This is a genomic window from Endozoicomonas sp. ALD040 (assembly GCF_049275945.1).
In the GTDB taxonomy this organism is placed as follows: domain Bacteria; phylum Pseudomonadota; class Gammaproteobacteria; order Pseudomonadales; family Endozoicomonadaceae; genus Endozoicomonas_A.
Map to the genome: position 1 here is coordinate 2,545,001 of NZ_CP184829.1, position 57,671 is coordinate 2,602,671.

The following is a 57,671-nucleotide window of genomic DNA, read 5'->3' on the forward strand; positions in this document are numbered from 1 at the left end:
CACGTGCTACAATGGTGCATACAGACGGTTGCCAAGCCGCGAGGTGGAGCTAATCTGAGAAAGTGCATCGTAGTCCGGATTGGAGTCTGCAACTCGACTCCATGAAGTCGGAATCGCTAGTAATCGTGAATCAGAATGTCACGGTGAATACGTTCCCGGGCCTTGTACACACCGCCCGTCACACCATGGGAGTGGGTTGCTCCAGAAGTAGCTAGCTTAACCTTCGGGAGAGCGGTTACCACGGAGTGATTCATGACTGGGGTGAAGTCGTAACAAGGTAGCCCTAGGGGAACCTGGGGCTGGATCACCTCCTTAAACGAAGACCGACCTTCCATAAGCGTTCACACGAATTGTTTGATTATCAGTTGTCAGTTGACGGTGGTCAGTTGGCAGTTGTTAGTTTTGTTCTTTAAAAAAGTGTGTTTAATGAATCGGTTGTTTTGGCGGTGCGCTGAACCAGCAGGATTGGGTCTGTAGCTCAGTTGGTTAGAGCGCACCCCTGATAAGGGTGAGGTCGGCAGTTCGAGTCTGCCCAGACCCACCAATCATGATTCGGAATATGGGGCTATAGCTCAGCTGGGAGAGCGCCTGCTTTGCACGCAGGAGGTCAGCGGTTCGATCCCGCTTAGCTCCACCATTAATCCGAACGACTCATTCATTAAGCGTATTTTGCTTCATTGTCCCCTTCTTTAATAGAAAGCGGACAATGCGATCTTTAACAATGTGGAATCCAAACTTAAATTAAGCTGAGTTGATTTAAAAGACTTTGGTCTTTTAATGAAATTCTTGCTGAGACACTCTCAAGTGTAGGGCGTATCAGTGGCCGGTTGTCAGTTGACAGTTGCCGGTTACTGAAGATCGTTAAAGGTAGTTATTACCTATAACCATCAGTTGCCACGAATCGACTGACCACTGGTCACCGACAACTGACAACTGAGATCTCGAAGAGATCGTTTTGGGTTATATGGTCAAGTGACTAAGCGTACACGGTGGATGCCTTGGCAGTCAGAGGCGATGAAGGACGTGGTAATCTGCGAAAAGTCTTGGGGAGCCGATAAACAGGCGTTGATCCAGGAATGTCCGAATGGGGAAACCCACTCACACAAGTGAGTATCCTTAACCTGAATACATAGGGTTTAGGAGGCGAACCCGGGGAACTGAAACATCTAAGTACCCGGAGGAAAAGAAATCAACCGAGATTCCCCCAGTAGCGGCGAGCGAACGGGGAGTAGCCCTTAAGCAATTTTTGGTTTAGCGGAACACTCTGGAAAGTGTGGCCATAGTGGGTGACAGCCCCGTACACGAAAGGCCAATTATTGTGAAATCGAGTAGGACGGCACACGTGAAATGTTGTCTGAACATGGGGGGACCATCCTCCAAGGCTAAATACTCCTGACTGACCGATAGTGAACCAGTACCGTGAGGGAAAGGCGAAAAGAACCCCGTTGAGGGGAGTGAAATAGAACCTGAAACCGTGTACGTACAAGCAGTGGGAGTCAGTGGTCAGTTGTCAGTTGTCAGTTGCCAGTAGGCAAGCGACAGCAGATGACTGATTACCAGGTCGTCAAGTTGGAAAATACGGGCAGATTTGCAGAGGTGTTGAAATTGACGCTGAACAAAACTGACCACCGACAACTGACAACTGGCCACTGATGACTGCGTACCTTTTGTATAATGGGTCAGCGACTTATTTTCTGTGGCAAGGTTAACCGTATAGGGAAGCCGTAGCGAAAGCGAGTCTTAACAGGGCGTCCAGTCGCAGTGAATAGACCCGAAACCGGGCGATCTATCCATGAGCAGGTTGAAGATCAGGTAACACTGATTGGAGGACCGAACCCACTGTCGTTGAAAAGCCAGGGGATGACTTGTGGATAGGAGTGAAAGGCTAATCAAGCCCGGAGATAGCTGGTTCTCCTCGAAAGCTATTTAGGTAGCGCCTCGTGTCTCACCATCGGGGGTAGAGCACTGTTTGGGCTAGGGGGCCATCCCGGCTTACCAACCCCATGCAAACTCCGAATACCGATGAGTGCAATCACGGGAGACACACGGCGGGTGCTAACGTCCGTCGTGGAAAGGGAAACAACCCAGACCGTCAGCTAAGGTCCCAAAGTAATAGTTAAGTGGGAAACGATGTGAGAAGGCCCAGACAGCCAGGAGGTTGGCTTAGAAGCAGCCACCCTTTAAAGAAAGCGTAATAGCTCACTGGTCGAGTCGGCTCGCGCGGAAGATGTAACGGGGCTCAAACTATTCACCGAAGCTACGGGGTTCAGTTGTCAGTTTACAGTTGTCAGTTGGCAGTATGAGAAGTAAGTATGCAGCGATTTGAAGATTTAGAAGTATTTCAACGGGCCTATAAGCTTTCTTTGAAAGTTCACAAGCTCTCGCTGGAATTTCCGAGAATTGAACAAATGCATGGACTTGCTGATCAGATGCGCAGAGCCAGTAAAGGAATCTGTGCAAATATTGCTGAAGGACATGGGAAACTGATCATCTCAAAAGCAGAGTTTCGAAGGTTCATATTGATGGCTATCGGATCATCTGACGAAATGAGAGTTTGGTTAAGGTACTGCCTTGATCGTCAATTACATTGACGATCAGCAATGGCAAGACCTCAAAACCGAATACAACCAAGTCAGTAAGATGTTGGTTAGTTTGCACAAGAGTTTTAAATAACTCAGTTCAAACTGACAACCGACAACTGCAAACTGACAACTGAACCGGTAGAGGAGCGTTCTGTAAGCCGTTGAAGGTTCACCGGAAGGTGGGCTGGAGGTATCAGAAGTGCGAATGCTGACATGAGTAACGATAAAGGGAGTGAGAGGCTCCCTCGCCGGAAGACCAAGGGTTCCTGCGCAACGCTAATCGGCGCAGGGTGAGTCGGCCCCTAAGGTGAGGTCGAAAGACGTAATCGATGGGAAACAGGTTAATATTCCTGTACCCCTTTTGACTGCGATGGAGTGACGGAGAAGGCTAGGCCAGCAGGGCGATGGTTGTCCCTGTTTAAGGTCGTAGGCTGTGGACTCAGGCAAATCCGGGTTCACAAAGCCGAGAACTGATGACGAACCCACTAAGGTGGGGAAGTGGTTGATGCCAGGCTTCCAGGAAAAACTTCTAAGCTTCAGGTCAAGAGGGACCGTACCCGAAACCGACACAGGTGGTCAGGTAGAGAATACCAAGGCGCTTGAGAGAACCTGGGTGAAGGAACTAGGCAAAATGGCACCGTAACTTCGGGAGAAGGTGCGCCGGCTTTGGTGATCGGGCTTGCCCCGTAAGCTGAGGCTGGTCGAAGATACCAGGTGGCTGCGACTGTTTATTAAAAACACAGCACTGTGCTAACACGTAAGTGGACGTATACGGTGTGACGCCTGCCCGGTGCTCGAAGGTTAATTGATGGGGTTATCTTCGGAGAAGCTCTTGATCGAAGCCCGAGTAAACGGCGGCCGTAACTATAACGGTCCTAAGGTAGCGAAATTCCTTGTCGGGTAAGTTCCGACCTGCACGAATGGCGTAACGATGGCCACGCTGTCTCCACCCAGGACTCAGTGAAATTGAAATCGCTGTTAAGATGCAGTGTATCCGCGGCTAGACGGAAAGACCCCGTGAACCTTTACTACAGCTTCACAGTGGATCTTGATGTTGCTTGTGTAGGATAGGTGGGAGGCTTTGAAGTGTGGACGCCAGTCTGCATGGAGCCAACCTTGAAATACCACCCTGGCAATATTGAGGTTCTAACCCAGGTCCTTTAGCAGGATCGGGGACATTGTGTGGTGGGTAGTTTGACTGGGGCGGTCTCCTCCCAAAGAGTAACGGAGGAGCACGAAGGTTGGCTAAGCACGGTCGGACATCGTGCGGTTAGTGTAATGGTACAAGCCAGCTTGACTGCGAGAGGTACATCTCGAGCAGGTACGAAAGTAGGTCATAGTGATCCGGTGGTTCTGAATGGAAGGGCCATCGCTCAACGGATAAAAGGTACTCCGGGGATAACAGGCTGATACCGCCCAAGAGTTCACATCGACGGCGGTGTTTGGCACCTCGATGTCGGCTCATCACATCCTGGGGCTGAAGCCGGTCCCAAGGGTATGGCTGTTCGCCATTTAAAGTGGTACGCGAGCTGGGTTTAGAACGTCGTGAGACAGTTCGGTCCCTATCTGCCGTGGACGTTGGAAGTTTGAGGAGAGCTGCTCCTAGTACGAGAGGACCGGAGTGGACGAACCACTGGTGTTCGGGTTGTGTCGCCAGACGCATTGCCCGGTAGCTAAGTTCGGACGGGATAACCGCTGAAAGCATCTAAGCGGGAAGCCCCCTTCAAGATGAGACTTCCCTGGCCGCAAGGCCCATAAGAGACGTTAAAGACTATGACGTTGATAGGCGGGGTGTGTAAGCGTTGTGAGGCGTTGAGCTAACCCGTACTAATGACTCGAGAGGCTTGACCATATAACGCCAAAGCGATTTGCGCAGCGAAGCTGCCAGCAAAAGCTGGAAGCTGGAAGCTTGAAGCCGTACACAGTGAACGAGAGTGTTGAGCAAGAATAGACGACACAGCTTAAAAGAGATTTGGATTCCAGAGCCTTGGTTTTCGAGAAACAGCTTCAAGCCTCCAGCTTAAAGCTTCCAGCTCGAGAGCCAACGGCTCGACCAGTTTTGCCTGGTGACCATAGAGCGTTGGAACCACCCGATCCCATCCCGAACTCGGTAGTGAAACGACGCATCGCCGATGGTAGTGTGGGGTTTCCCCATGTGAGAGTAGGTCATCGCCAGGCATTGAATAAAGCAAAACCCCGGTTGAGAGATTGACCGGGGTTTTTGTTTTGTGGGCAAAGGAGTGTGGCAGAACAGAAGTGAAACGACACATGCCTGGGCGGCCCCACCTGGGCGGCCCCCACCGATGGTGAGGCTGTCGCAAAACTCTGGTTCCCATGCTCCAGCGTGAGAACCCATAGCCATCTCGTGCTGCAGAGTCCGCTTTTCAGGGGAGGTATGCATTCCCACGCAGAGCGTGGGAACGAGTTGTTAGAGTTTTGCGACAGCCTCTGGTAGTGTGGGGCTTCCACATGTGAGAGTTGATTATCGCCAGGCATTGAATAAAGCAAAACCCCAGTTGAGAGATCAGCTGGGGTTTTTGTATTTTGGTAACCGAACTCGCAATTGACAGGATCATCCAGAACGACTTTGTAGAGTTGCAGCATTCTATCAAGAATTTATTAATGCTCGAATCTGCAAATTGTTATTTCTTTTGGTTAGAAGGTGCAAGACAGACTCTGTCTCCGTAATAGTCATCGTTGAAATTGCAATCGTTTTGCTTTTTGGATTGCTTAACTGAAACATCGAAACTATCTTGTTTATTTTCTAACTGTTTGGATACATTCATGGAATTGTCCTCTTGTTGTATAAAATAAAAGTTAGAGGCAAGCAGATGAAATTGGAAATTGGCAAAGACTATCACAATGATAGAAAAGCTGTATTCAAATTATTGCAGTGCAGGACATTAACTGTTCTTAATCAATATCTGTTAATAAGGCCGCATTATCCATCCCAGTGGTCAGGCTTTTTCTGGTCGCGACTCAGGGCGTTATTTTTAATTATTAGTTCATGATCTACCAAGGAGTTAAGGTTGATGAAAATCATTGTGTATAACAAGAAAAATAGTGAACTTTGGACTTCAGCCGTCAGGAACGCTTTTCCTGATGCAGACGTACGTCATTGGGTTGAAGAAGCGTGTCACGACTGGCTGGCGGATTATGCAGTGATCTGGCAACCTCCGGCCGAATTCTTTCAACAACAGACCCAATTAAAAGCAGTATTTAACCAAGGTGTCGGTGTTGATGGACTGGTAAATCTTGAGAGCCTTCCTGCTGATCTTCCAGTCTTCAAGTTAAGAGGAGTCGGCATGGAGGAATACATGTCGGATTATGTGATATATGGTCTGCTGCATTTCTATCGAGATTTTGATTATTACAGGCAGCAACAGCTAGATAGTCATTGGCAGCCCCATAAAATAAGCAAAAAGTCAGAATGGACGGTAGGCATTCTCGGTCTTGGTGTTATTGGTAAAGCAGTGGCAAAGGCAGTCAGCGATTCAGGATTCCCGGTCATTGGCTGGAGTCGAACTGAAAAGCAGGTCGACGGTGTTAATGCTGTATCAGGCGATGCAGGATTGGACTACCTTCTGAAACACTCCAGAGTGCTGGTCAATCTCTTGCCCTCAACACCTTCTACCCAAAAGTTGTTGAATCAGAAGGCTTTGGAAAAGCTGCCTGAAGACAGTGTTCTTATTAATGGAGGACGGGGCGATGTTATCGAGATAGAGGCTTTGCAAAATCTTCTGGAAACAGGCCGCATGAGGGGCGCCGTGCTGGATGTGTTTGAAGTTGAGCCACTGGACAACAAGCATCCCCTTTGGCAGAACAGACGGGTTATTGTTACGCCTCATGTTGCAGCTCCTACTCCGATTGAGCGGGCGATGGAACAGATTGTTGCAGACGTAGCGCTTATTGAGCAGGGAGAAATGCCGCCAGCAATAGATAAAAGCCTGGGTTACTAGATTGCTCCGGAGCATATAGAATACCGGCCTTCAGTATACAAAGGTGTTGTTATGGCAATTAACTGGTTTCCCGGGCATATGCACAAGGCTCGAAAGGAGATCAAGAAAGTGGTTCCGGAAGTCGATCTGATCATCGAAGTTCTGGATGCCCGTCTTCCTTTCAGTAGCGGAAACCCTCTGGTGCCTTCTCTGCGTGGTAAAACGCCCTACATTAAGGTCTTGAACAAGAGTGATCTGGCTGATCCTGCTGTCACTGAGCGGTGGATCAGGGAGATGGAAAAAGAAGAAGGGGTTAAGGCCATTGCCCTGACCCAAAGTCAGCCGGAAAAAGTGCGCGGTGTTCTGAGGCTGGCCGAGAGCATGGTAGAACGCAAACTCGACATCAAAGGCATGAGAGCCATGATCCTGGGGATTCCCAATGTCGGCAAATCCACCATGATCAACACGCTTGCCAACCGTATTATTGCCAAAACCGGAAATGTCCCCGCAGTTACCAAGCAGCAGCAGCGCATCAAGTTACCTAATGGCATGATGCTTTTGGATACGCCCGGATTCCTCTGGCCCAAGCTGGAGCCGGAAGCCTGTGGATATCGACTGGCCATTTCCGGAGCGATTAAAGATGCGGTTCTGGAATACGAAGACATCGCCCTGTTTGCCGCTGAATATTTTCTGAAAGCATACCCGGAAGCTCTCAGGCAGCGTTTTCAGATCAATGAGTTGCCTTCCAGTGATATCGAACTGATGGATGTGATTGCTGCCCGCAGAAACTGCATGAGAAGAGGCGGTATAGCTGATCTTCATAAGGTCTCTGAGATTCTCCTGAATGAATTCCGCAGCGGTGGCCTGGGACGGATCAGTCTGGAAACACCGGAGATGGTTGATCAGGAAAAACCTGAGCCAAAAGAAGCAGAGTAATCAAGTACCGGAGCATAAAAAAGCCCGCTGAGCGGGCTTCTAAGGAATTTGATTGAGCGATTACTGGGTGGCAATTAGTGATTCCCTGGGTGAGTAAGTTTTGTGGACGTACTCTTCAATCATTTCCTTGTACTCTTCAGTGATATTGTCACCCTTGAGCGTAGTTACTTTTTGACCGTCGATAAACACAGGTGCCGAAGGTGCTTCACCGGTTCCGGGCAGACTGATGCCGATGTTGGCATGTTTACTCTCACCGGGACCGTTAACAACACAACCCATAACCGCTACTTTCATTTCTTCCACACCCACAAATTTGTGACGCCAGGTCACCATTTTGGTACGCAGAAAGGCGTCGACTTCATCCGTCAGAACCCTGAAGAAAGTACTGGTGGTTCGACCGCAGCCGGGGCAGGCGGTCACCTCAGGAGAAAAGCTACGGACATCCAGTGCCTGTAATATCTGTTGGGAAACAATCACCTCTCGATCACGGCTGCCATTGGGCTCTGGAGTCAGGGAGGTACGAATGGTGTTGCCAATGCCCTGCTGAAGCAATACGCCCATGGCAACACTGGACGAAACAATCCCCTTGCTGCCCATACCCGCTTCGGTCAGACCCAGGTGGAGTGCATATTCACAACGCTCTGAGAGCATTTCGTAGACACTGATCAGGTCCTGTACCCGGGAGACCTTGCAGGAGATAACAATTTTGTTGGCCCCCAGCCCTCTTGCTACGGCTGCATCGGCACTGGTCAACGCGGAGAGTACCAGAGCTTCGTGCAGAACTTCCTGAGAGGATTTAGGGTTTTCAGAATGTGCGTTTTCATCCATTAAACGAGTGGACAGCTCTTTATCCAGACTGCCCCAGTTCACCCCGATACGAATCGGTTTGTCGTACTTTATGGCTACGTCAATCATGGCGTTGAAGCGATCGTCTTTCTTGTTGCCAAAGCCAACATTGCCCGGATTAATGCGATATTTGTGCAGCAGGCGGGCGGTATCATCGTACTTGGTCAGCAAAATATGACCATTGTAGTGAAAGTCGCCGACAATAGGGACGTTATAGCCCTGCTGGTTCAGCTTCTCATAGATGGCCGGAACTGCAGCAGCCGCTTCTTCGGTATTGACTGTCACCCGGACAATCTCAGAGCCAGCGTCCGCCAGAAGCTTTATTTGCTCAACCGTACGCTCGACATCAGCAGTATCCGTATCCGTCATGGATTGGACGACCACAGGCGCATCGCCACCGATGGTAATGTGTCCAACCTGAACAGCGTGGGTTTTATGGCGTCGGCCCATTAAATTGATTCCTCCGGAATAGGTTATCGAGTTGCTTCGACAAAAAAACTGGCAAGTGCCCTTGGTGAGGTAAAAGTGCTCACAACGAATGTGCAGGCAGCCAAACAATCTAGATAGTTTAACACTTATCGGGAAAAGCGTAGCAGGAACAACGCATCCGTTGGTCGTCTGTTTCATGTACCATACAGGAAATCATGAATTCCAGTCAGAAATATGTCACGGGAGATACCACTATGGCTAAAGAAACCACCGTCAGAGCGCGTATCGACGAAGCGTTAAAGGAAGAAGCGGAACAAGTGCTGCGTAAACTGGGACTAACGACCTCCCAGGCTATTAATCTCTATTTCAGCCAGATTGCCCTGAGAAAGGGGCTGCCGTTTGATGTGGTGATTCCTGACAAAAAGAAAACGTAAACTATACTCTCGGGCCTAAGCCGGATAGGAGACAATTCATGAAAAATCTATACGAGACTGATTATTATCGCTGGGTTGAGCAGCAGAAAGAGTATCTGACCAATCGTCAATTTGACCAACTTGATATAGATAACCTGATTGGGGAAATCGATGATATGAGCAGTGAGTTGGATACCCTGGAATCTCGTTTGACGACACTCCTGCTCCATTTACTGAAATATGATTATCAGATTCGAGTTTTGAATCCTGTGCTGCCCGAGCCTTATAACTGCAGAGATTGGAAAGGAACAATTAATAGAACAAGGCTGGCAATTAACAAGCTTATAAAGAGACGGCCTCATCTTCAGAGTGAGGTGAAAAGCCTTTTCGATGAAGCTTATGTTGATGGAAAGGTCTTGGCTATCAAGGCAATGAATGACTATGTTCAGCCCCATCAGCAACTGAATGAACATAGCTTTCCTGAGATTTGCCCATGGACATTTGATCAGATTATGGAAGAAGATTGGTTGCCGTTTGATGCAGTAATACCTGATGAGAAGAAAATGTAGACTATACCTCTGAGTTTGAGCCGGATAGGAGGCTATTCGTGAAAAACCTGTATGAGAGCGATTTTTATCGCTGGGTTGAGCAGCAGAAAGAGTATCTGACCAACCGTCAATTTGACCAGCTTGATGTAGATAACCTGATTGGGGAAATCCATGATATGAGCAGTGAGTTGGATACCTTGGAATCTCGTTTGACGACACTCCTGCTCCATTTACTGAAATATGAGTATCAGATTCGAGTTCTGAATCCTGTGCTGCCTGAGCCATATAACTGCAGAGATTGGATGGCAACTATAGACCGAACAAGAATTGCAATTAGGAAGCTCCTGAAGAAGCGACCTCATCTCAAGGGTATGCTGAACATCAGTATGGATGAAGCCTACCCAGATGGAAAACTGCTTGCGATTAAAGAAATGAATCGATATGTGATGAAGCATCAGCAGCTTGATGAACACAGCTTTCCTGAGATTTGCCCATGGACATTTGATCAGATTATGGAAGAAGACTGGCTGCCTTGAGTCGTTGATTCATTCAAGGCCATCGCTAACTCAGCAGGGATTTTCCAGACACCCACCTTAAGGATTGTGGTCTGACCATTTCTGCTTTCGCCTGATGGTGTAATATACCAGTCCCATTCATTTACAGGTTTACCGGGCCAAAGGGGGCACGCAACGGTCGTGATAACCTCAATGCCATCGTCTTTGTACTCGTGGCGTTCGTAATCAGAAATTAAGAGAATGGTAAAGCCCATCGCTTTTAAAGTCATGATGTGGGCTTTCTGGATAGCCGTCATCATGCGTATTTCTGCGTCGCCTTCCGGTGGGCTGTTGGAGAATGATAACGGAATCTGTGAAAGCATATTCACACTAATTGCCAGGCTGAAACCCTTGAGCGGCAGCGGTGCAGAAGTGGGCAGGCTTATCTTCTTGCTGCTGAAGTTGCTACAGAGTTCCTCGAGAAGGCCGGTGACATCTCTTAGTTCAAATTTAATATTTGGATACTGTTTCAGCTTGGCAGCAAGCTGCGGCGGCTTTACGGCGTCGAACAATAGGGCACCGGTTGGATGATCGTTGAGTGTTTGCAGTGGAAGATCAAGGCCCAGTCCTGAGCCCAGAATCAGAATGGGTTCAGCAGGATCAGCTTCCTTTATGGCGGCATTAATGGCAGCGCGGGTTTGCTCCAAATGGGGTTGCCAGGCTTTTTTGTTACGCTGGTACTTCCCTGCAATCGCAGCAACCTCTTGCACAAGTCCTGCCTGTCGTGCGCCTTTTACTGCCCTTGAGAAGGCCCATGTGAACGCCTCGATAATCATTTGAATATTTTTCCGGGGTTCATGATTCCATCCGGGTCTGGGGGCTGTCGGATTTAATGCTTTCTTACTGCGGTAATGGGTTTGCCATGGCCTATGTCTGTTCGCCGGTGCAGACAGAAGTCGTCACTCAAGTGTCTCGGAACTCTGAAAAAAAGGCCAGCCTTTTTCGAGTCAGCAAAAGAGATGACCTTGCTCAAGAAGGGTGCACAATCTGTTATACACTTTTTATGCACAGGTTTTTTCCCGTGAGCTTAAAGAAAGCGACAAAAAAAACATCACATAAATAAAGGCCTCTGGACGACTATGGAATTTGTCTATTTAAACTGATCGCTGCTGACAACTGTATTTATCCACAGCTTCCATAGAGAGTTTTCCACAGAACCCCATTGAGTCTCCCTCTTGTCAGACTCTTTCTGCCTATTGGGAACTTTAACGGGAAAAGCGACTGAGCCGTTTCTCTTTCAGATGCTCTGCTGAGTTGGTTTGGGACCGACCCCCTGTGAGTCATTTAGCAAAGTAATACGATGGCTGCTGTAAGGGATTGTGATCTACAGGTTGTCTCCCGATGAAACACTTATTCCTGATAGCAATATATTGCCTCCAGCAGGCCCAAAAGTTTTCTGGCAGGCTGTGGATGCACTGGTTTGGTTTGAGCAAGCCAGCAAGGTGAGAACCAGGATCAGGGCATGAGTCTTCAATAAAATCGACAAACCGTTGAAAGATAAATAATTTAGCTAAACGATGGCTCGGAAATAGTAGTAGGTAAATGAGTGCATTGCCTCTTTTTCCACAGAAACTGCCTACACTGAATCCGTTGCGAAGTCTAAACAGTGTACTGGCATGATGACCAAACAAGAGAAGCACAACGCACCGGGAGTTCAGTGGGTGACACTGGATAACGGTTATCGGGTCTGGACTCAGCGGGTGGGCTCTGGGCCATTAAGGTTACTGACACTGCACGGTGGGCCGGGGTGTTCCCATGAGTACCTGGAATGTCTGGAAGATTTTCTTGCTCCTCAAGGAGTGGAGGTCATTTTTTATGATCAACTGGGTTCATGGTGCTCAGATCAGCCTGAAGATGGATCACTTTGGCAATTGGAACGATTCATTGATGAGATCGAACAGGTTCGGACGGCGTTGGGCCTGGAGGATTTTTACCTCTTTGGCCACGGCTGTGGTGGCTTGTGGGCAATTGAATATGCACTTAGGTACCAAAAATATCTGAAAGGACTGATTCTCGGCAGCATCACCGGCAGTATTCATTCCTATATGGCTCATACCAAGCACCTTCGGGAGCAGTTGCCACCGGAAGTGGTCGATCAAATACAACCATTCGAAGCAGCGAACGATCTGGACAATGAAGAGCACCCTTCTCTTTTGATGGAACATCTCTATCGCAAGTACATTTGCAGATTGCCGAGCTGGCCTGAAGCCCTGAACAGGGCCTTTGATCACAGGAATCTGAGTGTTTACAACACTATGCAGGGTAATAATGAGTTTGTTTTTACCGGCAATCTGCTGGGCTGGGATCGTTGGAATGATCTGGCCGGGATCCGTGTTGCAACACTGGTACTGGCTGGACGCTACGACACTACGGCGCCGGACGATCAGAAGCAGATGGCTTCCATTCTGCCTCACAGCAGGCTGGTGCTCTGTGATAACGGCAGTCATTGCTCTATGTGGGATGATCCGGAAAATTACCGGCAAGCGCTCGTGGATTTTTTGAAAGATGTAGAAAGCGGAAGAATATAACCACTGCATGGAATGGGCTTCAGTGATTCTTACTAAGACATTGTCTGAATGATCCGATGACAATAGCAGATATCAGAAAAAGTCCGGAGGTTGACCGAGAACAGGCAACCTCCTGCCTACATTAATGACTTGAATCAGCACTGAGAACAAGGAAGGCACAAGGATTGTGAAAATTTCGCGCAATTATTTTTTACCCGTTGCGGCTTTAGCCACGGTAGTGGCTTCTGCCCAGGCTAATGAAATTCAACCGGAGGCTTCGGCCGCAGTTCAAAAAACAGGGCTGACTCTGACCAATAACGTTCACAATATCATTTTCAGTCGTAATCAAGGCATTCGTCGTGGTTTTAGTTATGGCGACCAGTTTGTCGATGGTGCAGCCTGGGGTCAGCTTCTTTATACCGAGGGTGAACAGGAGGCTGTTGCTCAGGAAATGGGCTTCAAGAATCAGGTGGGAGGCATGACGCTGGGAGTGGACGGTGAGCTGGAAGGTAATATCAGATTCGGGTTTGCCATGACCTTATCCAAAGCCTCTATTGAAATGGATGATGGCGCCAGTACCCGTCAACAAAGTTATCTGACCTCGCTCTATGGCAGCTGGAATTACCGAAGACTGTCCATGAACGCCATGGCATCTGTGGGAAGTGGTTCCAACGACAGTAAAAAAACAGTTAATGGCCAAAGAGTGAAAGGCGACTTCAAGGCTGACCAGTGGGGCCTCAGAGTCACTGGTAGCACCGCCTGGCAGCTGGGTAGCTGGAGTCTGGTGCCTCGGGCTTTGTTCAGTTATGGTCAGCTTCGGATCCAGGATTATTCTGAAAAGGGAAACTCCGGGTTCGAGCGAAAAATTGAAAATGATGACTACCTCACAGCTGAGCTGGGTGCTGGATTCAAGTTTAACGGAGCCATTTGGGGACGTCAGACCGTCTTTAAACCTGAGCTGACACTGATGGGCTATTACGACTTTATTTCATCCGGAAGCGAATTCAAAGCGACCTACCTGGCTGACGGCTCAACTCTCAAAGTGGCTGGGCAGGACAGGGACCCCTATCGTCTCACTGCAGGTCTTGCTTTTGCCGTCAAAAGTGGTCATCACTGGACACTCAGAGCAGGATATGACCATAACTGGAGTCAGCACTACACCACCGACAGTTTTTCAGCCAGAGTGCGCTATGAGTTTTAAATCAGCTCGATTATTATGGGCCGATACTGCTCTTTCAGGCTTCGTATCTCCCTTGATGATGCGCAGTGAGCGCCATTGTCGGCTCATGGCTGTTTGAAGAATCTATTTTCTGAGCAGCCATCAAACTCAGGAACTGGAAACTTGTTGGAACTCTGCGCTGTTGATGATCTTGAAAACCCGGGAAGTAAAGGTTTCGAAACCGAAAAAGGCTCTATTTTCGTTGTCCGTCGAGATGAAGAGGTCTTCGTCTACGAAAACAGTTGCCCACACCTCGGTATTAATCTGGAATGGCAGCAAGACCGCTTTCTGGACAGCGAAAAGCGAGTGATCCAGTGCGCTACTCATGGGGCTCTGTTTCTCATTGAGTCAGGAGAGTGTGTGGCAGGCCCATGCCTTGGTGACAAACTGACCCTGGTTCTCTCAAAGGTGGAAAAAGGTGTTGTTTATCTGATCTGACATTAATCGGCCAGGTTGGATTTCTGCCTGAGAATATCCCTTCTCTGTTTTTTATCCGGACGGCGATCCGGCCTCGGCGCCATGGCACCGCGCATTGCCTTGCGTTGTTCTGCTGCCACCTCACGAGACTGGATGCTGGCCGCAGTCTCTTTGTAGAGTTGTTGTGCCAACTCGGCTTTCTGACGTTTGTCAGAGAGTTCCCGAACAATCACTACTCTTTCATCCCAACCGGTACGCAGTTTCAGCTGGTCACCTACTTTGGGCTCTTTACCGGGTTTGCAGCGCTGGCCATTCAGGTGCACCTTGCCACCTTCAATAGCTTCTTTGGCGATATTTCGGGTCTTGTAAAAGCGGGCAGCCCAGAGCCACTTGTCCAGGCGTACTTTGTCCGACTGTTTGTTGTGAACACTACTTTGCTTGGCCATTCATTACTCTCAAAAGTCATTAAACTGGTTTTCAAAGCCTAATCAAAGATGAATAAGCTCGTGAAAATCTTCAACAGCCTGATATTCACCAGTATCTTTAGCACCCTGTTTGCTGTCTGGGTAACGGATAGCCAGTAAATGGGCGATGCCATAGGTTTTGGCAGAATCCAGGACCGGCAGGCTGTCATCAATGAACAGGGCTCGTTCCTTGTCCGTTCCTATATCGGCTTCAAGGTTGTGCCAGAATGCCTGGGTTTCCTTCGGGTAGCCGTAATCATGGGAGCTGATCAATTTGTCAAAGTAGTGGGCCATGGAGAGTCTTTCCAGCTTCAGTGACAGGCTGTCCCGATGGGCATTGGTGATCATAATCACTTTCTTGCCCCGGTCGCGGATATTTTGCAGGAAACGGTCGGCACCGGGTCTGAAGCTGATCAAATGAACCAGCTCCTGCTTCAGAGCGATGATATCCAGGTCCAGCTCTCTGGCCCAGTAATCCAGGCAGTACCATTCCAACTTGCCGTATGTCTGGGCTACCCTCGGATGCAACTCTTCTTTCGACTGCTGCAGAGTAATGCTGTGTTTTTCGGCATATTTATGAGGCACATATTCCATCCAGAAGTAGTTATCAAAATGGAGATCCAACAGTGTGCCATCCATATCGAGGAGAACCGTATCTATGGTATTCCAGTTAATCATAATCACCTCGATATTCTTCTGTTGTCATAATGGCGTATCCAGACCCTGAACGGCAATCTTGCTGTATTATTGGCGCAAGGCTAAGTGAATTAAGTGTCCATCGACGTATGTAAGCAATGGCTTAGACACATATAATAACGGCTGAACAAGAGGCAGGGAATCATGTCAGAAAAACCGGTCATCAAAGCGTGTCGTGAAATTGCACGCACTCGTCTGTTCAGAATAGAAGAACTGGATCTCAAATTCTCCAATGGTGTTGAAAGAACCTATGAACGATTGGGTTCTTTTGGAACAGGGCATCAGGCGGTCATGGTGGTGCCGCTGCTGGATAATCATCGTTTTCTGATGATCCGCGAGTATGCCGGTGGTACCGAAGACTATCAGTTGACTCTGCCCAAGGGGTTGGTTGAGCCGGAAGAAAGTCTGCAACAAGGCGGTAACCGCGAGCTAAAGGAAGAAGTCGGTTATGGAGCCCGGCAATGGAAGTACCTGAGTTCATTTACCCAGTCACCCAACTACATGAAAAGCAGAATACACTCAATGGTGGCCTGGGATCTTTATGAAGAAAAGCTCGAAGGGGATGAGCCAGAGCCCCTGGAAGTGGTTGAGTGGTCCTTTGACCGCTTGCTGGAACTGAACGAAAGGCCGGACTTTTCCGAAGCAAGGGCGTTGGCTGCCCTGTTTCTGGTCAGAGAGAAAATTCAGGCCGGATGGCTGGAGAATCCTGATGTTTGACAACAAGCTGATTGAGTCCGTAAAGCAGATTGCCCGAGAGGCCGGAGAGGCCATCCTGACCCTTTACCATCAGCAAGATCTGGGTGTTCAGCATAAATCTGACAAAACGCCGGTTACTGTGGCAGATCTCAAAGCCAACGAAGTGATTGAGCGGGGCCTGAAGGCTCTGGACGTTCAATACCCGATTTTATCAGAAGAGTCAGAGCATACCGCTTTTACCGAACGCTGCCAGTGGGAACGCTATTGGCTGGTGGACCCCCTGGATGGCACCCAGGAGTTTATCAATGGAAATGGCCAGTTCACTGTGAATATCGCCTTGATGGAAAAGTCAGAAGATGGTCGAAGCTACCCGGTATTGGGTGTGGTTCACGTCCCTGATGAGAATACTATTTATTGGGGTGGCAGTGATCTGGGGGCTTTCAAGCAAACTGAGGACCAGCCTGCGGTCATTATTACTCCAAGAAGTTTTCAGCCAGGAAAGGAAACTGTGGCACTGGGCAGTCGCAGTTATGGCACCGAAAGAGCTGCTGTATTTATTGAAAAACTCAGAGCGCTCTATCCCAATCTGGAGGTAAGGCCTGTCGGCAGTGCCCTCAAGAGTTGCCATGTCGCAGAAGGGCTGGCAGACATCTACCCAAGGCTGGGGCCGACATCCGAGTGGGATACCGCAGCAGCTCAGGCGATACTGGAAGGTGCCGGAGGCTTACTGCTGGACCCTCACGGCAAGCGCTTTTCCTACAACTTCAAAGAGAGTCTGCTGAATTCCGATTTTCTGGTGGTGGGTGATCGAACTCAGGACTGGTCGAAGATCTGGAATGCACGGTTATTAATTGGTCTTTAGGAGTCTGAATAAGCCAAACCTGCCTGCCAGAGCAATATTCCCAAGAGGAGCATGCTACTGGAAGGCAGGTTTGGATAATGTAATGGAAGCCCCGTCTGGAAACTTCGCGGATTTTGCTGGTTGACACTCTTAATCTGTTAGGAAAGATAAAGTGGCCGAGTGATTTGTATTTTTTGTATTAAAAATCAATTAATTTAATACAAAATCTGATTTGTGTATCAGGTTCAGTACGCTACCGTTATTGTGTATTAAATATTGCAATTTTTAATAAAAAATTTTGTGTTGGATACGACAGACACAAAAGGATTTATATATTAAATATTCTTTTTTTTAATACACAAGGTTTTGGCATGACCCCGTATATACCTGATACGCTTCCCCTTCAAGGTCTTGATTTCAGCCGTCTCATCACGCTGGTTGGTGAAGCTAATGCGGCACTTGCTGAATACAGTGGTTTGCTGCAGGGAATCATTAATCCTGCGGTCATGCTATCGCCCTTGATGAATCAGGAAGCGGTGTTATCATCGAGGATTGAAGGGACCCAGGCCACGGTTGAAGAGGTGCTTGAGCATGAAGCAGGTGCTCAATTTGACGAGAGAAAAAATACAGACATTCAGGAAATACTGAACTATCGAAAAGCATTGATGCTGGCTCAGGAGTACCTGGCTGAAGGGCGAACCATCTCTTTAAGCCTCTTGTTACAGTTACATCAGCTACTACTGGACAGTGTAAGAGGGCAAGGCAAAGCACCGGGTGCTTTTCGAAAGGATCAGAATTGGATTGGTCGAGCTGGATGTACCCTGGAGACCGCAACCTTTGTTCCCCCGGACCCCATAAAGCTGATGGATCATCTTGAAGCCTGGAATCATTATCTGGGCGAGAATGATTTTGATGTATTGGCTCAGACCGCCATTGTTCATGCTCAATTTGAACTGATACACCCATTCAAGGATGGCAATGGTCGTATTGGTCGTTTGGTTATACCGCTGTTTTTATACAGTAAACAGAGACTCTCCAGTCCTATGTTTTATCTTTCAGGTTATCTGGAAGCACACCGGGATGAATATTACGAACGGCTGAAGAGGATTTACCAGGAAGGCGACTGGACAGGATGGATTGAATTTTTTCTCAAAGCCATACTGATTCAGGCTAAAGAGAACGTTCAGAAAGTAAAAACGATCATGTCGTTATATGAGAAGACTAAAGTCAGTGTTCAACAAACGACAGGCTCAAAGTTCACTATGCAACTGATAGATACACTCTTTGACAGACCTATCTTTCAAGTGAACGATTTTGCTAAACGGTCTGGTATCAGTAAGCCTACTCTGCACGGTCTTTTGCGCCAGTTGCATGTGCCGGATGGTCCCATTGTGACGCTCAGGGAAGGATCTGGCCGCCGACCTGCAATTTATGCATTCCCGGAACTGCTCCATATCTGTGAGGGTTAAAAACAGTTCGCAGAAATCTATTATAATCTAAAACCATCTTATAAAATCTCAAGCATGGATAAGTGATTAGTGAAGATTAGGTGGGGCAGCTCGTTTACATGGTACAGACCCAATAACACTTTGAAAATCGGAAAGTGCAGGTGAGCTGCTTCCTGCCAGAAAGACCAAAGTTGGAACTTGTTACTACGACGTGTCTGAATTGATGGGCTACAGTAACGAAGCTGCGCCAACGCTTTGCTATTGCAGAGTATCCGGTCACGACCAAAAGCCAGACTTAGACAGGCAGCAAGAGTTACTGGAAGCCTGCTGTTCTGCAAAAGGTTGGCGAACTCAGGTTATACGAAAAAATGCTTGAGACTTTGCAAGATGTTGTTAGCTCACAAGATTGGACTCAGACCGACAAAACAACAAGCCGATTATCTTGATAGGGCTTGTGGTTCTCGTCGTCATGCGTTCAATCAACTGTTGGCACATTTCAATCAAGAAGGCGTTAAATGGTCAAAGAAGGCTGCGAATGAAAAATACCAAGAACTCAGGCTTGAGTTTCCCTGGTATGCCGAAGTCAGCCAACGTGTCACCAGGAATACAATCGACGATCTTCATGACGCCTTTACTCACTTCTTCCGTCGGGTGAAGAAAGGAGAAAAAGCAGGTTATCCAAGATTCAAGAAGCGAGGACTACACGACAGTTTTTCTCTCAGAGAAAAACCCAAGTTCGATGTTGATGGCAGAACACTTCGCATTGAGAAACTGAAAACCCGCATCAAGATGCGCCAGGAACTGAGATTCACCGGAACACCTTGTCAGGTGACGATCAGTAAGCGAGCCGGAAAGTATTTCGCTTCTATTTTGGTAGACACTCAGGATTACCACCCAAAAGCACAAAGCCATGAGTCTGTAGGCGTTGATTTTGGCATCAAAGGTTTAGCTATTTGTTCGAATGGCAAAACCTTTACTGCTAATCAGAAACTGAAAGGCTCTCTGAAACGCCTTAACAGGAAACAGAGGGCGTTAAGCCGCAAAACAAAGGGAAGCAACCGCTATGTGAAAGCCAAGCGAGCGGTTGCCAAACTGCATTACCGGATAAGTAACCAGCGATCAGCCGTACTACATGAGGTAAGTGATTATCTGACGTCAAGATTCAAAATAATCACCCTCGAAAATCTGAATGTCAAAGGCATGGTAAAAAACCGCAAACTGGCAAGAGCAATCAGTGACGCAGGTTTCGGTAAGCTGAGAGAACTTGTTGAATACAAGGCAGAGCTGAGAGGATGCCAGGTTGTGATTGCAGATCGGTTCTTTCCCAGCTCGAAGAAGTGTGCGGTTCATACTTGCGACTACGTAAATGACAATCTTACTCTGTCTGATCGTGAGTGGCGGTGTCCAAAATGTAAAACTCTGCATGATAGGGATTACAGTGCGAGTTTGAACCTTGATAATTACGGTCGAGACAGGTTACAGCTCGACGGGGTCGCCCAGACCCTAAACCCTACGCAAGAGTGGAGTTAGACACGATTCGTCGTGCATCCATGTCGACGGCGTAGATTAAGTCTACATAATTACAGATTATGTTAGATTTTTAGTAGCGGTAAAAACTAAATACTGCCATAAAAAACTAAATTTACCCGGAAAAAATGCCTGAAAAATAAATATTGGTCATATTTTGCCTATCCAAAATATAACGCTGGAGGGTGCCGGAGATTTACTGCTCAACTCCGACTTCCTGGTGGTCGGTGACCGCACTCAGTAATGATCGGAGATCTGGAATGCACGGGGGCGGATTAGTCTTTAGAAAACATAAAGAATCTTGTCGGCTTCCACTACAATGGGTTTGTTTGGGTCTTTCGTGACCTCACCTTTGATGATGGTAGGGGAGCGGAAGAGCAGACCCTTTTTGGGTATGTCGTCATTCTTAATCTGAATCTGGATTTCTCCGGTTTTATCTCGAAACAGGTAAATTGAACATCTAAGCTTCTTGATGATTTGACCGGAAAGTCTCACTAGCTCCTCATCGTCTCCGCTGTCGATCAACTGTTCGATGCTCTGCTTTTTATAATCATGAGCTTCTGCGGAAGCAGGCGGTGATGGCAGAGGCAAGTCGTTTTCTGAAAAGGCGGGCAAGGACAACAAGCAGAGGCCGCTGAAAATGAGTCCTTTCATAAAAATTATCCTTTGATCGTCTATTGTTCAGAATAGCTCAGTTGAATGGCTATCTATACCTGTCGCCCTTGAAGATACGGGGAGATCTCAAAGAAAAGTCCAGTCACTGAATGCAGCAGCCTGACCCCGGTATTCATCTTCCTCATCGTAGAGATTCCAGACCAGCGCCTGCTCAATCAGAAACCGTCGTCCGGTACTGGAAACCCGGATACCTGAATAGTTTTTGATGTAGCCGCGTTCACTGACTTCTTTGAGCAATCTGGCCCGCTCTTCCCTGTTGGGCTGCCCTGCAGAGTGCCTGGAGGGCATTTGAGTCAGGATGTTCCAGTCCATTTCAAAGAGAGACTGGGCACTCAGGTTGCCATAACAGAAAATCGGATCACTTTGTGTGCCATGAGACAACAACACTGACGAGTGTTCATACAGCTTTAAACCCAGTTCGGGGTCTTTCAGAGGCAGTCCGAAAAGCAACTGACCCGTCAGGGTAAAGTAACTGCTGGCCATCAGCAGGCCTTGTTGCTGAAGAAAAGGATCGTGCGGTGATATCATGTTTTGCCTTGTTGCGACAGTGAATAGCAGGAAAGTAAAATGAAAAAAAGCCTAAACGCTCATGGCTTAGTCGTAAAGAACTGATAAAAGATGAAATCGGATAATGAAGTACCCTGCACCTTTGAGACCCGGCAGTCGAATCGCAATCACAGCATTTTCTTCGGGTGTTTCAGAACCCTGTCACCCTCGTCTTGATCGATGCCTTGATGATCTGCGCGCTCAGGGCTTCATTGTGGTTGAAGGTCAGTGTCTCAGGTCGAACCAGCATTATGTCAGTGCGCCACTGAAGAAAAGGGCAAGGGAACTAACTGATTTTCTGCTGGACGACGCTATTGATGCAGTTATGCCGCCCTGGGGAGGAGAGATTGCCATGGATCTGCTTTCAGTGCTGGACTTTGACCAGATAGCCAAAGCAAAACCCAAATGGCTGGTGGGCTTCTCTGATATTAGTACGCTGACGTCTGTAATCACCAGTCAATGCGGTTGGGCGACGGCTCATTGTACTAATCTGATGCAACTCCATCGTTCGCAGCAGGAGCCTTTAACGACCAACACTCTGGCTTATCTGGGAACTACTGAAGCATTCACTCAATATTCATCAGAAAAGTATCAAATCTGGGGAGCATCCTACGCTGAAAACCCCAATGCATTATTCAACCTGACTGAGTCCACGTGCTGGAAATCTATGGGCGGGAACCAGCAGGTTGTAGAGTTTTCCGGTCGTTTGTTGGGAGGCTGTCTGGATACCCTGTGTCATCTCTTAGGGTCAAACTATCTGGATTTAAAAGCTTTCCAGCAGAGATACCCTGAGGACGGAATTATACTGTTTCTGGAGAATGCAGAGTTTTCTCCCACTGCTCTGATCAGAGCGTTGTTGGGTCTGAAGTACAGAGGTATCTTTAACCTTCTGAATGGGCTGTTGATGGGTCGAAATCCACCTGATGAGCATCATGGTCAATCCCTGACTTATCATCAGGCACTAAGTTATGTCCTGGAAGGTCTTGAGATACCTATTATCTACGATGTTGATATCGGGCATCTACCACCTAATCTGACCCTGATTAATGGGACCCTGGCAGAAGTCAGTCTTATTGATGGCAGAGGCAGGGTTCAACAGAAGTTGATCTGAAGCAGAAGGGCTTTTTGTATTAATTCAGGGGCACAAAATATCCAACGTGGGGAAGTAGGTTGAGAAACGCCCTTTATTTCTTGTGATCAATCGTCCTTTTTCAACGGCTGCCTGTGCACCAATAAAAAAATCAGACAATACGCCACTTTTCTTACCGCCCCTGCGACGATATTCAAGGTGCTTTTTTGATGCCAGAAATAAAGTTCTATGGCATGGAGCCCTGAGAGTAAGATTAAGATCCTTAAGTAAAGACAAAGCCTCTTCAACTGTACGTAGAGGCGCACATATTTCAGAAAAGGCTATTGGGGATATAGATAGCTCCTCGTATTGTTCCAGTGCTGATACAGCCCACTCGTAGTGAGGTGCTTTTGTATCAAGCACATCTATAACGACGCATGAGTCTAAATAGACTACCGACATATCAGATATCCGACCGGCTATCGTCTATAAGTTGATTGAATTCTTCCCGGCTCATATCCATTGAATATTTATTGTGTAAATTACGAATATCCACTTTCTGGTTTTTGGCGGGTGTCAGAATGATTTCTCCATGATCATTGAGATTAACGCTTATTTCAGTTTCCTGATTAATGCCCAGCTTGGCTCGAATATCTGCGGGAATGGTAACCTGACCATGCTGATTAGTTCGTACGATCCTCATAATTTTGTACCTATTAGAATCTATTGAAATATATTAGATCACTTTTACAGTGCGTGACACTCTTTCAGATTCTGTTTACATCCTCGGGTGATCCCGGGGTGCCTATCAGCCGCAAGCCAGACGAGCCAAAATCAGATCTCAATTCATTCAGCACGAGAGGATGTTTCTTTTCCGGACGAAACCAGGTGTTGGGTGGGTTGAGTTCATGAATAGTCTGGAATGTTAGCAATACTATCCTCCATGTTAGTTTTTTTCTGGAACATTTAAGAGGAAATGTCATCTGACTCTATATGTTGTATTGATGAACCCTTCAAACTCGGAGATAACTATGGCACCAATCGAGATCAAATCGACTCAACCGACTCAACAGAGTCAACCGGCTTCACAACAAACGGTAAGACACATATACCGACTTGAAAGCAAAAAACCGCAATGTTACATGGCAGCCTTTGGCTTCACTGTTGGTGCCTTTTTGGGGCGCCCTTGTGATGGTTGCATTCTTGGCTTAATAGCTGGCTGTCTTTTCAAACACTCCTTAACATCCTTCAACATTTATGAACGAGATGTTGAGGTGCAAAATATCGAAGCGAAAGATATTGAAGTGAAAGTTATTGGCGCGGATAAGATTGCCAGAGATTGAGACTGTAGAGAACTTTTGCATGAAGTTCAGCGAGTTATATGCCAGTTTGAGCGAGTTGGGCGTAGCAGGTAAGCTCGCTGCCAAACCATGGTAGCACCGGCAGAGATTAGTTTGACTGATAAGGCTCAACACCGTCGCCCAGGTAGCGATTATTTTCTTCACGTATTCTGGCTGCCGCATCATCGTAAAGAAATGGCAGGGTGACATAGCGGGTGCCACTGGTTACCGGTGTTGCTGCATGCATAAGAGAACAGGAAAAGACAATGGCACCACCTGTGGGGGGCTTATAGCGACGGTTGCCGTATTCTGGAAACCACAATTCTCCCCCTTCGTATTCGTCACTATTCAGGTTGATGCTGATAGCGAATCGCCGGTGTGCAGTGCCCTTCGTAGTGTTATCCCGGTGTTCTTTGAAGAAGCCCGCATTGCTGCTGTCGTAGCAGGCAACAATATAGCGCTCAATGCGTGTGGCCTGAAACTGAAAAGCTTTGGCTATTTCGGGAGTGAGGCGGGTTCTTATTCGATGTTTCAACGCTGCCTGCAGGTTTTTATCGTCAATACTGAGGTCGGTTCGACGTTTGACATGGTTATCCTGAAGTTCCAGTGTCTTGCCGCCAACGGTTCGCATAAAGCCCGAAGGCTCCGGCTGCCCTTTCTGATAATAACGAACAAGGGTTTCGCAAAAGTCGCTTTCCAGCACCCTGGGCACCAGCAAAACCGGAGCCCAGGGTTCTATATCTGGAGATGAGTGATACACTGGGTCAGGCAGCTTCTGCATAGTTGTTATAAAAATATCAGGCTCGTCAAGATTGCCTTTGGCATAGACACGAAGCGTTGGGTCCAGAATTAACCAATAAGGATAGAAAATTTCTTGCTGTTCTGAGCGTTTGTCCATGGCTCCATATTGCCTGCAAACAGTTCCTCCTTCATCGTAAAAAATACGTTGATTTGGGAATGCTTTCAGTGCCTGCGGGTTGTGCAGGTCTCTTTGATTCAGGGTGACTGCGAAACGGACGCTTTTGTCGTCACGAGTCATTAAGTTTGATTGACTGACTGCTTCCAGAAACTTGATGACCGGTTTTGCGGAGCAGTCTCCGAGAAAGACCAGTCCGACAAAACGTCCGCCGAGACTGGAAAAAGCAAATTGAGGGTTGTTGGTTGTGTGAGCGTGGAACCAGGGGGCAGGTTCTCCCCATGAAGGTGATTTATTGTTCATTTATATATGCGTTCTAATTTATTGATAATTTTTTTATTTCAAACCTTATTAACTATCGACCAGTTTCTGTTAAAAAATACTTTGCACAGCTTTTTGAGGACTTAACATGGATGTACTGGGGCTTGTGCCACAAGGGCTCGAATTTAATGGCAATTCTGGTGTCCCAGCGAGTTGCCTTAAATTGCCATGAGAGCCCAACCGATTGATATCAATGGGTTAAAACTGTCCGAAGCATTGTTGCTGACGAGGCAAAAAATTAAAATACAAAACCTTCATCCTCCCAAACTTCTGCTACTATCACTGGGTCAATATTGATCAGAAAAACGAGCGCTTTATCAGGTTTCAGTGGCGGGTGTTTCGACCCCGAAAAACAGGGTGTGACTGTAATGTCGTCAGGTAAGTTAGCGAGTATTTTTGCAATTTTGTGCTCAGTGGTAACGGCAGTTTATGGTTCTGATCCGGAAAAGAAAACTGCAGTAGTCAATGCGGGCAGTACCGGTTCAAGACTCTATATCTATGAACATTCCTCAGACCCTGCCAACGGAATTCCTGTTATCAAGAACAAAACGCCAAGCAAAATAAAAGGAGGCGTTCATGAAGAAAGTGTAGATAGTGTGAGTGGCTATCTTGATCGGCTATTCGATTCAGTCAGCAAAGAAAATATTAATAATATTTACTTTTATTCAACCGCCGGAATGCGGGTAATCAGACCTCAGAAAAGAGCAGCTCTGAATGATAGAATTGAAAAATGGTTAAAAGAAAACTTTCCTTCAGCCACTATTGAAGTGGCGACAATAACAGGCAGAAAAGAGGGACTCTATGCCTGGCTGGCGCTGAATTATGACAACTCGCGCATAAAATTACAGGGAGACACAGTAGGTGTTCTTGACCTGGGCGGTGCTTCTACACAGATTGCTTATGAGGTAGATAAGGATGAGGATTTCACCGTTAAGATAAACGACAATACTTACAAGCTTAAGTCAGAAAGTTTTTTGGGTTTAGGGCTGGATCAGGCAATAAGCCAATATTTGAACCGGGCGTCATGTTTCCCTATGGGCTACCCTTTGCCAGATGGCAGAAACGGAACTGGTGATTTTATTACCTGCACTGCGAAAGTTAAGCCGTTGATTACAAGAGTACAAGAAATCAACAACTATATTGGATTTCACCCTCCCCGAAATACGCACAGTTTTCTTGCTATTGCAGGATTTGACTATACCGCAGCAGAGTTAGGTATTAGTAAGGATTTTTCCATTGCCAGTCTGGATGAGAAGGGTAAGACGTTTTGCGATAGTGCCTGGAATGACCTGAAGAGTGGAAAAACTCCTTATCCGGTCAATTCTTTCTTATGGCATTATTGTTTCGATGCAGCCTATGAGAAGGACTTGTTAACATTTGGGTATAGGTTAAACACCAGAAATACTCCTATTAAAATGGCTTCCAGTATTGGCTATAAATCTGATTGGACCATAGGCGTTTTGTTTAACTCTTTTATCACCTCGGTTAATAAAAAGGAACGAGAGTATCATACTGAATTCTTCAGATCAGAGAATTGCATGCACAATAGTGCAGCTTCTTCCATGTCGTTTTTTTAGACCACTGCACCTGCTCTTAAATGGCAACATCAGAGAGTCAATGATTCGGACGATTTTTAACTCAGTGGTGCCTGGGGATTGGTGATCAGGGCGCTTTCAGGCAGCTCGGAGAGACGGCAGATTTGCGATGACATCCGAACCCTTGTCACAAGCATCGGCACATCAATGTTAAGTACCTAACCAGTTGGTTTCGCATATTCTGGACGGCGGCTTTTTCCATCCTTCTGCGTTCCAACTCTGGTTGCGTAGCTATGGCTACGCGCCCGTCGTTGCGCCTTGAAGGATGAAAAAATCCACTCGCCAGAATATGCGAAACCAACTGGCCAGGTACTTAAGTCGTCAAAAAAACTGTTCAAAGTATTGGTTAAATAGACTGTCTTTTATTTTTTGAATTAATAAAGTTAGCTATCTATACCTACTTAATAGGGGTTGTATTTTAGATAGATCGCTTGTTTGTTTGTGACGATAAATATTTATCAAGATTTATAATTTTTAACATCATTACACAAGGGTGTAATCATGGCTGATGATAGCAGTGCCAGTAGTGAGCAGCAGTCGCAGACCTCTAGTGATTCCGAATTAAATTCAGACGTCGACACAAATCTTGAAAAAGTTCGATTTGATAAACCATCAAAATCAGTTGTCAAATCAGTGTCAGCTGATACCCAGTATCTTTTAGACTTTAATTCCGACGACGTAAAACTGGAAGTCAGGGGGCCTGACTTTGTTCTTGTCTTCCCAGATGGTGTTGAAATCACCTTGTTACTTGCGGGGGTGATGGCTGCAACAGAGCAAACACTTCAATTTAAATTCGCCGATGGCTCAGTTATCAATGGTGATGAATTCATTTCCAAATCCAGTTTTGTTGAATCGGAAGATGTACCTGTTTCTACTCTGAAGGGACAGGAGAGTGAATCTGAAGAGGAAGAAACGCCATCAGGCAAGGAAACGGAAGAAACATCATACAGTGAAACGACTGATTCAAAGACTCAATCAAAAGCCAGCAAGGAAATAAAAAAGAATGATGAGGCGTTTAAGAAAAAACCTGTAGAAGAGGTAGAACCCCGGGATGATGATTTTACCGACACGGCGCAGGCAACCAGCACCAGCTCGTCTTCTTCGCCTCCGGTTGAAGAAGTTACTCCAACAGAAGCTGCTTCAACAACGGAAGGTACCAGTAATCTTACATTCTCGGTTTCGGTGACCAATGTCGGTTCAAGTTCTGCAGGTCAGCTCATTATTGGTGGTGGCGGCAACAACTCTTCGACCAGCCAAAGCGATCCTGAGCAGCATCTTGAGATTGAGCGCTTTGGTAGCAGCCTGGACGGAGACTCTGATGTTCAGCTCAATTACAACAGTGGCCTGGAAATTTACGGTGAAGATCCCTTACTTTTTACTGACTCATTAAACAGTAAGAATCTGGTTCTGCAGAATGATGCAAATATTAATGATATTGCAGCTATTTATGTTGAAAATATGCCCGATGGCTGGGGAGTTGCCGGTGGCGCGACTGAGGGTGACGGAAGCTGGCTGCTGCCGAGTCTGACCAATTTTATTCTGACCTACCCTACTGAAACTGACAGTCAGGTGGTGGATCTTTCCTTTAAACTGGTTCTCAAAGACGGTTCAGAAAATGAATACGTCATCCCTGTTATCCGCCGAGATGCCTCCGATCCGGGTGAACTCACTCTTTCCTCATCGGAACTTTCCCCCCTGGTACTGGATACCAGCCCAACCAGCGACAATATAACAACAGGCGACAATGATGACATCATTCACGCAGGCGTTGGTGATGACATTGTTGATGCGGCAGGTGGTGATGATTTTGTTTCCGGCGGTATGGGTGATGATCAGCTCGATGGCGGGGCGGGTTCTGACACTATTCAGTTCAGCTATGAATATGGTGCCAATACGATAGGGCCTGAAAGCGGTGTCAAAATAGATCTGGGCTCCGGGTCGGTGACTGATGACGGCTATGGCACTTCTGATGCCATTAGTAATTTTGAGAATGTCATCGGCACAATCCATGACGATACCATCACCGGTAGCGAATACATTGACGCCGACAACAGTGGTGATAATACGCTTGGCGGCCTTGCCGGCGATGATGTTATTAGCGGTTTGAGTGGCGATGACTTTCTGGTAGGTGGTGTCGGCACAGATACTCTCTTCGGCGGTGCCGGAAGTGACGTACTGGACGGTGGGGCTGATGATGACAATCTATCGGGCGGTGCGGGTACCGATATCCTGAAAGGTGGCGCCGGCGCAGACAGCCTGGACGGTGGCGCAGGTTCGGATACGGTGGATTACAGTGATGAAACCGGTTCTGTCACGGTTGATCTGGCAGGGTCGACCGCCACCGACGGCAATGGTGATACAGACACCCTGACCAATATTGAGAACATTACCGGTAGTTCCGGGGATGACCAGATTTTTGGTGATTTTGGGGCAAACGTTCTCAACGGAATGGATGGCAACGACACTGTCTCTGGTGGTGACGGAACGGACACCATAAATGGCGGTAGCGGTAACGACTACATAAACGGTAATCAGGGTGACGACCTTATTGATGGCGGTGCCAATGATGACATCATCCATGGTGGTTTTGGTAACGATACCCTCAATGGTGGTGAAGGCATTGATACGCTGGATATGGTGGGGACGGTAACCAGCCTTTTCGATACACCGGATGATATCACGATTGACCTGAGTACCTCACCGGATGGAACCGGTTCCGTTACGGTCAACAAGAGTTATGGGAGTGGCCTGTTCACTGGTGTTGATACCATCACTGGGTTTGAGAACATCACCACGGACCATGGTAATGACACTCTCACGGGGAATGATCTCGATAATGTGCTGAGCAGTGGTCGCGGCATTGACAGGCTTGATGGAGGGAATGGTCGGGATACCCTTCAGGGCGGTGCTGATGATGACACGCTAATCGGGGGCGCCGGTAATGACATTCTTGAAGGCGGTGACGGGAACGATGTCCTGGATGGTGGTTCCGGAAACGATGATCTTCGAGGAGGTGATGGCGTTGATACGGTCAGTTTTGCTGCTCTTTCCAGTGCCGTCAGTGTTGACCTCGGCGATGGCCGAATTTCCGATGATGGCCTAGGTGGCACAGATACTATTCAATCTATTGAAAATATTGAAGGTACCAATCTGACGGGGCAGGGCGACACACTGCTCGGTGATACCGGGGATAATGAAATATTCGGTCTGGACGGGGATGATACTCTGGGAGGTGGTGGGGGTACCAACAGGCTGGATGGTGGTGCCGGGAGTGATACCGTCAGTTATGGCAACGAGACCAGCGGCGTTACCGTAGACCTGGATGACACCCTGAACCCCGTTGTAACAGCGTCGGGACAGGACACGTTGATTTCCATTGAGAACCTTTCCGGTGGTTCCGGAAACGATTTTTTGAAAGGAACTTCAACTGAAAATACCCTCAGTGGCGGCAGTGGTGACGACACGCTGATGGGCCGGGGGGGTAATGATACGCTGGATGGTGGTATTAATGGCCAGACGGGTGACTGGGTCGATTACAGTGAAGCTTCGTCAGCGGTGATAGTGAACCTTTCCGGCACAGATCACACGGCTTCATACGGCATTGGTGCCAATGCTGCTATCGACGGTGACGGCGGAACCGATGCCCTGAAAAACATTGAAAATGTCACAGGCTCTGCAGGAAATGATGTTCTGATCGGCGATGAGCTGAATAACCACCTGCAGGGTGGCGACGGTAACGATACCTTCGTGGGCGGAAATGGTAGCGATATCTTCGATGGTGGCAGTGCTTCGGAGAGCGATACGGCTGACTATACGACAGTCACCGGAAATATTGTTGTTGACCTGGAAAATGATACGGCCAGCAATGATGGTTTCAATAACACTGATACCCTGACCAGTATTGAGAATGTGCTGGGAGGCTCTGGTGATGATGTTATTAGCGCCGGTACGAGTAATGAAAGTAATGTGCTCCGGGGCAATGCTGGCGAGGATCAACTGTCTGGTGGAGCAGGCACAGATATACTCGACGGCGGTGATGGTGATGACAGACTGATTGGTGGCTCCGGAGCAGATCAGCTGATCGGTGGGGATGACAATGAAACCCATGGCGATACAGTTGATTACAGTGCCGCTGCCATTGGCCTTCAGGTTGATCTGGCCAGCGGGGTGGTGGCTGATGATGGTACTGGCAGCCAGGACACTATTTCAGGCATAGAAAATGTCATAGGCGGTTCCGGTGATGACCAGCTAACCGGCAACAGTGATGCTAATACGCTGACTGGCAATGCCGGTGATGATGTCCTCAATGGCGGCGGGGGCGAAGACACCCTGCTGGGAGGGGATGGTGACGACCGGCTGACCGGCGGCAGTGGCAATGACACTCTCAATGGTGGCATCCAGACAGCCAATGGTGATACAGCCGATTACAGTGCTGACTCAACCGATCTGAATGCGGATCTGGATACCGGTATTGCCAGCAGCACGCTCAGTGGCAGTGACACATTGGTAGGTATTGAAAATATCACTGGCGGCAGCAGTGATGACCGCCTGCTGGGGGACAGTTCCGATAACCAGCTGTCCGGCGGTGCCGGGGACGATGTGCTCACTGGCAGGGGAGGCAGCGACACACTGGATGGTGGCACCGGGAGTGATACCGCTGACTATTCTGCAAGCACCGGCATTGTTACTGTTGCTCTGGATGGCTCATTAACCAATACCAACGGCATTGATGCTAGCACGGATACCCTGATTGATATTGAGAATGTTACTGGCGGCAGCAACAACGACAGGCTGGTGGGCAATAGCGATAACAACCTGCTTAGCGGCAATGCCGGTGACGACCTGCTCCGTGGTGGTGCCGGTAATGACACTTTCTATGGAGAGACAGAAGCTGCGGGAGTTAATCCTGGCAGTCAGGACACGGATACCGTCAGCTATTCACTGGCAGCGGCAGGGGTCAGTGTTGATCTCGCTGCCAATTCAGCCAGCGATGATGGCGACGGTGGCAGCGATCAGTTGTATGGCATTGAGAATATAACGGGCAGTAATGCTCAGGATAATATCAGTGGTGATGCCGGGGACAATGAGCTTAAAGGTGAAGGAGGCGATGATATCCTTGCCGGTGGTGGCGGTGATGACGTTCTTGATGGCGGCAGTGGAACGGCTGACCAAGCGAATTACAGCAATGCAGCCAATAGCATCAGTGTAGATCTGGCTGCTGGCCAGGCTCTGGATGATGGGGATAGCGGTACCGATACCCTGATCGCCATCGAAAATGTCACTGGCAGTGATCACAATGACGATATCCGGGGCTCTTCAGATGCCAATACCCTGAGCGGGGGGGATGGTGACGACCTGCTCTTCGGTGGTGCCGGTAATGACGTTCTTGATGGAGAAAGCGGCGCTGATACCGTGACCTATGACGACTACGGTCGTTCGGTTATCGCAACGCTTGCAGATGCTGGTGATGGCCAGGCAACGGATGCCGGTGGAACGGAAACCGATACCCTCCGCAACATCGAAAACATAACAGGTAGCAGCAGTTATGGCGATACGCTGACCGGTAACAGCAGTGACAATGTTCTGTCCGGCAATGGTGGCGATGACATTCTCAGTGGCGGTGCAGGTGCCGACACGCTAAAGGGCGATGACGGCAATGACACGCTTTCTGGTGGTATCGGGGCGGATAATTTCGATGGTGGTGCGGACGTGGATACGGTCACTTATGCCGGAGTCTCCGTTGGCGTCACTGCTAACCTTCGGACTGGCCTCGGTAACGACGGTAGCGGTAGTAGTGAAACCTACAGCAATATCGAGAACCTGATCGGGGGCAGCAGTGACGATACCCTGACCGGAACTGACAGCTCCTCCCAGGGCAACGAACTCTCTGGCGGAGCCGGTGACGACGCTCTGACTGGCGGTGCGGGTAACGACATTCTGGATGGTGGCAGTCATGGTGTAGCCGGCGACACGGTTGTCTTCAGTGATGGCAGTAGTGGTGTCACGGCCAGTCTGGTTGATGGCCAGGCCACTGATAGCGAGGGCGGCCAGGACGTTCTGCAGAACATTGAAAATTTAACCGGTACCAGCAGCGATGACAGTCTGACCGGTGACGCATTAGACAACGTGCTTAGTGGTAATGCCGGTACAGATACATTGCTCGGTAATGGCGGTGATGACACCCTCAATGGTGGTAATGACAACGATATCCTGGTGGGTGGGGCCGGTGCAGATACCCTCAATGGCGGAGCGGGCAGTGACACGGCGGATTACAGTGACAACACCAGCATTGTTACGGTTGACCTGTCACAGGCGAGTAACAAGGTGACTGAAGGCGGGTTCATTACCGATATCCTGAACGACATCGAAAATGTTACCGGCGGCTCCAACAATGACACCCTGAGAGGTGATGATGATGCCAATGTCTTGACCGGCGGGGACGGTGACGACCTGCTGGTGGGTGGCCGTGATGACGATGAGCTGGTCGGCGGTGATGGTATTGACACGGTGGACTACGGTACCAGTCATCAGGCTGTCACCGTGAACCTGAACCTTGGCACTGCGTCTGATGGCTTTGGTTCCTCGGATACATTGAGTGGCATTGAAAAAGTTATTGGCAGCGACCATGACGATAGCCTGACCGGAAATAACGATGATAATGAGCTGTCTGGTGGTCTGGGCAGTGACAGCCTCGTGGGTGGGGGCGGCAATGATATCTTCCGTGGCGGCAGTGACGGTGCCAGTGAGAACACTGTTGATTATACCGATGCGGCAGCCGCTGTAACCGCGAGCCTGACGGACGGTACAGCGACAGACGATGGTGATGGTGGCCAGGATACCTTCCACGATATCGATAATATTCGGGGTAGCAGCCACGACGATGTGATCATCGGCGACGCTAACGTCAATGATCTTTATGGGGGAGCAGGGGATGACACCCTGACAGGACGGGCAGGCAATGACCGTCTGGAAGGTGGGGGCAACACGGCGGTGGGCGATACCGCCGACTACTCTCTGGCGGCCAGTGCAGTCACTGTCGATTTGTCTATCGGCAAGGCGACGGATGACGGTGATGGTGGTGGTCAGGATGACCTGATCGGGATAGAGAATGTTACCGGCAGCGACGGTAATGATGTGCTGACAGGTGACACGGCTGCCAACAGGCTGCAGGGTGGCGACGGTGACGACAGTCTGAAAGGCGGACAGGGTGATGATTCCCTTGAGGGCGGTGACGGCTCCGATACGCTGGTAGGAGGAGAGGGAGTTGACACCATCGACGGTGGCACGGGTGTGGACACGCTCAGTTACGCTTCTGATCAGGACACCAACAGCGACGGTATGGGTGTGGTAGTCGATCTCTCTGCTGACCAAGCCACCGATGGCAGTGGTGCTACTGATAGCGTCACTAATATTGAAAATGTCACCGGCAGTGACTTTAAGGACACCCTGACCGGTGATGCCAATGCTAATACCCTGGCTGGCGGCCTTGGCGATGATACTCTGGCCGGTGGTGCCGGAGCAGATACACTGGATGGCGGAACTGAGGGTAGCGACGGCGATACAGCGGATTACACCGATGCATTGGGGGTTGTTACAGCAGACCTGTCAGGCGCAAACGATACGGCCATTGTTGATGGCGATGCCACTGATACCCTGATCAGTATTGAAAATATCACCGGCAGCCAGTTTGCCGACACGCTGACCGGTGATAACAATGCCAATACTCTGCTGGGCAATGGTGGTGATGACACCCTGATGGGGGGGCAGGGAGAGGACATACTGGCCGGTGGTGCCGACAACGACACACTGGACGGGGGATTGGATGCTGACACCCTCAGGGGAGAAGCGGGCGAGGATACCCTGGTCGGTAATGAGGGTGACGATATCCTGGAAGGCGGTGACGATGCAGACCGCCTTGAAGGCGGCACAGGTGCCGACCAGTTGCGAGGCGGCGCTGGCATTGATACCGCCGTATACAGCAATGATGCCAGCGGTATTACTGTGAACCTTGCTGATGCCGCGCCCAATGCCACCGACGGTTCAGGAGCTACGGATACCCTGGACAGCATCGAGAATATTGTCGGCAGTGCCAGTGCTGACAGTATTACCGGTGACAGCCAGGTCAACCTGCTTCAGGGGGGCAGTGGTGACGATACGCTGCGTGGTGGCGATGGCGACGATACCCTTCAGGGGGAAAATGATGCCGACACGCTCTTTGGTGATGCGGGCGATGACACTCTGGAAGGCGGTGGTGGCGACGATACCCTTGATGGCGGCCTCGGCAGTGACAGCCTCGACGGCGGTAGCGGTAATGACACTGTTGATTACAGTCTGATGTCCGCCAGTGTGGTGGCGGATATTTCCGGTAGTGTCGATACGGTCACCATTGGCAGCGACACCGATACCCTGACCAGTATTGAGAATATTAACGGCAGTGATCACTACGATACGCTGACGGGTGACGGCGGTGTCAATATCCTGCAGGGCAATGATGGTAACGATACCCTGAGCGGCAATGACGGTGCCGACCAGCTATTCGGTAACGAGGGTGATGACACCCTGCAAGGCGGCAGTGGCAGTGATACTCTCAATGGCGGTGCTAACGGGGAAACCAACGGTGATACGGTTGACTACAGCAGTCATAGTCGTGCAGTAACGGTTGATCTTGACAGCGGTACTGCCACCGATGGAACTGCCGATACTGACACCCTTGTCGATATTGAAAACATCACAGGCAGCGGGCTGGGTGATACCCTGACCGGCGATATTCACGACAACCTCATAGCAGGCAGCGGTGGTAGCGATACCATCGACGGCAATAGCGGTGATGACCACCTTCAGGGGGGCAGTGGCAATGACGTTCTCATTGGTGGCCTCGGCAGCGATACCCTTGATGGTGGCACCGAAACGGACACGGCGGACTACAGCGCGGCTATTGGTTCGGTCAATGCCAACCTGTCTTCCGGCACTCCTCAGGCGTCAGTGAGTGGCGACGCCACGGACACACTGATTAGCATTGAAAATCTGCGTGGCAGTAATCAGGCCGATACCTTAACCGGCGATAACAACGCCAATGATCTTCATGGCGGTCAGGACAACGATACCCTGACTGGCAACGGTGGCGTTGATCGGCTCTATGGTGAAAGTGGTGATGACACCTTGGTCGGTGGCGATGGTGCGGATACTCTCGATGGTGGTAGTGGTGGTGAAGCGGCAGGGGATACGGCAGATTACAGCGCCCGAAATACGGCGGTGACCATCAATCTTCAGAACCAGTCCCTGAACGATGACGGTAGTGGTGCTCAGGACACTCTGGTGGATATAGAGAACGTCACCGGTGGCAGTGCCGACGATACGCTCACGGGGGATGCCGCAGACAATGTGCTGACCGGGGGCGGCGGCGATGACATTCTGGTAGGCGGTGGCGGTCAGGATCGGCTGGTAGGCAGCGGCGGTTCTGATGTGGATACGGTGGATTACATTGGTGCTGCCGGTGCCGTGGTAGCTGACCTGTCCAACTCGCAAGCTAGTGATGATGGTGATGGCAGTTCTGATGATTTGATTGATATTGAGAACCTGATCGGTAGTAACAACGGAGACTCCCTGACCGGTGACGCTGAGGCCAACAAGCTTGAAGGGGGTGCCGGTGACGACACGCTGAAGGGTATGGGTGGCAACGATGTTCTGGAAGGGGGGGCGGATAACGACACCCTCAGTGGTGGGGCTGGCACTGACAATCTCATAGGTGGTACAGGTACCGATACGGCAGATTACAGCGATGCCCAGTCCGGAGTGACGGTTGATCTTTCCGCAGCCTCGAACCAGACTTCTGACGACGGTGATTCTTCCAGCGATACCCTGGACAGCATTGAGAATGTTACAGGCAGCCTGAATAACGACACACTGACGGGAGATAACCAGAATAATACTCTGAGCGGGCTGGATGGCAGCGACATCCTGTCTGGCGGAGGCGGGGCGGATACTCTCGAAGGCGGCAATAACGACGATACCCTGCGTGGTGATAGCGGTAACGACGCGCTGAAAGGGGGCAACGGGAGCGATACCGCTGATTACAGCGGAGTCACCGGCAGCGTCACTGCCAGTCTGTTAAATAAGCAGGTCTCCGACGATGGTGATGGTGGTCAGGATACTCTGGACAGTATTGAGAACCTTATTGGTGGTACGCTCGGCGATAACCTGGCGGGTGATAACCAGAATAATCGGCTGGAAGGTCGTGAAGGAAGCGATGTTCTCAGGGGCGGTCTGGGTGATGATGTATTGATTGGTGGCGATGATGCTGGTACGACTGACCGGGCAGATTATGATGATGCCTCGGCTGGTGTCACCGTTAACCTGACCACAGGCAATGCATCGGGCGCCAATGGTAATGACACTCTGAATGGCATTGAGGATATCAAGGGCAGCAACCACGATGACACACTGACCGGAGACAGTGCAGCTAATGTTCTGGAGGGGCTGGACGGCATCGACATCCTCTATGGTGAAGGTGCAGACGATACGCTCTATGGTGGTAACCAGAACGACACTATTTTCGGCGGTGACGGTAGCGACACCATTCGTGGCGAGGATGACAATGACACGATCAGCGGAGGTGCCGGAAACGATGATCTGGATGGTGGCGCTGATTTTGACACTCTGGATTACACTGACCACACCAATAACCTGACCGTAGACCTGAACAACTCCACGGTTAACGCCGGCTCCAACAATACCGATACCATCAGCAATTTTGAAGCGGTCATTACTGGCAGCGGTGACGATACACTGACCGGGACAGCGGATGCCAATACCCTCAGGGGGAATGTCGGCAATGATACTTTGACCGGTGGCGATGGTGCCGATTCTCTCGAAGGCGGAACCGGCAATGACGTGTTTATTGAGGGGGGTGGCAGCGACATTATCGATGGCGGCGATGATATTGATACTGTGGATTACAGCTTGCTGGGTTCAGGTCATTCAGTTCAGGCAACACTGGTTCTGGGAGGGGACGGCTCGGCTGTGTCGGGATCTGACACCGATACGCTTCGTAATATTGAGAACATCATTGGTTCTGATGCGGCGGATACCCTTACAGGGAGTAGCGCAGATAACCAGCTATCCGGTGGTTCGGGGAACGATACGCTGACCGGTGCTGCGGGCGATGACACACTTGATGGCGGTGATGATACCGACACCGTTGATTATTCCGCAAATACCAATGCCCAGGCCGTTGTTATTGATCTGGCCAACCAGGCTATTAACGATGATGGTCTGGGAGGCAGTGATACCCTGAGCAATATCGAGATTATCCAGCTTGGTGCAGGAAATGATGTCGCCACAGGCGATAGTCATAACAATGAATTTTACGGCAACGACGGCACCGATACCCTCAGTGGGGCCGATGGTGATGACCAGCTCTACGGTGGTAATAAGGATGACATCTTGCGGGGTGGTGCAGGAACCGACTTACTGGATGGCGGTTTGGGTACTGACACAGTGGATTACACTGATGCCACCGCAGCCGTTGAAGTGGACCTCTCCGCAAACCGAGCCAAAGAGCAGGGTATCCTCACAGACACGTTTAATGATATCGAAAATATCTTGTCCGGTGATCACAATGACACTCTTATCGGCGATGGCGACGTCAACCGCATAGAAGGTGGAGCGGGTGATGACAGTATTACTGGCAATGCCGGTAATGACCAGCTGTTTGGTGATGACGGCGCAGATACCTTCTACGAAGGTGCAGGCAGCGATACCATCGATGGTGGCTTGGGTATTGATACGGTGGATTACAGCTCGGTATCAGGTGTTGAGCTGACGGTTGATCTTGATGGTGGCTCAGGTTCGGGGTCTGCCGTATTCAGTGGCGGCAATTCAGATGTTGATACCCTGGTTGATATTGAAAATATCGTCGGAACTGACAATAACGATACCATTACCGGAAGCAGCGAAGTTAATGAACTGGATGGTGGCGATGGTGATGACTGGCTGGTGGGTGAAGCTGGCAATGATACCCTCAGAGGCGGTGGTGGCACGGATACCGCCGACTACAGCTACCAGACCAATAACGTCCTGATTAATCTGGCAGACGATACCAATAATAATGATGGTCATGGTGATCGGGACAGTCTTGTTGATGTTGAGAATATCGTCAGTGGCTCCGGTAACGACACTCTGACCGGTGATTCTGCCAACAATACGCTTGATGGCGGGGCAGGCGATGATACTCTGTCTGGCGGCTCTGGCAACGACACCCTTACCGGTAATCTTGGCAGTGACACGGCGGATTATCGGGACGCTGTATCCAGCCTGACGATTGATCTTTCTGCTGGCGCTCCGATCAATGATACTCTGGGCGGTCAGGATACTCTCCAGTCCATTGAAAACCTGATGGGCGGTGACCATGCCGATTCGCTGACCGGCGACAGCATCAGTAATGTTCTCTGGGGGGGAGATGATAACGACACCCTGAATGGACTGGGAGGCGCCGATACTCTGGAAGGGCAGGAGGGTAATGATACCCTCGATGGGGGAGATCTTGACGACACCCTCAGAGGCGGTAATGGCGATGATACGCTGATCGGTGGTTCAGGTAATGACAATCTGCAGGGTGATGCCGGGACTGATACCGCAGATTACAGTGCTCAGACTCAGTCTGTCACCATCAACCTTCTTGATCAGTCACAAAACAACGATGGCCAAAGTGGCCAGGACACCCTCTCTAATATTGAAAACCTTTCTGGCGGCAGTAACGACGACACGCTGACCGGTGATAATGCCGACAATACGATTCGTGGCAATGCCGGTAACGATACCCTCAGTGGCAGTGGCGGTGCTGATCAGCTCATAGGTGATGCGGGTGATGATACCCTGCGAGGCGGTGCTGGCAACGACACCCTTGATGGTGGTCAGGGTGCCGGAGATACGGCAGATTACACAGGGCATGGCAGTGCTGTCACGGTAACACTGACCAGTGGCGGTGCCGGCAGCGGTACAGCCACTGATGCCGCCACCAGTGACATCGATACTCTGGCGGGTATCGAAAACCTCACCGGCAGCAGTAATGATGACACATTAACCGGTAATGACCTTGCCAACACTCTTCATGGCGGTGACGGTGCGGATACCTTGATCGGTGGAGACGGCGCAGATACCCTGCGTGGCGGCGATGAGACAACCGATAACAGCCTGAATGATACTGCCGATTACAGCGGCGCCTCCGGAGCCCTGACCATTGACCTGGCCAATGAAGAAGCCACCGATGATGGCTACGGCAACCGTGATGCAGTGATCGATATCGAAAGAGTAGTTGGCACTGCTTATGATGATTCGATTCGGGGGGATGCTGAAAGTAACCAACTCACCGGCGGTAACGGCAACGATACGTTTTATGGTGCTGGAGGGGTTGATACGTTTATCGGCGACGCTGGCACTGATACTGCCGATTACAGCGATGCCGGTAGTACTATCAATGTGAACCTGCTTAATGGAGTAGCTACTGACGATGGCGATGGTGCCAATGACGTACTCACAGGCATCGAGAATGTTATTGGCTCTGCCAACGCTGACACCATAGAGGGTGATACTCAGGCGAACCAACTGGAAGGTGGCGATGGCGCCGATACTCTGACCGGTGGTGATGGCGATGACGTGTTGCTGGGTCAGGACGGTGACGACATTCTTGAAGGGGGCCTTGGTGCTGACACACTTGATGGTGGGCTGGGTAATGACCGGGTGGATTACAGCGCCTTCGCCGGAGCACTGACTATTGACCGCTCAGGAGGCGGAAATAGTTTTCAGGTCGATCTCGGTGGTGGCAATGTTGATACCCTGACCAGCATTGAAGACCTGGTGCTGGGTGCGGGTGATGACCATATCATCGGTGATAGTGGAGACAACCGTTATGACGGTGGAATAGGTAATGACAAACTGGAAGGCAGGGGTGGAAACGATACCCTCAACGGCGATGAAGGCGATGACACCATCAGCGGAGGCAGTGGCAGTGACACTCTCGATGGCGGTGAAAGCGCCAGCGATAACGATACCCTGGATTATTCTGACAATACCACAGGCCTGACGGTTGACCTGGGTTCGTCTTCGGTGGTGGACGGGGCCGATACTGACACCATTGCCAATTTTGAATCTGTGCTGGGTGGTTCCGGTGATGACATCCTGACAGGTACCGCAGAAGTCAATATTCTGGATGGTCAGGACGGTGATGACATTCTTTATGGCAAGGCCGGTGCCGATACCCTGAGGGGCGGAAACCACAGCAGTAACGGTGATACCGCTGATTACAGTACCCATGGCAGCGCAGTCACGGCTACGCTGACTGCCAACGGTAACGGAACAGCTAACGATGGTACCGATACCGACAATCTGGAAGGTATAGAGAACATCAGCGGCAGTGCTTATGGCGATACCCTGACCGGTGATAACAATGCCAATACCCTCAATGGTAATGCTGGTATTGATACCATTAATGCCGGTGGTGCAGCAGATACAGTCAATGGTGGTGATGGTGCGGACATAATTGATGGTGGTGCCGGTGCGGACACACTTCATGGGGACGCTGATGGTGACACTGTCAGTGGTGGCGATGACAACGATACCCTCTTCGGCGATGCTGGCAATGACACTCTGAATGGCGATGCCGGGGATGACACTCTTTATGGTGGAACCGGTGACGATACCCTGGATGGAGGCAGTCATTCCAGCAATGGTGATACCGCCGATTACAGCGGCAAGTCGGCAATCACTGTTGATATGAACCTGGGCAGTAACCAGGTCAGTAATGACGGTGAAGGTGGTCAGGACACGCTGCTTAATATTGAAACTATTATCGGTACTTCCAACAACGACAGCATGATCGGCAATGCTGACAGCCACCGGTTTGAAGGGGGCGGCGGCGATGACAGCCTCTCAGGTGGCGGTGGCGATGATGAGCTGGTTGGCGGTGATGGCAACGATACCATTGACGGTGATGCGGATAACGATGATATCGAGGGTAATGCCGATAACGACATCCTGACAGGGGGTCAGGGTGAAGATTTCCTCAAAGGTGGCACAGGTCAGGATACTCTTTCAGGTGGAACCGAGAATGACACGCTCTGGGGTGAAGACGGTGATGACACTCTTGATGGGGGCGGCGGTGATGACTCCATCAACGGTGGAGCAGGAACCGATACCCTGTTATTAACCGGGGCAACACAAGCGGTCAATATTGATCTTCAGGCCGGTACGGCAACCAACGATGGCTATGGTACCAGCGACTCCAGTATTACCAATATTGAGAATGTTACGCTTGGCGCTAACGGTGGCGTCGTCACGGGTAGTGCCGATGATAATGTGCTGACCGGAAGCACTGGAGTCGATCAGTTCCACGGCGGTAGCGGCAATGACAGGCTGGAGGGCCATGACAACGATGACCTGCTCTACGGAGATGCCGGTCAGGACACGCTGTATGGTGGTGCCGGAGCAGACACCCTTGAAGGGGGTACGGAAAATGACACCCTCTATGGCGAGGCAGACAATGATACGTTGCGTGGCGATGCCGGTCAGGATCAGCTCTTTGGCGGTGTCGGCAATGATACCCTGGAGGGGGGGAATGACGACGATACCCTCGAAGGTGGCGCCGATGACGATACCCTCCACGGTGGTGACAACAATGACACGCTGCGTGGAGAGGCCGGTGCCGATCAGCTCAACGGTGACGCTGGTGATGATGTGCTTGAAGGAGGGGATGGCATTGATACCCTTAACGGCGGCGATAATGATGATACCCTGCGAGGAGGAGCGGGAGGCGACACGCTGAACGGGGGTTCCGGTGATGACACCCTGGTTGGCGGAGCCGGTAATGACAGTCTGGACGGTGGTGTCGGCACAGCGGACTGGGCCGATTACAGCGACGCTATCGGTGATGTTACCGCTGATCTCAGCGACCTGGTTGGCACCAATGCCGAAGATGGCCAGGGTTTCAGCGATACTCTCGTAAATATTGAAAATATCCGAGGTGGTGCGCATTCTGACGACCTGACAGGGGATGCCAACGCCAATCACCTGGTGGGTAATGGCGATAATGATACCTTGTCCGGTGGTGATGGTGCGGATCATCTGCAAGGCGGTGACGGCAATGATTATCTGACGGGCGGTGCCGGTGCCGATACGCTGGATGGCGGTGAAGAGGTCGGAGACAATGATACCGTTGACTATGCCAGTGAAAGCTCGGCAGTCACCGTAGATCTGTCCAGTGTTTTACAGACGGCAACCGTCAGCGCGGTGACAGACACCCTGTCCGGTATTGAAAGTGTGGTCGGAGGCAGTAGTGACGACATTCTCACCGGTAACGGCGACACCAATGTATTGCAAGGCAATGCGGGTCAGGACACGATTGAGGGTGGTGCCGGTGATGATACGCTGCAAGGTGGTGCTGATAATGACACCATCAATGGTGGTCTGGGCGATGACACTATTGACGGTGGCAGTGGTAATAATGACCTGCTTGACCTGAGCATGGCAACCCACACCATTAGCCTTAACCTAGGTAATGGAAGCGCCACTCAGGATGGTTATGGCTCATCCGATAGCAGTATCACCGGGATTGAAGACGTTACCGGAGGTGGTCAGGCCGATGATATTACCGGCAATGCTTTGGCCAATATTCTGCGTGGAGGGGGAGATGCTGATCTTCTGAAAGGTGGTTTTGGCAACGATACTCTCTATGGTGACAGTGGTGCAGACACGCTGCAAGGCAACGCCGGTGACGATGACATATATGGGGGTACCGGTAATGATACGGTCAGCTACGCTGACGGTGGTGCGGTTAATGTCAATCTGAGCACTGGCATAGCCACCGGCAATGGCACCGATAACCTTTACGAGATCGAAAATATTACCGGCAGTTTCTCCGACGATACGCTGACAGGTGACAGTGGCGATAATACCCTCGATGGCAGCTCGGGAGACGACATACTGATCGGTGGTGCCGGTAATGATGTGCTGGAGGGAGGAGCTCACAGCAGTCTGGGTGATACGGTTGATTACAGTGGCGCTACCAGCGGCGTGACCGCTAATCTGACCAGTGAGACAGGCAGTAGCGTTGATCAGGGCACCGATACCCTGAAGAATATTGAAAATATTATTGGCAGTAGTCAAAACGACGCACTGACCGGCAGCAGTGTCAGCAATTCGATCAATGCGGGTACCGGCGCAGACACCATTTATGGCAGTGATGGTAACGATACTCTTGATGGTGGTGGCGACAGTGACACGGTGGATTACAACACATCCCACTTCAACAACTCTGGTAGTGGTTTAACCATCACTCTTAACGGTTCTGCCAACGGCACTTCTGTTCATGGTAGTGATACTGACACGCTCAAAAATATTGAAAATGCCACTGGCTCCGGTAACGCCGATACCCTGATCGGAGACAGTGGCAATAATACCCTCAATGGTATGGCTGGCGACGATATTCTGGAAGCAGGCACCGGGACAGACACTCTCGATGGTGGCACAGGTTCTGATACTGCGGATTACAGTGGCCATGCTAATTCCGGTATCACGGTTGTGCTCAATGGCAGCGCTAACGGTACCGTCAATGATGGCACTGATACAGACACTCTCCGCAACATCGAAAATATTATTGCCACAGATGGCGCCGATACCATAACGGGTGATGATGAGGACAATACCATTAACGCCGGTGATCAGAACGACACGATCCACTCAAGTAATGGTACCGACATTCTGGATGGTGGCAGCGGCACGGATACTATCAACTACAGTACCAACAGCAGTGGTCTGACCGTCACTCTGGCTGGCGCATCTGATGGCTCAGTAGCCAAGGGTGGTAATACCGATACTGTCCGTAATGTGGAAAATGTCGTTGGTACTGCTTTTATCGATACCATGACCGGTGACAGCAACAGCAATAGTTTCAGTGGTGCGGGTGGCAACGATATATTCTATGGTAGCGGTGGCAACGATATTCTGGATGGCGGTGCAGATACCGACACCGTGGATTACTCTGCGTACACTGCCACTGTCACTGTCACTCTGGCCGAAACCGGCAACGACGGTACAGCCACCACTTCTGCGGGCACGGACACCCTTCGTGAGATCGAAAATATTATTGGCGGTAGCGGGGACGATTTGCTCACCGGTAACACTGCCAGCAACGACCTTGATGGTGGTGCCGGTGATGACACGCTTCGCGGTGGTGCCGGTGCTGATATGCTTGATGGCGGTGATGACATTGATACTGTTGATTACAGTCAGGATTCAGGAGCAGTTTTTGTTAATTTAACAGGAGGGAATGCCACAGATGGTAGCGGTGGCATCGATACGTTGACAGATATCGAAAACATTACTGGCTCCGACAATGCATTAGGCGACCAACTGTATGGTGATGCGTCAGCCAACACCATCAACGGGGGAGATGGAGGAGATACTATTTTCGGTGGTGCGGGTGCTGACACCATTAACGGGGGAGACGGCGACGACAACATTAACGGTAATCAGGACAATGACACCATTACGGGTGGCGCTGGCGATGACATCATCCACGGTGGCTTCGGAAACGATAAATTAGATGGCGGAGCTAATACTGCGGCGGGCGATACGCTGGATATGGTGGGTAACGTCACCGGACCTGGTGACACACCGGATGATATTACTGTCGACCTCTCTGCCACTGCAGATGCTGATGGTTACATCACAGTCAACAAAAGTTATGGTGGCGGAGCCTCTACCGGTAATGACAAGGTCAAGGGTTTTGAGAATGTCACTACCGACCACGGCAACGATACCCTGATTGGTGACAGCGCCAACAATATTCTGAACAGTGGTAGCGGTAATGACACACTCCGGGGTGGAAACGGAAGCGATACTCTCATTGCCGGTTCCGGCAACGATATTCTGGAGGGTGGTGCCGGGGCCGACATACTGAACGGCGGGGACGATGAGGATACTGTTGATTACAGCAGTGAATCCAGCGGCGTCACGGTTAACCTGGACACTGGCGTGGCCACCGACGGTGGCGGCAGTAACGACACCCTGACCAGTATCGAGAAGGTGCTGGGCTCCAGCAGTGGAGATAATCTCACCGCCTCCAGCACGATAGCTAACGTACTGGAAGGTAATGCGGGTAACGACACCCTAACGGGCTTTGCTGCTGATCAGCTTATTGGCGGAGCTGGTGACGACACTCTCAATATTGATCTGGCAGCCCTGCAAAACAGCGCCACACAGGTAGATGGTGGAGCTGACAGCGACACGCTCAGTCTTAATAACGGTGGCAGTTGGGATCTGGGTAATTACACCAGCCTTATCGATAATTTTGAAAAAATTGATTTCAACGGAGGAAGTGCCGATACCATCACTATCTCAATGGATGATGTCGGTGCACTTTCCGGAAGTAACAGCCTGACCATTGATGTTGATAGCAGTGATGGTATTACTGTGAATGATTCGACCAGCAGTGATACCAGTGATGCCAGTCAGCACATTTACCATGACAACAGTGGCAATACCATAACAGTCAACTTCCTCTGATGGATTCAGGCCAGTAGGTTCAGAGGGCGCCAGGATAAATAAAAGAGCGCCTCGTATGCTTAAATTTCACCTCAAAGATTGTTTCCTCAGCGTTTGCCATTATATGGGTGCCGATGTTGTCAGTGAGGATTTAGAGGCGCTCACACGGGAAGGTCAGGAGTTTGATCATTGGCGTCTTAAACAGGCCGCCGCCTACTGTGGCCTGGACATGAGGAAAAAACACAGCGAACTCATTGATATTACAGAAGATGACTTACCCTGCATCATTCAGTTAAAGAAAAAAAAATTCATGACTATCACCGAAATTCGCAACGGTGAGTATTTTGTGGCGTCACGAAAGTACCCTCTGGGGTTATGGCTGTCTTTGTCGCGATTGTCATCGGTTTATACCGGCACGATTTTCTGTTTCAGTGAACACAAGGAAAAAGCCACTGCCAGCAAGCTATTGATGCCTTCCTGGTTTCGCACACAGATGAACGAACTCCGACCTCACTACGCCCAGGTATTGCTGGCGACCGTGGTGGTCAATCTGCTGACTCTGGCGCTACCGTTATTCACCAACATGGTGTTCGATAAACTCATCCCAACCTTTGCTACAGATACGCTCCTGGTTCTGGGGATGGGTATGCTGGTAGTGGTTATCTTTGATTTTGTCTTGCGCTGGCTTCGCACTTATTTTGTCGATGACGCCTGCCGGATTATTGAAAAACGCAGCGAACAGTTCATCATGGGGCGTCTTCTTCAGTTGAAACAAAGTGAACTGCCGGACTCTGCGGGTCGCATTACCCATGCCGTGGAAAATTTTGCCCGGGTTAAGGAATTTCTGTCCGGAACGATAGTGTTATCACTACTGGATGCGCCATTTTTTATTCTGTTTACACTGGTAATAGGATTGATCAGTGGCGTCATGGCACTCATTCCTCTTGGCATTGCGGCCTGTCTGATACCGATTGCGATATACAGTTATCGAAGTACACGACATCGTGCCAGTCAGCTGACCCGGGCCAATAATGCCAAAAGTGCTTTTCTCTATGAAGTCAGCTCAGAGCTGGAAGCGATTAAAACACTCGGTGCAACACGCAAGACTCAGGCGCGCTGGCGAAGTCTGGTAACCCTTTCTGCCTGGGCATCGCAGGCCAGTAAACAGTCTAATGTTTTGCTAAACACGCTGGTGGCAAGTGCCAGCCAGAGTGTGGTCATCGGTATGCTTATTGTGGGTGTATTCCAGATACATAGCGGTAACCTTTCTTCTGGCTCCCTGTTTGCCTGCATTATTCTTGGAAGCAGGGCTGTTGCGCCATTGATGAGTCTGGCCATGGCAGTGAATCGCCTGAGCTTCTCCATCAAGGCGCTAAAAGAGATTAACGAACTGTTAGGTCTGGCAGGAGAGGATGACCTCAACGATAAACTCAATGTTCCAACCCTGAAAGGACTGATTGAATTCGATAAAGTGTCCTATCGATATAAAGCCACAGAACCAGAGATTTTGAAAAATATCAGTCTGAAGATCGAGCCGGGGGAACGAGTCGCGATACTGGGGGCTTCCGGCTCAGGGAAGAGTACGCTCATCCGCATGATTCAGGGACTGGTGGAGCCGACTGAAGGTAATGTTATGATCGACGGTCGCAATCTGCAGCATCTTAACCTGGATCATTACCGCAGCCATTATGCTGTGGCACCGCAGAAGCCTAGTGTGTTCGCCGGAACACTGAAAAGTAACCTGATGCTCGGACAGCGTGCAGCATCTACTAAAAAGCTGGACGAAGCCTGTCATGGGGCTTGTCTGGATGGATTTGTTCAGAAGTGCTCCCGGGGCTACGCCCATGAAATCATGGAACGGGGCGAGAATCTCTCCGGTGGTCAACGACAGGCGCTTTGCCTGGCTCGTGCGCTAGTGCGTCAGAGTCGTTTACTGATCCTTGATGAACCAACCAGTGCCTATGACAATTATAACGAAACACTATTCTGTCAGCGTCTTCCGGGCATCCTGAAGGACGACCAGACACTGATTCTTATCACGCACCGGCAAAACCTGCTGCAATTGGTGGACCGGATTATCGTGATATCCGAAGGTCGTATTATCGGTGACGACAGTCGCAGTCGAGTGCTGAAAGAGCTGAATTATCAGCGGTCAGCAACATCATCAGCACCGACTGCATAATCAAAAGCTCTTTTAATGGGAGGGAGCGAGGTGCGTTTCAGTCTGACTTTTCCCTGCCAGCGACCCGCTTGACCCGGCTGGATAGCCGGATTATTAATGCCGATGTAATAAAATTGCTGTGCCTTGCCTGATTTCAGCTTCGGGAAGGTATGCTGCCTGATCAGTTCGCCATTGGGTGCAACGAAACTTAATGTTACCTGATCACCCATTGACAGCCCGATGAATCGAACCCAAAAAAACAGGCGCGGGTTTTTGTCACCCGAACCGTCATTAAAATTTCCGGTTTCAATCGCCTGGTAGTTGTCCGGGGGGGTATGACTGAAACCATGATCCAACAGCCAACCCGGGAAGTAGACTATCTTGTTGCCTGCGATCCCGAGCCACTGACTGTTGAGGGTATCCCCACATTTGCCTCTGTCCGGTTTTCCTATGAACGGGTCGATCGTCTTATTGTGATGTGTCACCTGAAAATGAACATGGGGAAATTCGGTTAATCCGGACAGGCCGATTTCACCCAGTGGCTGTCCCTGGATAACCCGGTCACCTTTTTTGATGGTCAGACTGTCTTTTTTCAGGTGGCCATAAATTGTGCGCCAGCCGTCCCGATGCTGGATAACAACGGCATTACCCAGACCGATCTGTTTTATTTCCTCACGTCTTGCCGGGTCCAGATAAGTATCTGTAATGCCATCTCGTGTCGCGACAACCTTGCCATTGGCTGCTGCCAGCACAGGAACGCCCTTATCCATTTGAGGCAGGTTGACCAGCCTGATGTCGGTACCAGAGTGGCCGTCATAGGTTTGCTGACGGCACTGGTAGTCGCTGAAGCCAGCAGTGGGGTCATGATCAACATAGTTCTGGATAAAGCAATCAACACCATATCGACAAGCCACCGGGAAAATAAAATCCGGACTCTCGTCAGCCGAAGCGGCCAGACTCCAGACCAGAGCAATGATATGCCGATGAGCTCTCATTGCTCATTTGCCTTTAATTCTGGCTCTTACATCCTTAATTGCTCTGGACATGGAGATGAACATCTTTTCCATTCGTGATTGTCTGATTTGGCTGTCCTGATTATCTTCCTGAACCTTATCGGAAAGTGCCTGTAACTGCTGAGAGACGCCTTTAAGTTCGGTAGCAGAGGCGTCTGTTTTCTGCGAGATGAACGCTTTTAGCTCGGAGACCTGCTCAGTGGTTTTCACATGACTACGCCCCAGCGCTCTCTGCTCATCCAGCAGGGCGTTGACAATCTGAACCAGCCGATGCTTGCTCTCCTGGACGGCCCCCAGTGCTTCTGTGCTGGCATCGGTCTGAGTCGTGAACAACTGTCGTAGTTTTTCTGATTCCTGTAGTTGCAATTGCGTCTGGGCTAACTGATTCGATTGAAGCTCGGCAGAAGTTTCAATATGTTGTTCTGCTCGCAGTAAGGATTCAGACAGCTGAGAGGTCTCAGTCTTCAGCTCAAGGTGGTTATTTTTGAGTAAAGCGATCAGGCTTTGCCACTGTCTGTCATTTGCAGACTGAATGCTGATTTTCTTCAGAGTATTGGCGATGGTGCCGAGCTGGGTGGTAATCTGCTCCAGTTGCCCGTTTCCCAGGACTGGAGTGGCGGTGGTTGCAGCCGCTCCACCATTAGAATTTCTCTCAACTGTGTGCTCAGCCAGCCAGTTTTCCATGGCAGAGGTGAAGTAATGGCCAGCCTTGTCGAGACTGAGCAGAAAAATACCCAGTACCAACGAAGTGCTCAGTCCCATAAGGGAAGAACCGAAGGCGGTGCTCATTCCGCCAAGAGGTCCTTCCAGACCCCTGATCAGCTTGATCAGGGTTTCCATAATATCTCCACCATCTAGCCCACCCGCCAGATCAGACAGGATGCCCCCGATGGAGCCAATGGTGATGGTCAGACCGAGGAAAGTTCCAAGTAGCCCGATAAAAACCAGAAGATCGGTGAAGTAGCGAATGAAGGCGGACTTTTCACTCATACTGTCTTGCAGGGAGTCTATCAGGGCCCGTGTTGCAGGGGCCGAGAGTCGGATAACACCCAGAGATGCCACGTTGTTTTTGAGCAGGGTGACGGTTGGCCCCATCAGGTGCATCTTCAAGGGTACGGGTTCATTCTGCTCTTGCTTGTTGTTATCTCTTTGGTCGTTCTTATTGTCCAGATCGTCTTTGCTTTGAAACAGGATCTCATCCAGTTTGGCAACCACCAGAACATCATCTTTGAGTTGAAACACATAAAGGAAACAGAGCACCGAACCGATTATGAACACCGATAAAATCGTACCGTTCAGGGGCAGGTTCGACATAAGTGCCGTGATAAAAAAATCCCTGGAAAAATACACCAGAATCAGACTGGCTACGACGACAAACTGCATTCGCCTTATGAAGCTCACTATTCTTTTCGGGTCGGCAATATGCAGCTCAGACATGTCCTTATTATCCTGTTTTGTCCGTGTTGCCCGTTGTTTTCTCGCTTTTCTTCTGAAGCATCATTCCGATTCGTCTGCCAGACTTCGTACAGTATTGATGACATCGTTCAGGTAATAACGGATTCTCAGCGTGCTTTTGTAATACTCAAACCGGAACACGGCACTCTGGACTCTGCTGTTGTGGTAATCCCCCTGGGCTGTGGTGATGTCCAGCAGGGTCTTTTCACCCAATTCAAATTCTTTGTAATAGAGATCGACAATTTCACGGTTGGTTTCCAGTGCTTCTTTATTGACGGCCTTCTCATCTTTTAACTTCAACATCGCGCTGTAAGCTTCCTCTGCCTCTTTTTCCAGTGCCAGTGTAGCCTCTCGTAACTGATGATTAGCCCGCATCACTTTGGCATTGTTTTCATCAACATTGCTTCGGGCCTTGAAGCCGTCCCAGATGTCATAACTCATTGTGATACCGGCAGCCTGTGTGGTTGACCATTTCCCGTTGGTATCCAGAGAATTTTCCCTGTTGGTTTCAATTTTCAGGTTAAATTTGGGATAAAGATCGGAACGGGCTTTGTCTCGATTTTCTTTGGCGAACTCAATGTTTTTTTTGAGAGACTGGATCTGATAACTCCGGGTTGTTGCAAATTCGACCAGTTCCTTCGGGGTTTGCTTGATTACCAGTCCGTCCATTGAAGGAATTGTCAGGTTTTCTGGCTCAATGTTCGTCAGGCTTTTAAAGGTTTTACGGGCAAACGTCAGGTCCGTCTGATACTGGATCAACTCAAGCTGGGCATTCTGGCTCAGACTGGTCAGACGCTGAACATCAGATTTGCTGGACGCGCCTGTCTGATTTCGAGTTTCAAGGATGCCCAGAAAACGATCGTAAAAGGCTATATTCTCCTTGATATAGCCGATCACCTCCTCGAGTTTCAGTATCTCCAGAAAGGTGTTTGAGGTGAGCAGCACGAGCTGCTCACGCCCGTTATCAAGATCCTGTTGGTAGGAATTCAGCTTGTATTTTCTGGCGCTGATCTGGTTGGAAATCCGGCCAAAGTCGTATACAACCTGATTAAGTGTTACGGATGATTTGCGTTTTTGCTGCCAGTTACTGTCTGAATTGTTGCTCTTGCCACTTTCTAACTGAAGGGTAATCTTCGGGTGGTAGTCGGCATAACTCTTGTCCAGTTGTGCCTTTCCAACCTCAACCGTAGACTCCAGAGACTTCAGGGTCGGGTTAATCGCCAGTGCTTTGTTAACCGCTTCAGGTAACGATAAAGCACTCACCGGGGAGAGAAACAGTAATGAACTCACTCCAAGCAGACTTTTTAGTTTCATAAAATTTGATCCTGCCTGTCCTGTTTTTTTTGCTGCTTACCCGCGTTTTCAAAATGACTCTACACGTCTCAGAGTCTTATTCGGCTCACAAGACGAAAACTGCAAAGGATGGTTCCTTTTTACATTCAGCTTTGGGTTGACGGTTATTAAGAAACAGATCAGACAGGCGATAGATAGTCAGACAATATCCTTCCCGCACACCTGCTACTGGAGCACCATGGCTAAAAAAGTTGAAAGCAACCCATGGCCCGGATTTGTGGATGCTCTGTCGACCACTCTGCTGGTCTTTGTTTTCCTGGTTGTTGTGTTGGTTATGGTCGTTTCTGCGCTGAGTGTTCAGGTGGGGTTTGATATTGCGCAATCATCAATTGAAGCTGAACACGCGGCAGCCGGTTCAACCGAAGGGCAGGAAGCGGGTCAGCAGGCTTCGGTGGAAGCGGATATTGAGAAAGAAATCGTTTCTGAAGCCCTGAGTGTTAATTTAGAGAGCCAGGTATCCACAGAGATAAAAAGTAAACTCATTCGTATAAAGTACGAGGATTTCAATTCACGGCTTTCTGAAGCCGCAAACAAAGAGCTGCAAGACTGGGTTCAGGCAAACATGGATGATTTTCAGGGTAAAACGATCCATGTTATCAGTTTGCTCAATAGCAGAAGTCTGGCAAAAACGGTTTCTTACGAAATTGCCTTCAATCGAATCTCTCAAGTTCGAAAAATTCTTCTTGATGCAGGTATGTCCGCTGAATTTATCAAGATCAGACTTGACGAATCCGGTACAGAGCAAAGAAACCAGGTGGTTATCAGGGTGTTGGAGAGCGAATAATGATGAAGCCGCTGTTAACCCGAATGCGGTTTCGTTCGATTTCCCGCTATTCCGTTATTTTCACCATCACTTTTATTGTCCTGTGTTTTCTGGTTTGGTCAGCCATTGTCGAAATAGACGTGGTTGTCAAAAGTCATGGCCGGGTGACTACTTTCAGCAATAACCGTGTAGTTGAGCATCTCGAAGGCGGTATTCTCACCGAATTGCACGTGACAGAAGGGCAACGGATTCACAAAGACATGGTGTTGTTTTCGGTGATGAATCCTTCTCTGACCGAAAATATCAGCATTTTGAACCAGAGACTCATAGGGCTGACCGCAAAAGCGCAACGATTGTATGCGGAAATGACGGGTAAAGAACTGATCACTGCCAGTAAAAAAACGGCTCGAAATAACGAGCACTACCTTAACGAACACGAGTTGTATAAAAAACGTGCCAGAAAGCTCAGCGAACAAATCTCCATTGTTCGGCAACAGATTAGCAAAGAGGAAGCCCAGCTATCTGAGCTTGACCAGGTCATTAAGGATATGAAAAACGAGCGGGCAGTCGCTCAGAAGCAGTTAGATATATTGACGACGCTTCTCAGAGAGGGTGCTGGTTCGATTCATAATCAACTGGAAAAAAAGATGGTGTTGCTGAAAATCGAGACCAGAATCAACCAGTCAACGAAGCAGATTCCGGTCATTAATGCCAACCTGTCTGAGCTGCGCTTAAAGAAAACCAAGCTGATGACGGATTTTCGTGAAGAGGCACAGCACAATTACAACAAGGTCCGATTAGAAATTACCCAGATTCAGGCACAGATTCGTTCTTCCAGTGAACGGGAGATCCGTAAAAAAGTGGCAGCACCGGTTACGGGTACCTTGCATACCCTGCATGTCAATACTATCGGCGAGGTTGTCTCACCGGGTTCGATATTGGCGGAGATAGTCCCGGATGGCGTTCCCCTGATGGTCGAAGCCATGGTGGCCCCACATGACAGAGCCAGAGTCTGGCCCGGTCAGTCGGTAAATGTTCGGGTTTCTGCTTACGATTACACGACTTATGGTTCTCTAAAGGGCAAGGTTCTGGAGGTGAGTGCTGACACCTATTTAGATAGTGTCACGGCCAAGCATTACTATAAAGCGATGATTGAGACGGAAAGCTCAGGGTTTGGTGAAAATAATCAGTTGATTCCCGGCATGACCGTTGAACTAAATATTCTGGCAGGCAAACGCACGCTGCTCGGTTATTTACTGGGGCCCTTGTCTGAATCCATTGAATTTACTGCGACATTGTAATTCAAATTGTGTAAATACTCGTGGCTGTCATCAGGATATCATTAGACCACTTCACTCCTCTACTTCTTATTCTGAGTAAAGTAAAGGCTAGGCTTTGTTTTACACTAAGTCCAATTGAGCAGAAATAAGTTAATTGGACACGATAGATCAGTGACTTAGCGTCGTGCTGTGGTCTGTCCGGAAAGTACACTTAACTTGACACAAGCCGGTTCAACCATCCTTTGTCTATAATATTTGCACGCTCTGTTGCAGGCTGTAATGCTACAACGTCCCAACGGAGGTGTGACGGGGCAATTAGCACCAGAGATACCGGCAGGGCTTCACACCTTCAACCCAATAAAACTCTTGCTTTTGGTGGTAATTGGGCTGACGTACAACATCTGGTATTTTTGAATGAGTATTGAAAGAAACTTAACATTTTGAATGATTTTAAGTTGACTTACCCACCTGATGAGCTAGTATTTCGGGTAACACGGCCCCCGCCTCTTCGTTGCTTGCAACCTACGCGGGGGTTCTTATTTTTACCTTCCTATAAGTCCTTTCCACCCATCCTGTAGCCCGATATCGTTTATTGACACCTTCCTGTCGGACTTGATTTCAGGGAATTCATCCAACTGCTGTATAAGTCTGTCGTGCCATTTCGTGGCAGGGCAAATAATACTCAACAGGTGAGCAACAATGTTGATCAGCAGAAAGGGTTTGGATATCAGTTCATTCTTTCCAAGGTAATGGTCACACCAGCTAATCTCACCCGGAGCGGGTAATTTCGGCTGATCAATCACATTGCGATTCCAAAGGCGGCTGTGGTGAGCGCAGAGATTACGAAGGTAGTTCAACGAGCGTAACCAACTGGAAAATACCTTGAAGTCTGTCACCCCATACTTTGAGGAAATTTTCCTTTGATCAGGCACTTTCATCATCGAAAACAGCTGCGACATGGCCCCGAAGTCCCAGACCTCTATAGCAACCCAAATGGGTAAGTCTGCACCATGATTGTGACGATAATGCTTAACGAAATCTTCCTTTGATCGTTTCAGCAGATTTTCATATTTTTTCAGCCAGTTAGCATGTCGCTTATTTTTTCCTGCAAACGTCGGATGAAACTGGTCAATATTCTTGTAAGCGTAGGTATCTCGCTCACCGAGCAAATAAGCGATATCGACCCTCAAAGCCACTTCAATCCGTTCAAGTGCATCCAGCATCAATTGCCGTAAGTTCTTATCAAAAATATAGAGATTCACGGCATCAGAAAAGTGTGTGTTTGCAACAAACTCGTTTTCTTTAACCACTTGGAAATTTGGCTGAATGCGAAAGACCCGGAATGGATAGAGGTAGGCACTCAGCCGGTAATAACCAATGCGCTGGAGATGATTAAGTGCAGCAGTTTTGTCTGAAACCACCAGATTACGGGAGACCAACAAATCCAGTTGTTGCTGGAAAGTTTTCCAGGGACGTTCGTAAACCATTGAACCTCAGTATTTATGCCTGATTTTTTATTTGGCAACCTGCCAGCGTGTTATTCACTAACAGGATACTATAGTGACCTGCTAGATCCTGCACCAACATAAAATATCAATATCAAGTGACTTTAATCCCTTATATCCCAAGCCCGTTTGAGCACCCTGACGAACGATCAGCAAGCAGTCGGGGTTCAGAATGGATATATCTTGAAATACCTGCTCTTCAAGCTGGTTTTCGTTATCCAATGGAGCAGTGGGCAGGTTTTGCCCATTTTCCAGATGCCTTGTTGTATTGCCATACTGAGTTCCTTGCCTCACTGTCAGGCGACTGCTTGTTCGACCATTGCATTGGCCAGTTGTAACTGGGTGGTTTGAGTTTGGTGGATTTGGGATTTTAGGGTGTTGCAAAACCCCATCAACTCATTAACTTTTGAAACGATGCGACTTTTCTCTTTCGCAGGTGGTATTGCAACTAAACACCCTCTGAGTTGTGTTTTGTTGATGGATGCTAGGTTGGTAGTTTGTTTACTGGAACCTGCAAAATAAGCCCTTGCGAACGGAGCATTAAGATACATTTCAATCCAGTCTTCGCTCTGTTCCTTGAGGAAGATTCGGGCTTTGAAGACATGGTTCTGATGAGCGACATAAGGTAGCTCTCCAGACCAAACCGATGTACGACCTACTTTGTCCCAATCACCACCTTCAGTAATGAGCAAGTCTCTGGGGATAACTTCGTATTTTTCCTTTTCCTCGATTGGAATTTCAACTTCCTTTATCACAGTTAGATCAAGCGCACTACGCTGCACATTAGCAACTCGCAAATACGGAACAGAAATCAGGTTTCTTCCAGCTAGCTTGCGACCCTTGGTGATACCACTTTGAATATCCACGATATCCTCAAGCTGAGCAAACACCCAACCAGCGGGCAGATTAAAGGGCTTTTCTTCATCGGTAATCACTGGCAACGGTTTCTGCTTCTTAATCTTCTTGTCTTTCACTAACTGCGCTTTCTCAGCCGCAATTTTTTCCAACAGTACTGAAGCCGGTTCATCTTCCGGATTCTGCGGCACCAGCCTGCCCATTACCGCCAGTTGCAGAACGGTTTGTTTAAGCTGGTCAACGCTGTGGTCGGTGGTGAACAGGGTGTCGAAATTCTCGGCAATTCTGGCCCAGTTTTCAGCCACTTCATCGGCAGTAGTGCTGTTGGTTAAGGTGGCTAGCAGTTCTTCCACCAAGGTTTGGTGGGCGGTGATGCTGTTGGTTTGTTGTTGTTCCAGTTGGTCGCATAAAGTCATTAGTTCGTTGACTTTTGCTGTTATACGAATGAACTCCGCTTCTGGGGGAAAAGCAAAAAGAATTGTATTCATCTTTGCTTGATTCATCTTGGGTTGAGCAGTACCAGTAACATAAGATTCCAGTGAAATAGCATTGATAAAAAGTCCAAGATATATCAAAAATTCTTCTGTTATACCGTCCAGTACATGGGCATGGTTGTTTACCCAATACTTACCATAAGCCATAAATGCAATGGGAGTTGATCGATTGATTAGGTTTGCACCATCCTCCCCAATTAGCAAAAGCGGCTTATCAAACAAGTAGCCATCAATTGAATCAATCACCCCGGAAGCACCGTAATAATCATACTTTCCTTGGCGGCTTCTGCGTTGACTAACAGATAACGGCACCCGTTCGGCATCGCGGTTAAACGTCACATCGCCAAACCTAACCCAAACCCATCCTTCCGGCAGTACAAAAGGTTTTTCCTTATCGGTAATAGGTGGAACAGGCTTCTGTTTTTTAATCTTCTTTGTTTTGAGTAACTGTGCTTTCTCAGCCGCAATCCGCTCCAACAAAACCGAAGCCGGTTCATCGTTCGAGTTCTGCGGCACAAGCTTTCCCCGAACCGCCAGCTCCAGAATCAGCTCCCGCAATTTCTTAATGCCATGCAAATCCAGCTTGCTGCTACTGCCTCGGCCGGACGCACTTTTGGTTGTGTGAGCACTGCCCCAGAGGTCAAAGTTTTCGCTAACGGCGTTTAACATCATTTGACTCCCTTCTCAGTGTTACCAGTTAGGGCTTGTGCCAAAATTTCTTTCAGCTGACGGC

34 protein-coding genes, 2 tRNA genes, 3 rRNA genes and 1 pseudogene (2 of these 40 running past the window's edge) are annotated in these 57,671 nt (G+C 49.3%); 24 read left to right on the forward strand and 16 right to left on the reverse strand.

Annotated elements, in window-relative coordinates; translation table 11 throughout:
- The 7 genes from ACOJUN_RS08885 to ylqF form a co-directional block, all read left to right on the forward strand.
- A 16S ribosomal RNA gene (locus ACOJUN_RS08885) occupies positions 1 to 315 on the forward strand; it begins 1,241 nt to the left of the window's first position.
- Between the two features lie 152 nt (positions 316 to 467).
- Positions 468 to 544 (forward strand) — tRNA-Ile (locus ACOJUN_RS08890).
- 17 nt (positions 545 to 561) lie between these two features.
- Positions 562 to 637: transfer RNA gene (locus ACOJUN_RS08895), tRNA-Ala, on the forward strand.
- Positions 638 to 966: 329 nt separating this feature from the next.
- Positions 967 to 4,434: ribosomal RNA gene (locus tag ACOJUN_RS08900) — 23S ribosomal RNA — on the forward strand.
- A gap of 210 nt (positions 4,435 to 4,644) precedes the next feature.
- A 5S ribosomal RNA gene (gene rrf / locus ACOJUN_RS08905) occupies positions 4,645 to 4,760 on the forward strand.
- Together the 16S, 23S and 5S rRNA genes with 2 tRNA genes alongside form the textbook arrangement of a ribosomal RNA operon.
- 854 nt (positions 4,761 to 5,614) lie before the next feature.
- Positions 5,615 to 6,541, forward strand: coding sequence for a 2-hydroxyacid dehydrogenase (locus ACOJUN_RS08910; protein WP_422136283.1), 927 nt, complete (start codon positions 5,615 to 5,617; stop codon positions 6,539 to 6,541).
- Positions 6,542 to 6,592: 51 nt separating this feature from the next.
- On the forward strand, positions 6,593 to 7,456 hold the full coding sequence (ylqF, locus tag ACOJUN_RS08915) for a ribosome biogenesis GTPase YlqF (protein WP_422136284.1): 864 nt from the start codon (positions 6,593 to 6,595) through the stop codon (positions 7,454 to 7,456).
- A gap of 60 nt (positions 7,457 to 7,516) precedes the next feature.
- Here ylqF and ispG read toward each other — a convergent pair whose 3' ends face one another.
- Positions 7,517 to 8,752, reverse strand: a complete 1,236-nt coding sequence (gene ispG, locus ACOJUN_RS08920; protein WP_422136285.1) for a flavodoxin-dependent (E)-4-hydroxy-3-methylbut-2-enyl-diphosphate synthase — start codon at positions 8,750 to 8,752, stop codon at positions 7,517 to 7,519.
- Positions 8,753 to 8,985: 233 nt separating this feature from the next.
- On the opposite strand from ispG, the gene ACOJUN_RS08925 reads away from it, so the two are divergent.
- The 3 genes from ACOJUN_RS08925 to ACOJUN_RS08935 are packed head-to-tail and all read left to right on the forward strand — an operon-like array spanning position 8,986 to position 10,228.
- Positions 8,986 to 9,165 carry a type II toxin-antitoxin system RelB/DinJ family antitoxin gene (locus tag ACOJUN_RS08925; RefSeq protein ID WP_422136286.1) on the forward strand — a complete coding sequence of 60 codons (180 nt, stop codon included), beginning with the start codon at positions 8,986 to 8,988 and terminating at the stop codon, positions 9,163 to 9,165.
- 38 nt (positions 9,166 to 9,203) lie between these two features.
- The gene (locus ACOJUN_RS08930) at positions 9,204 to 9,713 is read left to right on the forward strand and encodes a DUF29 domain-containing protein (protein ID WP_422136287.1); all 510 of its coding nucleotides are present in this window, start codon (positions 9,204 to 9,206) and stop codon (positions 9,711 to 9,713) included.
- Positions 9,714 to 9,751: 38 nt separating this feature from the next.
- Positions 9,752 to 10,228, forward strand: coding sequence for a DUF29 domain-containing protein (locus tag ACOJUN_RS08935; protein WP_422136288.1), 477 nt, complete (start codon positions 9,752 to 9,754; stop codon positions 10,226 to 10,228).
- Here the strand turns inward: ACOJUN_RS08935 and ACOJUN_RS08940 are convergent.
- Positions 10,198 to 11,022: a hypothetical protein gene (locus ACOJUN_RS08940; RefSeq protein WP_422136289.1), complete on the reverse strand. Its 825-nt coding sequence runs from the start codon at positions 11,020 to 11,022 to the stop codon at positions 10,198 to 10,200. The genes ACOJUN_RS08935 and ACOJUN_RS08940 overlap by 31 nt on opposite strands.
- An 840-nt stretch (positions 11,023 to 11,862) precedes the next feature.
- Between ACOJUN_RS08940 and ACOJUN_RS08945 the strand changes: the two genes are divergently transcribed.
- The 3 genes from ACOJUN_RS08945 (at position 11,863) to ACOJUN_RS08955 (ending at position 14,410) form a co-directional block, all read left to right on the forward strand.
- Positions 11,863 to 12,774, forward strand: a complete 912-nt coding sequence (locus ACOJUN_RS08945) for a proline iminopeptidase-family hydrolase (RefSeq protein WP_422136290.1) — start codon at positions 11,863 to 11,865, stop codon at positions 12,772 to 12,774.
- 166 nt (positions 12,775 to 12,940) lie between these two features.
- Positions 12,941 to 13,954, forward strand: a complete 1,014-nt coding sequence (locus ACOJUN_RS08950) for an autotransporter outer membrane beta-barrel domain-containing protein (RefSeq protein ID WP_422136291.1) — start codon at positions 12,941 to 12,943, stop codon at positions 13,952 to 13,954.
- 141 nt (positions 13,955 to 14,095) lie between these two features.
- Positions 14,096 to 14,410: a Rieske (2Fe-2S) protein gene (locus ACOJUN_RS08955; protein WP_422136292.1), complete on the forward strand. Its 315-nt coding sequence runs from the start codon at positions 14,096 to 14,098 to the stop codon at positions 14,408 to 14,410.
- A gap of 2 nt (positions 14,411 to 14,412) precedes the next feature.
- Here ACOJUN_RS08955 and hslR read toward each other — a convergent pair whose 3' ends face one another.
- A complete protein-coding gene (gene hslR, locus ACOJUN_RS08960) occupies positions 14,413 to 14,835 on the reverse strand; it encodes a ribosome-associated heat shock protein Hsp15 (RefSeq protein ID WP_422136293.1) in 423 nt (140 codons plus the stop codon).
- A gap of 42 nt (positions 14,836 to 14,877) precedes the next feature.
- Positions 14,878 to 15,531 (reverse strand): GMP/IMP nucleotidase, encoded by a 654-nt coding sequence (gene yrfG, locus ACOJUN_RS08965; RefSeq protein ID WP_422136294.1) that lies wholly within the window; start codon positions 15,529 to 15,531, stop codon positions 14,878 to 14,880.
- A gap of 162 nt (positions 15,532 to 15,693) precedes the next feature.
- On the opposite strand from yrfG, the gene nudE reads away from it, so the two are divergent.
- From nudE to ACOJUN_RS08985, 4 genes are all read left to right on the forward strand, one after another.
- Positions 15,694 to 16,266, forward strand: a complete 573-nt coding sequence (gene nudE / locus ACOJUN_RS08970) for an ADP compounds hydrolase NudE (RefSeq protein WP_422136295.1) — start codon at positions 15,694 to 15,696, stop codon at positions 16,264 to 16,266.
- Entirely contained in the window at positions 16,259 to 17,107 is an 849-nt protein-coding gene (cysQ, locus tag ACOJUN_RS08975) for a 3'(2'),5'-bisphosphate nucleotidase CysQ (RefSeq protein WP_422136296.1), read from the forward strand. The genes nudE and cysQ overlap by 8 nt, the downstream gene beginning before the upstream one ends.
- 350 nt (positions 17,108 to 17,457) lie before the next feature.
- Positions 17,458 to 18,555, forward strand: coding sequence for a Fic family protein (locus ACOJUN_RS08980; protein WP_422136297.1), 1,098 nt, complete (start codon positions 17,458 to 17,460; stop codon positions 18,553 to 18,555).
- Between the two features lie 366 nt (positions 18,556 to 18,921).
- Positions 18,922 to 20,064 carry an RNA-guided endonuclease InsQ/TnpB family protein gene (locus ACOJUN_RS08985; RefSeq protein ID WP_422136298.1) on the forward strand — a complete coding sequence of 381 codons (1,143 nt, stop codon included), beginning with the start codon at positions 18,922 to 18,924 and terminating at the stop codon, positions 20,062 to 20,064.
- A 279-nt stretch (positions 20,065 to 20,343) separates the two neighbouring features.
- On the opposite strand, the gene ACOJUN_RS08990 is transcribed toward ACOJUN_RS08985, so the two are convergent.
- Both ACOJUN_RS08990 and ACOJUN_RS08995 read right to left on the reverse strand, forming a co-directional pair.
- Positions 20,344 to 20,715 (reverse strand): NirD/YgiW/YdeI family stress tolerance protein, encoded by a 372-nt coding sequence (locus tag ACOJUN_RS08990; RefSeq protein WP_422136299.1) that lies wholly within the window; start codon positions 20,713 to 20,715, stop codon positions 20,344 to 20,346.
- An 87-nt stretch (positions 20,716 to 20,802) separates the two neighbouring features.
- Positions 20,803 to 21,264, reverse strand: a complete 462-nt coding sequence (locus ACOJUN_RS08995; protein WP_422136300.1) for an MEKHLA domain-containing protein — start codon at positions 21,262 to 21,264, stop codon at positions 20,803 to 20,805.
- Positions 21,265 to 21,367: 103 nt separating this feature from the next.
- Here ACOJUN_RS08995 and ACOJUN_RS09000 point away from each other — a divergent pair, with 103 nt between their 5' ends.
- Positions 21,368 to 22,393 carry a S66 family peptidase gene (locus tag ACOJUN_RS09000; RefSeq protein WP_422136301.1) on the forward strand — a complete coding sequence of 342 codons (1,026 nt, stop codon included), beginning with the start codon at positions 21,368 to 21,370 and terminating at the stop codon, positions 22,391 to 22,393.
- Positions 22,394 to 22,417: 24 nt separating this feature from the next.
- Here ACOJUN_RS09000 and ACOJUN_RS09005 read toward each other — a convergent pair whose 3' ends face one another.
- Together ACOJUN_RS09005 and ACOJUN_RS09010 are read right to left on the reverse strand one after the other, a co-directional pair.
- Positions 22,418 to 22,813, reverse strand: a complete 396-nt coding sequence (locus ACOJUN_RS09005; RefSeq protein ID WP_422136302.1) for a type II toxin-antitoxin system VapC family toxin — start codon at positions 22,811 to 22,813, stop codon at positions 22,418 to 22,420.
- A gap of 1 nt (position 22,814) precedes the next feature.
- On the reverse strand, positions 22,815 to 23,054 hold the full coding sequence (locus tag ACOJUN_RS09010; RefSeq protein WP_422136303.1) for an AbrB/MazE/SpoVT family DNA-binding domain-containing protein: 240 nt from the start codon (positions 23,052 to 23,054) through the stop codon (positions 22,815 to 22,817).
- A gap of 328 nt (positions 23,055 to 23,382) precedes the next feature.
- On the opposite strand from ACOJUN_RS09010, the gene ACOJUN_RS09015 reads away from it, so the two are divergent.
- Entirely contained in the window at positions 23,383 to 23,694 is a 312-nt protein-coding gene (locus tag ACOJUN_RS09015; RefSeq protein WP_422136304.1) for a hypothetical protein, read from the forward strand.
- Between the two features lie 106 nt (positions 23,695 to 23,800).
- Here the strand turns inward: ACOJUN_RS09015 and ACOJUN_RS09020 are convergent, their stop codons facing one another.
- Positions 23,801 to 24,910, reverse strand: coding sequence for a 2OG-Fe(II) oxygenase (locus ACOJUN_RS09020; protein ID WP_422136305.1), 1,110 nt, complete (start codon positions 24,908 to 24,910; stop codon positions 23,801 to 23,803).
- 386 nt (positions 24,911 to 25,296) lie between these two features.
- Between ACOJUN_RS09020 and ACOJUN_RS09025 the strand changes: the two genes are divergently transcribed.
- The 3 genes from ACOJUN_RS09025 (at position 25,297) to ACOJUN_RS09035 (ending at position 48,241) form a co-directional block, all read left to right on the forward strand.
- On the forward strand, positions 25,297 to 26,505 hold the full coding sequence (locus tag ACOJUN_RS09025) for a hypothetical protein (RefSeq protein ID WP_422136306.1): 1,209 nt from the start codon (positions 25,297 to 25,299) through the stop codon (positions 26,503 to 26,505).
- A gap of 519 nt (positions 26,506 to 27,024) precedes the next feature.
- The gene (locus tag ACOJUN_RS09030; RefSeq protein ID WP_422136307.1) at positions 27,025 to 46,080 is read left to right on the forward strand and encodes a hypothetical protein; all 19,056 of its coding nucleotides are present in this window, start codon (positions 27,025 to 27,027) and stop codon (positions 46,078 to 46,080) included.
- A 55-nt stretch (positions 46,081 to 46,135) separates the two neighbouring features.
- The gene (locus tag ACOJUN_RS09035; protein ID WP_422136308.1) at positions 46,136 to 48,241 is read left to right on the forward strand and encodes a peptidase domain-containing ABC transporter; all 2,106 of its coding nucleotides are present in this window, start codon (positions 46,136 to 46,138) and stop codon (positions 48,239 to 48,241) included.
- On the opposite strand, the gene ACOJUN_RS09040 is transcribed toward ACOJUN_RS09035, so the two are convergent.
- Genes ACOJUN_RS09040 through ACOJUN_RS09050 form a run of 3 tightly spaced genes read right to left on the reverse strand, consistent with a single transcriptional unit; the run spans position 48,205 to position 52,002 of the window.
- Entirely contained in the window at positions 48,205 to 49,215 is a 1,011-nt protein-coding gene (locus ACOJUN_RS09040; protein ID WP_422136309.1) for a M23 family metallopeptidase, read from the reverse strand. The two genes, ACOJUN_RS09035 and ACOJUN_RS09040, sit on opposite strands and share 37 nt — an antisense overlap.
- A 3-nt stretch (positions 49,216 to 49,218) precedes the next feature.
- Positions 49,219 to 50,670 carry a hypothetical protein gene (locus tag ACOJUN_RS09045; protein WP_422136310.1) on the reverse strand — a complete coding sequence of 484 codons (1,452 nt, stop codon included), beginning with the start codon at positions 50,668 to 50,670 and terminating at the stop codon, positions 49,219 to 49,221.
- Positions 50,671 to 50,730: 60 nt separating this feature from the next.
- Positions 50,731 to 52,002: a TolC family protein gene (locus ACOJUN_RS09050; protein WP_422136311.1), complete on the reverse strand. Its 1,272-nt coding sequence runs from the start codon at positions 52,000 to 52,002 to the stop codon at positions 50,731 to 50,733.
- Positions 52,003 to 52,219: 217 nt separating this feature from the next.
- Here ACOJUN_RS09050 and ACOJUN_RS09055 point away from each other — a divergent pair, with 217 nt between their 5' ends.
- Together ACOJUN_RS09055 and ACOJUN_RS09060 are read left to right on the forward strand one after the other, a co-directional pair.
- Positions 52,220 to 52,825 (forward strand): hypothetical protein, encoded by a 606-nt coding sequence (locus ACOJUN_RS09055; RefSeq protein ID WP_422136312.1) that lies wholly within the window; start codon positions 52,220 to 52,222, stop codon positions 52,823 to 52,825.
- Positions 52,825 to 54,105 carry an HlyD family type I secretion periplasmic adaptor subunit gene (locus ACOJUN_RS09060; protein WP_422136313.1) on the forward strand — a complete coding sequence of 427 codons (1,281 nt, stop codon included), beginning with the start codon at positions 52,825 to 52,827 and terminating at the stop codon, positions 54,103 to 54,105. The genes ACOJUN_RS09055 and ACOJUN_RS09060 overlap by 1 nt, the downstream gene beginning before the upstream one ends.
- A 521-nt stretch (positions 54,106 to 54,626) precedes the next feature.
- Here ACOJUN_RS09060 and ACOJUN_RS09065 read toward each other — a convergent pair.
- The 4 genes and pseudogenes from ACOJUN_RS09065 to ACOJUN_RS09080 form a co-directional block, all read right to left on the reverse strand.
- Positions 54,627 to 55,571, reverse strand: a complete 945-nt coding sequence (locus ACOJUN_RS09065) for an Abi family protein (protein WP_422136314.1) — start codon at positions 55,569 to 55,571, stop codon at positions 54,627 to 54,629.
- Between the two features lie 81 nt (positions 55,572 to 55,652).
- Entirely contained in the window at positions 55,653 to 55,883 is a 231-nt protein-coding gene (locus ACOJUN_RS09070; RefSeq protein ID WP_422136315.1) for a hypothetical protein, read from the reverse strand.
- A 2-nt stretch (positions 55,884 to 55,885) separates the two neighbouring features.
- Complete coding sequence (locus tag ACOJUN_RS09075; protein WP_422136316.1) at positions 55,886 to 57,610, reverse strand: restriction endonuclease subunit S; 1,725 nt, start codon at positions 57,608 to 57,610, stop codon at positions 55,886 to 55,888.
- A pseudogene (locus tag ACOJUN_RS09080) lies at positions 57,607 to 57,671 on the reverse strand (N-6 DNA methylase); its annotated part runs 1,219 nt beyond the window's last position; the annotation flags it as partial. The pseudogene ACOJUN_RS09080 and the gene ACOJUN_RS09075, both read right to left, overlap by 4 nt.

Excerpts from the sequence above, each read along its gene's own strand:
- ACOJUN_RS08910 (WP_422136283.1), top strand. The coding sequence starts at position 5,615 with ATGAAAATCATTGTGTATAACAAGAAAAATAGTGAACTTTGGACTTCA.
- ylqF (WP_422136284.1), top strand. The coding sequence starts at position 6,593 with ATGGCAATTAACTGGTTTCCCGGGCATATGCACAAGGCTCGAAAGGAG.
- ispG (WP_422136285.1), bottom strand. The coding sequence starts at position 8,752 with ATGGGCCGACGCCATAAAACCCACGCTGTTCAGGTTGGACACATTACC.
- ACOJUN_RS08925 (WP_422136286.1), top strand. The coding sequence starts at position 8,986 with ATGGCTAAAGAAACCACCGTCAGAGCGCGTATCGACGAAGCGTTAAAG.
- ACOJUN_RS08930 (WP_422136287.1), top strand. The coding sequence starts at position 9,204 with ATGAAAAATCTATACGAGACTGATTATTATCGCTGGGTTGAGCAGCAG.
- ACOJUN_RS08940 (WP_422136289.1), bottom strand. The coding sequence starts at position 11,022 with ATGATTATCGAGGCGTTCACATGGGCCTTCTCAAGGGCAGTAAAAGGC.
- ACOJUN_RS08945 (WP_422136290.1), top strand. The coding sequence starts at position 11,863 with ATGATGACCAAACAAGAGAAGCACAACGCACCGGGAGTTCAGTGGGTG.
- hslR (WP_422136293.1), bottom strand. The coding sequence starts at position 14,835 with ATGGCCAAGCAAAGTAGTGTTCACAACAAACAGTCGGACAAAGTACGC.
- yrfG (WP_422136294.1), bottom strand. The coding sequence starts at position 15,531 with ATGATTAACTGGAATACCATAGATACGGTTCTCCTCGATATGGATGGC.
- nudE (WP_422136295.1), top strand. The coding sequence starts at position 15,694 with ATGTCAGAAAAACCGGTCATCAAAGCGTGTCGTGAAATTGCACGCACT.
- cysQ (WP_422136296.1), top strand. The coding sequence starts at position 16,259 with ATGTTTGACAACAAGCTGATTGAGTCCGTAAAGCAGATTGCCCGAGAG.
- ACOJUN_RS08980 (WP_422136297.1), top strand. The coding sequence starts at position 17,458 with ATGACCCCGTATATACCTGATACGCTTCCCCTTCAAGGTCTTGATTTC.
- ACOJUN_RS08985 (WP_422136298.1), top strand. The coding sequence starts at position 18,922 with ATGTTGTTAGCTCACAAGATTGGACTCAGACCGACAAAACAACAAGCC.
- ACOJUN_RS08990 (WP_422136299.1), bottom strand. The coding sequence starts at position 20,715 with ATGAAAGGACTCATTTTCAGCGGCCTCTGCTTGTTGTCCTTGCCCGCC.
- ACOJUN_RS08995 (WP_422136300.1), bottom strand. The coding sequence starts at position 21,264 with ATGATATCACCGCACGATCCTTTTCTTCAGCAACAAGGCCTGCTGATG.
- ACOJUN_RS09000 (WP_422136301.1), top strand. The coding sequence starts at position 21,368 with ATGAAGTACCCTGCACCTTTGAGACCCGGCAGTCGAATCGCAATCACA.
- ACOJUN_RS09005 (WP_422136302.1), bottom strand. The coding sequence starts at position 22,813 with ATGTCGGTAGTCTATTTAGACTCATGCGTCGTTATAGATGTGCTTGAT.
- ACOJUN_RS09010 (WP_422136303.1), bottom strand. The coding sequence starts at position 23,054 with ATGAGGATCGTACGAACTAATCAGCATGGTCAGGTTACCATTCCCGCA.
- ACOJUN_RS09015 (WP_422136304.1), top strand. The coding sequence starts at position 23,383 with ATGGCACCAATCGAGATCAAATCGACTCAACCGACTCAACAGAGTCAA.
- ACOJUN_RS09020 (WP_422136305.1), bottom strand. The coding sequence starts at position 24,910 with ATGAACAATAAATCACCTTCATGGGGAGAACCTGCCCCCTGGTTCCAC.
- ACOJUN_RS09025 (WP_422136306.1), top strand. The coding sequence starts at position 25,297 with ATGTCGTCAGGTAAGTTAGCGAGTATTTTTGCAATTTTGTGCTCAGTG.
- ACOJUN_RS09030 (WP_422136307.1), top strand. The coding sequence starts at position 27,025 with ATGGCTGATGATAGCAGTGCCAGTAGTGAGCAGCAGTCGCAGACCTCT.
- ACOJUN_RS09035 (WP_422136308.1), top strand. The coding sequence starts at position 46,136 with ATGCTTAAATTTCACCTCAAAGATTGTTTCCTCAGCGTTTGCCATTAT.
- ACOJUN_RS09040 (WP_422136309.1), bottom strand. The coding sequence starts at position 49,215 with ATGAGAGCTCATCGGCATATCATTGCTCTGGTCTGGAGTCTGGCCGCT.
- ACOJUN_RS09045 (WP_422136310.1), bottom strand. The coding sequence starts at position 50,670 with ATGTCTGAGCTGCATATTGCCGACCCGAAAAGAATAGTGAGCTTCATA.
- ACOJUN_RS09050 (WP_422136311.1), bottom strand. The coding sequence starts at position 52,002 with ATGAAACTAAAAAGTCTGCTTGGAGTGAGTTCATTACTGTTTCTCTCC.
- ACOJUN_RS09055 (WP_422136312.1), top strand. The coding sequence starts at position 52,220 with ATGGCTAAAAAAGTTGAAAGCAACCCATGGCCCGGATTTGTGGATGCT.
- ACOJUN_RS09060 (WP_422136313.1), top strand. The coding sequence starts at position 52,825 with ATGATGAAGCCGCTGTTAACCCGAATGCGGTTTCGTTCGATTTCCCGC.
- ACOJUN_RS09065 (WP_422136314.1), bottom strand. The coding sequence starts at position 55,571 with ATGGTTTACGAACGTCCCTGGAAAACTTTCCAGCAACAACTGGATTTG.
- ACOJUN_RS09075 (WP_422136316.1), bottom strand. The coding sequence starts at position 57,610 with ATGATGTTAAACGCCGTTAGCGAAAACTTTGACCTCTGGGGCAGTGCT.